58 protein-coding genes, 1 tRNA gene and 1 riboswitch (1 of these 60 cut by a window edge) are annotated in these 56290 nt (G+C 60.7%); of the genes, 19 read left to right on the top strand and 40 right to left on the bottom strand.

Annotation, left to right across the window (positions count from 1 at the left end):
• Window positions 1-3 carry the 5' end (the start) of an IclR family transcriptional regulator gene (locus AWB64_RS24495; protein WP_060858029.1) on the bottom strand. 813 nt of this gene lie to the left of the window's left edge, so the window shows 3 of its 816 coding nt (coding positions 1-3); the start codon lies at window positions 1-3; its stop codon lies beyond the left edge, outside the window.
• 98 nt (window positions 4-101) lie between these two features.
• Here AWB64_RS24495 and AWB64_RS24490 point away from each other — a divergent pair, with 98 nt between their 5' ends.
• The gene (locus AWB64_RS24490; RefSeq protein WP_060858028.1) at window positions 102-1292 is read left to right on the top strand and encodes an acyl-CoA dehydrogenase; all 1191 of its coding nucleotides are present in this window, start codon (window positions 102-104) and stop codon (window positions 1290-1292) included.
• 91 nt (window positions 1293-1383) lie between these two features.
• Here the strand turns inward: AWB64_RS24490 and AWB64_RS24485 are convergent, their stop codons facing one another.
• On the bottom strand, window positions 1384-2022 hold the full coding sequence (locus AWB64_RS24485) for a peroxiredoxin (protein WP_060858027.1): 639 nt from the start codon (window positions 2020-2022) through the stop codon (window positions 1384-1386).
• Between the two features lie 397 nt (window positions 2023-2419).
• Here AWB64_RS24485 and AWB64_RS24480 point away from each other — a divergent pair, with 397 nt between their 5' ends.
• The 3 genes from AWB64_RS24480 to AWB64_RS24470 all read left to right on the top strand — a co-directional run bounded on the left by AWB64_RS24480 (window position 2420) and on the right by AWB64_RS24470 (window position 3879).
• Window positions 2420-2722 (top strand): ElaB/YgaM/YqjD family protein, encoded by a 303-nt coding sequence (locus AWB64_RS24480; protein WP_056355014.1) that lies wholly within the window; start codon window positions 2420-2422, stop codon window positions 2720-2722.
• Between the two features lie 203 nt (window positions 2723-2925).
• Window positions 2926-3306: a phage holin family protein gene (locus tag AWB64_RS24475; protein WP_060858026.1), complete on the top strand. Its 381-nt coding sequence runs from the start codon at window positions 2926-2928 to the stop codon at window positions 3304-3306.
• 75 nt (window positions 3307-3381) lie between these two features.
• Window positions 3382-3879, top strand: coding sequence for a DUF3318 domain-containing protein (locus tag AWB64_RS24470; RefSeq protein WP_060858025.1), 498 nt, complete (start codon window positions 3382-3384; stop codon window positions 3877-3879).
• A 23-nt stretch (window positions 3880-3902) separates the two neighbouring features.
• Here the strand turns inward: AWB64_RS24470 and AWB64_RS24465 are convergent, their stop codons facing one another.
• From AWB64_RS24465 to glyA, 7 genes are all read right to left on the bottom strand, one after another.
• Window positions 3903-4349 carry a type IV pilin protein gene (locus tag AWB64_RS24465; protein WP_341845250.1) on the bottom strand — a complete coding sequence of 149 codons (447 nt, stop codon included), beginning with the start codon at window positions 4347-4349 and terminating at the stop codon, window positions 3903-3905.
• Window positions 4346-4837 carry a pilus assembly PilX family protein gene (locus AWB64_RS24460; protein WP_244164195.1) on the bottom strand — a complete coding sequence of 164 codons (492 nt, stop codon included), beginning with the start codon at window positions 4835-4837 and terminating at the stop codon, window positions 4346-4348. The genes AWB64_RS24465 and AWB64_RS24460 overlap by 4 nt, the downstream gene beginning before the upstream one ends.
• A 41-nt stretch (window positions 4838-4878) precedes the next feature.
• Window positions 4879-5673, bottom strand: coding sequence for a PilW family protein (locus AWB64_RS24455; protein WP_060858022.1), 795 nt, complete (start codon window positions 5671-5673; stop codon window positions 4879-4881).
• Window positions 5670-6077 (bottom strand): type IV pilus modification PilV family protein, encoded by a 408-nt coding sequence (locus tag AWB64_RS24450; RefSeq protein WP_060858021.1) that lies wholly within the window; start codon window positions 6075-6077, stop codon window positions 5670-5672. The genes AWB64_RS24455 and AWB64_RS24450 overlap by 4 nt, the downstream gene beginning before the upstream one ends.
• Window positions 6074-6625, bottom strand: a complete 552-nt coding sequence (locus tag AWB64_RS24445) for a GspH/FimT family pseudopilin (RefSeq protein ID WP_060858020.1) — start codon at window positions 6623-6625, stop codon at window positions 6074-6076. Before AWB64_RS24445 ends, AWB64_RS24450 begins: the two co-directional genes overlap by 4 nt.
• A 153-nt stretch (window positions 6626-6778) precedes the next feature.
• Entirely contained in the window at window positions 6779-7261 is a 483-nt protein-coding gene (nrdR, locus tag AWB64_RS24440; protein ID WP_060858019.1) for a transcriptional regulator NrdR, read from the bottom strand.
• A gap of 3 nt (window positions 7262-7264) precedes the next feature.
• On the bottom strand, window positions 7265-8512 hold the full coding sequence (glyA, locus tag AWB64_RS24435) for a serine hydroxymethyltransferase (protein WP_060858018.1): 1248 nt from the start codon (window positions 8510-8512) through the stop codon (window positions 7265-7267).
• A 158-nt stretch (window positions 8513-8670) separates the two neighbouring features.
• A riboswitch (ZMP/ZTP riboswitch) is annotated at window positions 8671-8770 on the bottom strand.
• Window positions 8771-9075: 305 nt separating this feature from the next.
• Here glyA and ydfG point away from each other — a divergent pair.
• From ydfG to AWB64_RS24390, 9 genes are all read left to right on the top strand, one after another.
• Entirely contained in the window at window positions 9076-9822 is a 747-nt protein-coding gene (gene ydfG, locus AWB64_RS24430) for a bifunctional NADP-dependent 3-hydroxy acid dehydrogenase/3-hydroxypropionate dehydrogenase YdfG (RefSeq protein ID WP_060858017.1), read from the top strand.
• Between the two features lie 117 nt (window positions 9823-9939).
• Entirely contained in the window at window positions 9940-10422 is a 483-nt protein-coding gene (ybgC, locus tag AWB64_RS24425) for a tol-pal system-associated acyl-CoA thioesterase (protein WP_060858016.1), read from the top strand.
• 215 nt (window positions 10423-10637) lie between these two features.
• Window positions 10638-11315: a protein TolQ gene (gene tolQ, locus AWB64_RS24420; protein ID WP_060858015.1), complete on the top strand. Its 678-nt coding sequence runs from the start codon at window positions 10638-10640 to the stop codon at window positions 11313-11315.
• 10 nt (window positions 11316-11325) lie between these two features.
• A complete protein-coding gene (gene tolR, locus AWB64_RS24415; protein WP_060858014.1) occupies window positions 11326-11772 on the top strand; it encodes a protein TolR in 447 nt (148 codons plus the stop codon).
• A complete protein-coding gene (gene tolA, locus AWB64_RS24410) occupies window positions 11772-12869 on the top strand; it encodes a cell envelope integrity protein TolA (RefSeq protein ID WP_060858074.1) in 1098 nt (365 codons plus the stop codon). The genes tolR and tolA overlap by 1 nt, the downstream gene beginning before the upstream one ends.
• Window positions 12870-13007: 138 nt before the next feature.
• Window positions 13008-14303 carry a Tol-Pal system beta propeller repeat protein TolB gene (tolB, locus tag AWB64_RS24405; RefSeq protein ID WP_060858013.1) on the top strand — a complete coding sequence of 432 codons (1296 nt, stop codon included), beginning with the start codon at window positions 13008-13010 and terminating at the stop codon, window positions 14301-14303.
• Window positions 14304-14347: 44 nt separating this feature from the next.
• Window positions 14348-14854, top strand: a complete 507-nt coding sequence (pal, locus tag AWB64_RS24400; RefSeq protein ID WP_047845194.1) for a peptidoglycan-associated lipoprotein Pal — start codon at window positions 14348-14350, stop codon at window positions 14852-14854.
• A 27-nt stretch (window positions 14855-14881) separates the two neighbouring features.
• Window positions 14882-15631: a tol-pal system protein YbgF gene (gene ybgF / locus AWB64_RS24395; protein WP_060858012.1), complete on the top strand. Its 750-nt coding sequence runs from the start codon at window positions 14882-14884 to the stop codon at window positions 15629-15631.
• Between the two features lie 197 nt (window positions 15632-15828).
• A tRNA-Lys gene (locus AWB64_RS24390) sits at window positions 15829-15904 on the top strand.
• A 63-nt stretch (window positions 15905-15967) separates the two neighbouring features.
• Here the strand turns inward: AWB64_RS24390 and proX are convergent.
• From proX to AWB64_RS24345, 9 genes are all read right to left on the bottom strand, one after another.
• A complete protein-coding gene (gene proX, locus AWB64_RS24385; protein WP_060858011.1) occupies window positions 15968-17005 on the bottom strand; it encodes a glycine betaine/L-proline ABC transporter substrate-binding protein ProX in 1038 nt (345 codons plus the stop codon).
• A gap of 86 nt (window positions 17006-17091) precedes the next feature.
• Complete coding sequence (locus AWB64_RS24380; protein ID WP_060858010.1) at window positions 17092-18039, bottom strand: ABC transporter permease; 948 nt, start codon at window positions 18037-18039, stop codon at window positions 17092-17094.
• Window positions 18032-19225: a quaternary amine ABC transporter ATP-binding protein gene (locus AWB64_RS24375; protein WP_060858009.1), complete on the bottom strand. Its 1194-nt coding sequence runs from the start codon at window positions 19223-19225 to the stop codon at window positions 18032-18034. The genes AWB64_RS24380 and AWB64_RS24375 overlap by 8 nt, the downstream gene beginning before the upstream one ends.
• A complete protein-coding gene (locus tag AWB64_RS24370) occupies window positions 19222-19578 on the bottom strand; it encodes an NIPSNAP family protein (RefSeq protein ID WP_060858008.1) in 357 nt (118 codons plus the stop codon). The genes AWB64_RS24375 and AWB64_RS24370 overlap by 4 nt, the downstream gene beginning before the upstream one ends.
• Window positions 19575-20399 carry an alpha/beta fold hydrolase gene (locus tag AWB64_RS24365; RefSeq protein ID WP_060858007.1) on the bottom strand — a complete coding sequence of 275 codons (825 nt, stop codon included), beginning with the start codon at window positions 20397-20399 and terminating at the stop codon, window positions 19575-19577. Before AWB64_RS24365 ends, AWB64_RS24370 begins: the two co-directional genes overlap by 4 nt.
• Before the next feature lie 3 nt (window positions 20400-20402).
• Complete coding sequence (locus tag AWB64_RS24360; protein WP_060858006.1) at window positions 20403-21497, bottom strand: LLM class flavin-dependent oxidoreductase; 1095 nt, start codon at window positions 21495-21497, stop codon at window positions 20403-20405.
• Between the two features lie 52 nt (window positions 21498-21549).
• Window positions 21550-23061, bottom strand: coding sequence for an aldehyde dehydrogenase (locus tag AWB64_RS24355; RefSeq protein ID WP_060858005.1), 1512 nt, complete (start codon window positions 23059-23061; stop codon window positions 21550-21552).
• 17 nt (window positions 23062-23078) lie between these two features.
• On the bottom strand, window positions 23079-24059 hold the full coding sequence (locus AWB64_RS24350) for a flavin reductase family protein (protein ID WP_060858004.1): 981 nt from the start codon (window positions 24057-24059) through the stop codon (window positions 23079-23081).
• Window positions 24060-24151: 92 nt separating this feature from the next.
• Entirely contained in the window at window positions 24152-25981 is a 1830-nt protein-coding gene (locus AWB64_RS24345; protein WP_060858003.1) for a helix-turn-helix domain-containing protein, read from the bottom strand.
• 144 nt (window positions 25982-26125) lie between these two features.
• Between AWB64_RS24345 and AWB64_RS24340 the strand changes: the two genes are divergently transcribed.
• The 4 genes from AWB64_RS24340 to AWB64_RS24325 all read left to right on the top strand — a co-directional run bounded on the left by AWB64_RS24340 (window position 26126) and on the right by AWB64_RS24325 (window position 28958).
• Window positions 26126-26725, top strand: coding sequence for an amino acid synthesis family protein (locus tag AWB64_RS24340; RefSeq protein ID WP_060858002.1), 600 nt, complete (start codon window positions 26126-26128; stop codon window positions 26723-26725).
• Between the two features lie 362 nt (window positions 26726-27087).
• On the top strand, window positions 27088-28032 hold the full coding sequence (locus tag AWB64_RS24335) for a 2-hydroxyacid dehydrogenase (protein WP_060858001.1): 945 nt from the start codon (window positions 27088-27090) through the stop codon (window positions 28030-28032).
• Window positions 28033-28059: 27 nt separating this feature from the next.
• On the top strand, window positions 28060-28527 hold the full coding sequence (locus tag AWB64_RS24330) for an Lrp/AsnC family transcriptional regulator (protein WP_062876909.1): 468 nt from the start codon (window positions 28060-28062) through the stop codon (window positions 28525-28527).
• A gap of 83 nt (window positions 28528-28610) precedes the next feature.
• Window positions 28611-28958 (top strand): DUF3293 domain-containing protein, encoded by a 348-nt coding sequence (locus tag AWB64_RS24325; protein WP_244164194.1) that lies wholly within the window; start codon window positions 28611-28613, stop codon window positions 28956-28958.
• A 42-nt stretch (window positions 28959-29000) separates the two neighbouring features.
• On the opposite strand, the gene AWB64_RS24320 is transcribed toward AWB64_RS24325, so the two are convergent.
• The 5 genes from AWB64_RS24320 to AWB64_RS24295 form a co-directional block, all read right to left on the bottom strand.
• Window positions 29001-29324, bottom strand: a complete 324-nt coding sequence (locus tag AWB64_RS24320) for a DUF4148 domain-containing protein (RefSeq protein ID WP_060857998.1) — start codon at window positions 29322-29324, stop codon at window positions 29001-29003.
• A gap of 202 nt (window positions 29325-29526) precedes the next feature.
• Entirely contained in the window at window positions 29527-29925 is a 399-nt protein-coding gene (locus tag AWB64_RS24315; RefSeq protein WP_060857997.1) for a hypothetical protein, read from the bottom strand.
• Window positions 29926-29951: 26 nt separating this feature from the next.
• A complete protein-coding gene (gene bamE / locus AWB64_RS24310; RefSeq protein ID WP_060858073.1) occupies window positions 29952-30506 on the bottom strand; it encodes an outer membrane protein assembly factor BamE domain-containing protein in 555 nt (184 codons plus the stop codon).
• Window positions 30507-30538: 32 nt separating this feature from the next.
• Window positions 30539-31504, bottom strand: a complete 966-nt coding sequence (locus tag AWB64_RS24305) for a peptidoglycan DD-metalloendopeptidase family protein (RefSeq protein ID WP_060857996.1) — start codon at window positions 31502-31504, stop codon at window positions 30539-30541.
• A 425-nt stretch (window positions 31505-31929) separates the two neighbouring features.
• Window positions 31930-32589 (bottom strand): VTT domain-containing protein, encoded by a 660-nt coding sequence (locus AWB64_RS24295; protein WP_060857994.1) that lies wholly within the window; start codon window positions 32587-32589, stop codon window positions 31930-31932.
• A 243-nt stretch (window positions 32590-32832) separates the two neighbouring features.
• Between AWB64_RS24295 and mutL the strand changes: the two genes are divergently transcribed.
• Complete coding sequence (mutL, locus tag AWB64_RS24290; protein ID WP_060858072.1) at window positions 32833-34827, top strand: DNA mismatch repair endonuclease MutL; 1995 nt, start codon at window positions 32833-32835, stop codon at window positions 34825-34827.
• Complete coding sequence (gene miaA, locus AWB64_RS24285; RefSeq protein ID WP_060857993.1) at window positions 34824-35768, top strand: tRNA (adenosine(37)-N6)-dimethylallyltransferase MiaA; 945 nt, start codon at window positions 34824-34826, stop codon at window positions 35766-35768. Before mutL ends, miaA begins: the two co-directional genes overlap by 4 nt.
• A gap of 221 nt (window positions 35769-35989) precedes the next feature.
• Here miaA and AWB64_RS24280 read toward each other — a convergent pair whose 3' ends face one another.
• From AWB64_RS24280 to mpl, 17 genes are all read right to left on the bottom strand, one after another.
• On the bottom strand, window positions 35990-38389 hold the full coding sequence (locus AWB64_RS24280) for an AAA family ATPase (protein ID WP_060857992.1): 2400 nt from the start codon (window positions 38387-38389) through the stop codon (window positions 35990-35992).
• A 539-nt stretch (window positions 38390-38928) separates the two neighbouring features.
• Window positions 38929-39744, bottom strand: coding sequence for an orotidine-5'-phosphate decarboxylase (gene pyrF, locus AWB64_RS24275; RefSeq protein WP_060857991.1), 816 nt, complete (start codon window positions 39742-39744; stop codon window positions 38929-38931).
• A 75-nt stretch (window positions 39745-39819) separates the two neighbouring features.
• On the bottom strand, window positions 39820-40953 hold the full coding sequence (locus AWB64_RS24270) for an aldose 1-epimerase (RefSeq protein ID WP_060857990.1): 1134 nt from the start codon (window positions 40951-40953) through the stop codon (window positions 39820-39822).
• Between the two features lie 142 nt (window positions 40954-41095).
• Window positions 41096-41962: an SMP-30/gluconolactonase/LRE family protein gene (locus AWB64_RS24265; protein ID WP_244164193.1), complete on the bottom strand. Its 867-nt coding sequence runs from the start codon at window positions 41960-41962 to the stop codon at window positions 41096-41098.
• A complete protein-coding gene (locus AWB64_RS24260; protein ID WP_060857988.1) occupies window positions 41959-42750 on the bottom strand; it encodes an SDR family NAD(P)-dependent oxidoreductase in 792 nt (263 codons plus the stop codon). The genes AWB64_RS24265 and AWB64_RS24260 overlap by 4 nt, the downstream gene beginning before the upstream one ends.
• A gap of 16 nt (window positions 42751-42766) precedes the next feature.
• A complete protein-coding gene (araH, locus tag AWB64_RS24255) occupies window positions 42767-43759 on the bottom strand; it encodes an L-arabinose ABC transporter permease AraH (RefSeq protein ID WP_060857987.1) in 993 nt (330 codons plus the stop codon).
• 26 nt (window positions 43760-43785) lie between these two features.
• Complete coding sequence (gene araG / locus AWB64_RS24250) at window positions 43786-45303, bottom strand: L-arabinose ABC transporter ATP-binding protein AraG (protein ID WP_060857986.1); 1518 nt, start codon at window positions 45301-45303, stop codon at window positions 43786-43788.
• Between the two features lie 76 nt (window positions 45304-45379).
• Window positions 45380-46390, bottom strand: a complete 1011-nt coding sequence (locus tag AWB64_RS24245; protein WP_060857985.1) for an arabinose ABC transporter substrate-binding protein — start codon at window positions 46388-46390, stop codon at window positions 45380-45382.
• A 111-nt stretch (window positions 46391-46501) separates the two neighbouring features.
• The gene (locus AWB64_RS24240; RefSeq protein WP_060857984.1) at window positions 46502-47272 is read right to left on the bottom strand and encodes an SDR family oxidoreductase; all 771 of its coding nucleotides are present in this window, start codon (window positions 47270-47272) and stop codon (window positions 46502-46504) included.
• Window positions 47269-47949 (bottom strand): 2-dehydro-3-deoxy-6-phosphogalactonate aldolase, encoded by a 681-nt coding sequence (locus AWB64_RS24235; RefSeq protein ID WP_060857983.1) that lies wholly within the window; start codon window positions 47947-47949, stop codon window positions 47269-47271. Before AWB64_RS24235 ends, AWB64_RS24240 begins: the two co-directional genes overlap by 4 nt.
• A 13-nt stretch (window positions 47950-47962) precedes the next feature.
• A complete protein-coding gene (locus tag AWB64_RS24230) occupies window positions 47963-48946 on the bottom strand; it encodes a 2-dehydro-3-deoxygalactonokinase (protein ID WP_060857982.1) in 984 nt (327 codons plus the stop codon).
• Window positions 48943-49863, bottom strand: a complete 921-nt coding sequence (locus AWB64_RS24225; protein ID WP_374728648.1) for an IclR family transcriptional regulator — start codon at window positions 49861-49863, stop codon at window positions 48943-48945. The genes AWB64_RS24230 and AWB64_RS24225 overlap by 4 nt, the downstream gene beginning before the upstream one ends.
• A gap of 356 nt (window positions 49864-50219) precedes the next feature.
• Window positions 50220-50942 carry a monofunctional biosynthetic peptidoglycan transglycosylase gene (gene mtgA, locus AWB64_RS24220; protein ID WP_060857981.1) on the bottom strand — a complete coding sequence of 241 codons (723 nt, stop codon included), beginning with the start codon at window positions 50940-50942 and terminating at the stop codon, window positions 50220-50222.
• A gap of 51 nt (window positions 50943-50993) precedes the next feature.
• Window positions 50994-51863 (bottom strand): shikimate dehydrogenase, encoded by an 870-nt coding sequence (aroE, locus tag AWB64_RS24215; protein ID WP_060857980.1) that lies wholly within the window; start codon window positions 51861-51863, stop codon window positions 50994-50996.
• Complete coding sequence (locus tag AWB64_RS24210; protein ID WP_060857979.1) at window positions 51860-53962, bottom strand: ribonuclease catalytic domain-containing protein; 2103 nt, start codon at window positions 53960-53962, stop codon at window positions 51860-51862. The genes aroE and AWB64_RS24210 overlap by 4 nt, the downstream gene beginning before the upstream one ends.
• 106 nt (window positions 53963-54068) lie before the next feature.
• Entirely contained in the window at window positions 54069-54656 is a 588-nt protein-coding gene (locus tag AWB64_RS24205) for a YqiA/YcfP family alpha/beta fold hydrolase (RefSeq protein ID WP_060857978.1), read from the bottom strand.
• Window positions 54653-56053: a UDP-N-acetylmuramate:L-alanyl-gamma-D-glutamyl-meso-diaminopimelate ligase gene (gene mpl / locus AWB64_RS24200; protein WP_060857977.1), complete on the bottom strand. Its 1401-nt coding sequence runs from the start codon at window positions 56051-56053 to the stop codon at window positions 54653-54655. The genes AWB64_RS24205 and mpl overlap by 4 nt, the downstream gene beginning before the upstream one ends.
• Window positions 56054-56290: the final 237 nt, after the last annotated feature.

The following is a 56290-nucleotide window of genomic DNA, read 5'->3' as shown; positions in this document are numbered from 1 at the left end:
CATCGAATGCTAGACTCGGTCATTGATTTGCAAAACATTGTTCCGCTTAGCGGAACTTCCGTCAAGCCTGCAATTAGGAATAGAAGGAACAGGAGAACACCATGGCCGATGCTGCCCGTTTCAGTTGGGAAGATCCGCTGCTGCTCGATCAACAGTTGAGCGATGAAGAACGCATGATCCGCGACGCCGCGCACGCCTACGCGCAGGACAAGTTGCAGCCACGCGTGCTGGAAGCGTTCCGTAACGAGCACACCGACGTTGCGATCTTTCGTGAAATGGGCGAACTCGGACTGCTCGGCCCGACCATTCCCGAGCAATACGGCGGCCCCGGCCTCAACTACGTCAGCTATGGCCTGATTGCGCGCGAGGTGGAGCGCGTGGATTCAGGCTACCGGTCAATGATGTCCGTGCAGTCGTCCCTCGTCATGGTGCCAATCAACGAATTCGGCACCGACGCGCAAAAGCAGAAATACCTGCCGAAACTGGCTACGGGCGAATGGATTGGCTGCTTCGGACTCACCGAACCGAACGCGGGTTCAGACCCGGCCAGCATGACCACGCGCGCCAAGAAGGTCGACGGCGGGTTTTCGCTTTCCGGCCAGAAGATGTGGATATCGAATTCGCCTATCGCGGATGTCTTTGTCGTCTGGGCGAAGCTCGAAGAAGACGGACGCGACCAGATTCGCGGCTTCATTCTCGAGAAAGGCTGGAAAGGACTGACCGCGCCCGCGATTCACGGCAAGGTCGGCTTGCGGGCATCGATCACCGGTGAAATCGTCATGGACGAAGTTTTCGTCCCGCAAGAAAACCTGATGCCGAGCGTGAGCGGACTCAAAGGGCCCTTCACTTGCCTGAACTCGGCGCGCTACGGGATCGCGTGGGGCGCGCTCGGCGCGGCCGAGGCCTGCTGGCACATGGCGCGGCAATACACGCTGGATCGCAAGCAATTCGGCCGGCCGCTCGCCGCGAACCAGCTCGTGCAGAAAAAACTCGCCGACATGCAGACCGAAATCACGCTCGGCCTTCAAGGCGTGCTGCGCCTCGGCCGCATGAAGGACGAAGGCACCGCAGCAGTTGAAATCACGTCGATCATGAAGCGCAATTCATGCGGCAAGGCGCTCGATATTGCCCGCCTCGCGCGCGACATGCTCGGCGGCAACGGTATTTCCGACGAGTTTGGGGTCGCTCGTCATCTGGTGAACCTGGAAGTGGTGAATACGTACGAAGGCACGCACGATATCCACGCACTGATCCTTGGGCGCGCGCAGACCGGCATTCAGGCGTTTTTCTGATTCGCTGGGATTCGCCCCGATTCGCCGATAAAAAAGCCAACGCATTTCAGGGCGTTGGCTTTTTCTCGACCTCAGCGTTCACGCAATGGCGTTATTTGTTGGGTTGCGGCGTGAGGCGCAGATACGGACGCACGGCCTTGTAGCCCTTCGGAAACTTCCGTTTGATTTCCTCTTCGTCCGTCAATGACGGCACGATCACCACGTCGTCGCCCTGCTTCCAGTTACCCGGCGTTGCGACCTGATGGCTATCGGTCAATTGAAGCGAATCGATCACGCGCAGGATTTCGTCGAAGTTGCGGCCCGTGCTCGCCGGATAGGTAATCGTCAGACGCACCTTCTTTTGCGGATCGATGACAAAAAGCGATCGCACCGTCAGCGTGGCATTGGCATTCGGATGAATCATGTCGTACAGCTCGGAAACCTTCCGGTCGCCATCGGCGAGGATCGGGAAACCGACATTGGCTGCCTGCGTTTCGTTGATGTCCTTGATCCATCCTTTGTGCGACTCCACGTTATCCACCGACAAAGCGATCGCCTTCACGTTGCGCTTCTCGAACTCGCCGGCCAGCTTGGCGGTCAGGCCGAGTTCGGTGGTGCAGACCGGTGTGAAGTCGGCGGGATGCGAGAACAGCACGCCCCAGCTATTGCCCAGCCATTCGTGAAACTTGATGCGGCCGACGCTGGAGTCCTGTTCGAAGTCGGGCGCTGTGTCGCCAAGACGCAAGCTCATGGTGTATCTCCTCAAGTGAATAGATCGCGATTTTCATTTCGCGGCAAATCTGCAATAGCCACGCCGATTTCCAAATGGACGAGGCGGCCCGATCAAAATTAAAGCATACGTGACCAAGCCTGCACAACGAACGAACATTCCGTCAGATCGTCATGCATTTTTGTAATTTTTTGGTCCACGACAGAAACATTTGCGATCGTAATTGCCATGAACGCGCGCGACGCAGACGCCGATCCTTCGATTGCGCAAGCTGAAACGGCTACAACAAGCCGATGACAGGCGGCCTTCGTGCATCGGGAACAAAAACTGCAAGCTCTGGTTTCGGGGCCGGATGGACGCTGGTCACCCGCCGCTTCTTTGGTACGATTGGCGTAGCCTCACCCGTTTGGAGCCATCAATGTCGGAAATCAATAAGGAGCGATTCATGTCGGATATCAAAACCGTTCTCGCAGACGCCGAAGACCTGTTGAAGCAGGCCGCGAGTGCCACTGGCGAGCGTGCATCCGAGCTGCGCGAGACCGCTCTGACTCGCTTGAAACAAGCGAAGGAAAAGGCCGCGGACGCACAGGTCGTGGTGATCGAAAAGGGCAAGAAGGCTGCGCGCGCCACCGATGACTTCGTGCACGAGCGTCCGTGGGCATCCATTGGAATTGCAGGCGGCATTGGCGTTGTCATTGGCTTGCTGATCAATCGCCGTTAGGCCTTTGTTGCCGTTGGTTCGCCGCGTGACTGCTTTTCCGATGCTCGCGCGAGCGGACCCGGCCCGAACCTTGCCTGTTTAGCCAGAACGAAGCAAAAAGCTGCCGCCGGCCTCCCGGCGCCTCGCTTCACAGACCGGCTGGATGCTACGAAGTCCACCCGGATATTTCGCGCCAAAAATAACGCGCTCTTCGCGCTCAAGCCATGACGACAGAAAGGCAATTTCAGCACGATTCGCAAGGGCCGTTGCGCCGCATCGTCAGCTCCGTTTTCTCCATCTTCGAAACCCGGCTGGAGTTGATCGGCATTGAACTTTCGGAAGAAAAAGAGCGGCTTATCGGCGTTCTTTTTCTCGGCCTCGCCGCAATGATGCTGACCATGATGGCGCTCATTACGCTGACGGTCCTCATCGCAATTGCGTTCTGGGGCACTTACCGATGGCAATCGCTCGCCGCGATCACGGCGGTCTATGTCCTGGTCGCCATTGTCTGCGCGCTGCGGGCGCGCGCCGGACTGAGCAACGCGCCAAACGTGTTCGAGAGCACGCTCGCCGAGTTCAAGAAAGACCGCGACACGTTCAACTGATATGCAATGCGCGCGTCGCCGCGCTGCATGTCCGGTGCTGTATTTATCGATGACTTTCCACGAGCCTGCCACGCCATGAGTCAAACCGACGACACCTTCAAAGCTCAAAAGCGAGCGAATGCGCACAAACTGAGCACGCCCCACATGCGCGCACTGCGCAAGGAGCTGCTGATCGCTCGGGCTGATGTCGAGCGCATGGAACTGGCGCAGGCAAGCGCCGATCTGCGCTACAAGGTCAAGCACTTCAGCGTGTTGAACCTGATCATGCCCGGGCGCGGCAAGCGCGGCCGTACTTCGGGAGCCGGTGGATTCATGAACCGCATGAGCGGCTTCGGCAATCTGTTCAGCGGCGGCAATCTGAGTTTGCTGTTCAAGCAATACCCCGTGGTGGGTTCGATCGCTTCGCTGGTGCTGACCAAACCTGTACGCACCCGGCTTCTTTCGAGCGCAAAGCCGATCCTCAAATGGGGAGGGCTCGGGCTGCTTGGCTGGGAGGCGTACCGCGTGTGGCAACAGATGAAATCGAATCCGGCTAATACATCCACGGATACGGTGGTCGAGCCCGACGCCTGATCCTCTCGTTTGCATAAGCGGGTTCATTTGCCGCTCCAGCACGCCGCCACTTGGGGCGGCGAGAGTTTTTCGGCGGCGCGATTCGACTTCACGCCGGTAGCATCGAGGGAAAAAGTGCCGCAGGCGTCGTTGCCGGGTGGCACTGCCTCAGCCTCAATGGTGTAGCCGCCGTTCATCTCCGACTCCGCCAGTATTCGTAATATGTACACTGGCGCCCCGGTGGCGGGCGCCTGATCGAAACCCGCCGGCAATGCAGGCTCGACTTCGTTACCCGACGTCGTCCGCGCGCTTTCCACGTATTGCGCAGCACGATAAAGCGCAGCAACCGCGTCCAGCCGCCGTCCCTTAAGCACTTGCTGCTGATAAACCGGAACTGCGAACATCGCGATGATGGCCGCGACACCGAGCGTGATCATGAGCTCGAGCAAGCTGAAGCCCTTGAACGCATTTGCAGTCGAGTTCATGTTCATGGTGAGCTTGTCTGAAAAGGTTTTGCGACCACTCGACGCCAATGCCCGACCACGCCGCTTTCAGTGATTTCGAGCTGCTGTTGCAGCCACGCTTCGCTTCCCGCGTGTCCGCCGAATCCACGAGCGGTAATAAGGAATGCGCTGCCCTCGCGCGATCTGGCCGGCCATGCCTCGATCAGACATTGCGGCGGCCTCGCTGCATGCGGCCAGGTCGCGAACGGAGTGATCGCGTTCGCCGATGGACCTTCGAACGATGCCTTCAGGCGCCACTTTTCCGGCTCGCTGCCGAGTACGCTCGTGACGTCTCTTGGCTCTGGCAAGGAGTCGAACGCAATGCGGGTGCAGCGCAGCAACGCGCTGTCGGCGCTATGGAAAGCCTTCACACGATCTTCCAGCCCGCCGGTTGCCTTTGCACCAACCAACGCCGCTTCGAGCCATGCAGCGGCGGTAACGAGCAGCATTGACGAGACAAGCAGAACGATGGGCAACGCAATTCCGCGTGTGTATGGACGAGAACGATTACACGCCGTCATAGCGACTCCCGTCCGTTGCGCAAGGCAATGCGTCGGTGAAACGCGTGCCGGACGCGGCCATCTGCGGATACAGCCGATACGCCATCACAGTCCAAGTAACTCGGACGCGAATTTGCGCTCGGCACGTCGCCGCGCACGAGCACGCATAGATCGACCGCTGTGACGAGCCGCCAGCGATCTTTGGAAATCGCCACTGCATCGACGGAAAATGGCGCGTCTTTCAACCAATAGCCGATCCTGAGCCGTTCGATTCCCTCTACCAGCGGTTGTCCGGTTCCAGGTTTGCCGCTGCCTTCGCAATAAAGCTCAGGCTCGACGGTGGACGAACTCGCCTTGGCGTAATAACGATTCGTGATTTGTTCACCCGCCGATGCCTGTCCAAGACAATCAGTAGGCAACCCTGCCGATGAGGGCCATGTCGAGATCGTATCGGCGGCGTAGCGGATCAGGATGCCGTCCGAACGGCCCGTCAACGTCTCGCAGACCGGCGCGGAGTCGCTTCCCATCGGACGGCCCGCCGAGCAGCCGAACAATGCCGCCGACGAATCCGGCCCACTCGACGCGCCCATCCCTGCCAGCGCGAAGCCCGCCATTCGAACCTGCTGCGCAATCAGGTCGAGGGCGTTGCTTGCCGCATCGCGCAACCGCGCCGTTTCGGCGGCGCGTTCATAGGCGAGCCGTTGCCCGCGATAGAGCGAAAGGGTCGCGAAGACGATAAGCAAACCGAGCGCCACCGAAATCGACAGTTCGAGCAGCGTATGACCACGCTGAGATGTGCCAGGCGTATTCATCGTGCGAACGCCACGGCCACACAGGCCAGTTTCGCACCGGCGCCCGGCTCGGCGCACGAAGCTTCGGCGTCCTTACCCGATGCCGGTGACCGCCACTTGACCACGGCAACATGCACGCCATTTCCGCGATCCAGCACGTCGATGCCACCATCCGGCAGCGCCGCCTCGGCCCGCGCGCGCCATTGCGCCACGACCGGATCGCGGTCAGAATCGCGGCGGATTCCCTCGACAACGGAATCTGCAATCGATACCGCCATCTCACGCGCCATCAGCGCGCGTTCGTTGCGAGCCAGCCACAACTGCGCGCCGATAATGCCAAGCGCCGTCACGGCACTCAGCGCCAGCGCAATCAACACTTCGATCAGCGAGTCGCCGCGGTTGGATCCGTTCGTCAAGGTCTTCATGCGGCTGCTCCACATGCTCCTTGCGTGAGACGCGCGCGCCCACCAGCAGCGATCCGGATACATCGGCGCCCGCGTGCGCCAAGCGATGCCAACGCGCCATCGCGCGCACTGAATTCGAAGCTGCGGAATCCGCCAATGATTTGCCCCGACGGGGGCGTGAACGACAACTCGCTTCCCGTTCCGCCAACAGCAACGCCTGCCAAAGCGGGCTGCATGCGGATCAGCACGCGGCCGTTATCACGCTCGGCAAAGAGCGCCCAGCCACATGCCCAGTCCGTCAGTCCCCCGTCGCACGCCTTGCCTGCCACGAGGCAGGCATGTGCGGCATTGATCCGGCACAAGGTCACGCGAGCGCCGCGCCGGATCGCCTCGGAGCGTCCCAGTGCAAGACTGGACAACATGGCGCGCGCCCGGGCGTCGACCTGATCGCGCTTGTGCCACACGACAATTGACGGTGCGGAAAACGTCGCGACGACCGCAATGACCGCAAGCACGACGGCAAGCTCGATCAGCGTGAAGCCAGGTGAATAACGAAAATTCATTTGCATCCCTCATCGATTGAACCGGACCAGCAACCAATCTAAAGAGAATTTTCGATGTCCGCCATTAGCCGATTGGCCGAGTATCGGACGCGCAAAAGCCTCGACATACTGTCGAAACGATCACGGTTTCATGCGAGGGGCAAAGAAATGCAGAAACGCTCAGCGTTTGCGGGGACTGGCTTTGCGCGGCGCGGCGCGGCGGAATTCTTCGAGCACGTCTTCGAATTCGGATACGTCTTCAAAACGCTTGTAAACCGAAGCAAACCGCACGTAGGCAATGGTGTCCAACTGGCGCAACTCGTTCATGACAAGTTCGCCCAGACGGTCGCTGCGAACTTCGCGTTCGCCACTGCCCAGCAACTGATATTCAATGCGAGCAACGGCGGCGTCGATGGCGTCGGCCGCAACCGGGCGCTTGCGCAACGCGAGTTGCATGCTTGCCACAATTTTCGCGCGATCGAACTCGGTACGGCTACCGTCCTTTTTAACAACCGACGGCAATGCGAGTTCCACGCGTTCATACGTGGTGAAGCGCTTGTCGCAGGCGGGGCAACGCCGCCGCCGGCGAATAGCCGCCCCATCTTCCGACACACGCGAGTCGGCCACTTGCGTGTCTTCGTGACCGCAGAAGGGGCAGCGCATGGCTTAGCCGTATACCGGGAATTGCCTGGTCAACGCAGCGACCTTCGCGCGCACGCGCTCGAGGTTCGCTTCGTCTTCCGGCGCGTCCAGCACGTCGGCAATCAGGTTACCGACCTGCTCCGCCTCGGCCACACCGAAGCCGCGCGTGGTCATGGCTGGCGAGCCGAGACGCACGCCGCTCGTCACGAACGGCTTTTCCGGATCGTTAGGAATGGCGTTCTTGTTGACCGTGATGTGCGCCTTGCCGAGCGCGGCTTCCGCCGCCTTGCCGGTAATGTGCTTGGCGCGCAGGTCGACCAGCATCACGTGGCTTTCGGTGCGTCCCGAGACAATCCGCAAGCCGCGCTTGACCAGCGTTTCAGCCAGCACGCGCGCGTTATCCACGACCTGTTGCTGATACGACTTGAATTCCGGCGAGAGCGCTTCCTTGAACGCGACGGCCTTGCCGGCTATCACGTGCATCAGCGGTCCACCCTGGATGCCGGGGAAAATAGCCGAGTTGATCTGCTTTTCGTACTCGGCCTTCATCAGGATCACGCCGCCGCGCGGGCCGCGCAGGCTCTTGTGCGTGGTCGTGGTGACGAAATCGGCGAACGGCACCGGGTTCGGATAAACACCCGCTGCAATCAGACCCGCGTAGTGCGCCATGTCGACCATGAAATACGCGCCAACGGTCTTCGCAATCTTCGAGAGCCGCTCGAAGTCGATCTTCAATGCGAACGCCGAAGCGCCCGCCACGATCAGCTTCGGCTTGTGTTCCTTGGCAAGCTCTTCGGTCTTGTCGTAGTCAATGTCTTCGGCTTCATTCAAGCCGTAGCTGACCACGTTGAACCATTTACCCGACATGTTCACGGGCGAACCGTGCGTCAGGTGGCCGCCTTCGGCGAGGCTCATGCCCATGATGGGGTCGCCGGGCTTCAGCATGGCGAAGAACACGCCCTGATTGGCCTGCGAACCGGAGTTCGGCTGCACGTTCGCGGCTTCGGCGCCAAACAACTGCTTCACGCGGTCGATTGCCAGTTGCTCGACCACGTCGACATACTCGCAACCGCCGTAATAACGCTTGCCCGGATAACCTTCGGCGTACTTGTTCGTGAGCTGCGAGCCCTGGGCGGCCATGACGGCCGGGCTCGTGTAATTCTCCGACGCGATCAGCTCGATGTGATCTTCCTGGCGCTCGTTTTCCTTCTCGATCGCCGCAAACAATTCCGGATCGACTTGGGCGATGGTGCTTTTGGCTCTATCAAACATACGTTTTCCGTTGAATGGGTGTCAGTTGACCGGATCGCGCGTGCGCAAAATGTCTGCACCGCGAGAGCGAAGCACGATGGGTCCAGGCGAGGCGGAAGAGAGACGCTCCGTTTACGCAAGACGGACAGCCACCGGCAACGCGCTCAATGCGTGCGGATCTCGGCTGCCCAGGCGAACGGCAAAACGGCACCCCGCGCTTCCCGGTGGGTTAATCCACCTTGGACCCGAAGATCCTTGTCGCCAGTTACGCAGGGCTGGAGAGCCTTAGTTTAATGGGGCGTCGGAGATTAGGCAACAGCGGCTAAACGCTTGAAATTGTTCGATTCTGAAGGATCTTGCTCCGCGGCAAATCGCGGCCGATCGATGTTCGGGCACCAAAATTGCCGTCGAGCCAGCGGGCCGTAGAGCCGGCTACGCCGAATGCGCTTGCCGGGACGATGAGCAAACCCGGCTGACAGCTTGCCGCGCCGCATCAATGGAAGTACGCTGTTTGGCTTTCCCGCGCGCGCCCAGGCGTGTCGCGATCCTGACCCTTTCCGCAACCTGACAACGGGAATCCGCACATGATCGTATTTGTAACTGGCGCTTCCGCCGGCTTTGGAGCTGCCATCGCCCGTACGTTTGTTAAAGGCGGCCATCGAGTGATTGCCACGGCGCGCCGCAAGGACCGGCTTCTGGAGTTGTCGAAGGAACTCGGCGAAGCACTTTTGCCCGTCGAACTGGATGTCCGCGACGACGCTGCAATCAAGTCCGTCGCCGCTGGCTTGCCGGCTGAATTCGCGGACATCGACGTGCTCGTGAACAACGCGGGACTGGCGCTCGGCCTGGAGCCGGCGCAACGCGCGAGCCTCGACGACTGGAACAACATGATCGACACGAACTGCAAAGGTCTCGTAACTGTCACGCATGCGCTGCTGCCCGGCATGGTCGAGCGCAATCGCGGCCACGTGTTCAACCTGGGTTCGGTCGCGGCGACCTACCCGTATGCGGGCGGCAATGTATATGGTGCAACGAAAGCGTTCGTGCGCCAATTCAGCCTGAATTTGCGCGCGGACCTGTCAGGCACGGCGTTGCGTGTGACCGACATAGAACCGGGCTTGTGCGGCGGCACCGAATTTTCGAACGTCCGCTTCAAGGGCGACGACGCGAAGGCGGCCAATGTCTATAAGGACGTGGAGCCATTGACGGCGGAGGACATTGCCAACGCCATCTACTGGATCGCCACGCTGCCGGCTCACGTGAATATCAACACCATCGAAATGATGCCGGTAGCGCAATCATTCGCCGGGTTGAGCGTTCATCGCGGCTGAAGCGACATTTTTTCGGCACGTCCCGATGAATCGTTCGCCAGTTGTTGCCTGGAAGCAGCACATTACAGCGCGTTTCGGCGGCCTGTTTACGGCTTCCGGTAAAATGCGTGGATGAATATGTCAACCAGCGAGCCTCAACTGGCGACCGGCCCTTTGACTTTCGACTGGCCGCTGCGTGTCTACTACGAAGACACCGACGCCGGCGGCATCGTCTTCTACGCGAACTACCTGAAGTTCTTCGAACGGGCACGCACCGAATGGCTGCGCGCGTGCGGCATCGATCAACGCAAGCTGGCGGAATCAGATGGCGTATTGTTCGTCGTCAAGCGCACGGCGGTGGAATATTCGGCGCCCGCGCGGCTCGACGATGTCATCCACGTGGTAAGCAGGATTGAAAAGATCGGCCGGGCTTCGGTGGACTTTCACCAGGAAGCGTGGCGCGATGGCGTGTTGCTGGCGGCCGGAAACATACGCGTGGCGTCGGTCAGTCTCGCGTCCATCCGGCCAGTGGGAATTCCCGCGTCGGTGCTGAGCGGCTTGCGCGGGGGTCCGCGCGCGTGCAGCGCGTCAACCGTGCCGGCAACAGTATCGTTTAAATAACTTTGTTCAGAAAAAGCTCATGTAGAAAAACACTTTTTGGCTCCATCATCGAGACCCGAACCGAATAGAGCCTGCGAGCCTTTGCACGCAAGCACAGCAGCACCGAGTGCGTTCCAGCGGCTACATTGTTGACGCTTTCGGCTTTCCAACCGGAAATCCGACATTTTGACTGGAACCAACCCGGACGCCCCTTTGGGACGTAACAGCGGACTTTTATGAACACTACACAAGACCTGTCGATCGTTTCTCTCGTCATTCATGCCAGCCTGTTGGCGCAGGCCGTCATGGCGCTGTTGCTGATACTGTCGTTGTTGTCGTGGACGTACATCATTCGTAAATGGTTCGCCATCCGGCGCGCCCGCGCCCAGACGGAGCGCTTCGAGCGCGATTTCTGGTCGGGCGGCGACCTGCAGGCGCTGTATCAGAGCGCAGCGCACAACCGCCATACCATCGGCGCGCTGGAACGGATCTTCGAGTCCGGCATGCGCGAATTCCTGAAGGGCAAGGAACGCCGCATGAACGATCCAGCCGCTATTCTCGATGGTTCGCGCCGAGCCATGCGCGCCGCCTTCCAGCGTGAAATGGACGTGCTTGAAGTCAATCTCGCGTTTCTCGCGTCGGTCGGTTCGGTCAGCCCGTATATTGGTCTGTTCGGTACGGTCTGGGGGATCATGAATTCATTCCGCGGCCTGGCAAACGTCCAGCAGGCAACGCTTGCGAACGTGGCGCCGGGTATTGCCGAAGCGCTCGTGGCCACGGCAATCGGCCTGTTCGCAGCAATTCCTGCCGTGGTCGCCTATAACCGTTACGCACACGATATCGACCGCCTCGCGATCCGCTTCGAAACGTTTATCGAAGAATTCTCCAACATCTTGCAGCGCCAGGCCCACTAAGGAGTTCAGAATGGCCGGAGGTTCAATGCGTTCCAGCATGCGCGGCAGTTCACGGCGCGCCATGTCCGACATCAACGTCGTGCCGTACATTGACGTGATGCTCGTGCTGCTCGTCATTTTCATGGTGACCGCCCCGCTCGTCTCGCCGTCCATCATCAACCTCCCGACGGTGGGCAACGCCGCGCCGCAGGAGCAAACGCCGCCGGTGGTGGTCAATATCAAGGCGGACGGCAGCATGAACGTGCGCTACAAGGAAGACGGCGGCGCGGCGCAACAGCAGAACATGTCGAAGTCGGAACTCAATGACTTCGTGCTGAACCGGCAGGAATCGCATCCGGACCAGCCGGTCGTGATCGCCGCCGACAAGACCGTGAAGTATGAAGTCGTAATGAACGTGATGTCCGACATGAAGGCGCGCGGCGTCAAACGGGTCGGATTGTTAGTCAAATCGCAATGATGAATCGGCAGCCAAGCGGGAACCCTGGCGCGCGAACCAGTGCGCGCCCCGTCCGTCCGCCGCGTGAACGCGGCACATGGAAGGCGTTCGCGCTCGCTGCGCTGATGCACGTGCTGCTCGGCATCCTGCTCTATCACGGCGTGAACTGGCAGAACAACACGCCGGCCGGAGCCGAAGCCGAATTGTGGACAGACATCCCCGACCTGTCGGCGCCCACGCCGCGCATCGCTCCGCCACCTGCGCCGCCAGTGAGGGTGCAGCCCGCGCCGCCGCCCGCGAAGGACGAAGACGCCGACATTGCGCTGCAGGAAAAAAAGCGCAAGCAGGAAGCAGCGGCACGCGCCGCGCAGCTCGCCGAACAGCAGCGCGCGCAGCAACAAGCTGAGCAGGAAGCCGAAGCCAAGCGCCAGCAGCTTGCGGCCCAACAAGCCGCGCAGCAAGCCGCAGCGGCGGCAAAAGCCGCTCAGGATAAACAGAAACAGGCCGATAAACAGAAGCAGCTCGCCCAGCAGAAGCTTGAGCAGCAGAAAGCGGCCCAGCAGCAAGCGAAGGAAAAGCAGGCCGACGCCGAGAAAGCCGAGCAGCAAAAGGAACAGGCTGACGCCAAGGCGAAGGCGCAAGCGGATGCCAAGGCCCAGGCTGAAAAGGCACAAGCCGACGCGAAGGCCAAAGCCAAGGCGCAGGCCGACGCGCAAGCGAAGGCCAAGCTCGACAAGGAACGCAGCGCACGGCTGGCGGCCTTGCAGGGCCAGGCGGGCGGCGGCACGAACTCGAGCGGCGACGGCCTCGCCAAGGGCGGTACGGGTAGCGGCGCGGGCGGGACGGCGACATCGGCGGGATATGCCGAGAAGGTGCAGCGGCGCGTGCGTCCGAATATTGTGTGGGCGGGGGAAACGGCGGGACTGGAGACCGTGGTCGCGGTGCGCTGTTCGCCGACAGGTACGTTGTTATCGGCGACGATCCGGCGTTCGAGCGGCAACGAGCAATGGGACGAAGCGGCGTTGCGCGCAGTGCAGCGCTCGGACCCGATGCCCGTCGACACCAACGGTCAGGCGCCCTCCGCTTTTACGATCACCTTGCGCCCGGCGGGTGGCTGATCGGAATTTGAACGGTCCGGCCGAACATTTTTAGGACGTTGATGCCCTTCGTGTGAAGATTGGGAACGAATTGTGCGATTGGCGGTCTGTTGTGCAGCCATCGATAGTTTAAATATTGCATTTTCTGGAATCAGATACATGAGTTTGATGACGAAGCTTGGCTTGAAGACGCTTGTTGCCTCCTGCCTGATCGCGGCCGGTACATCCGCCGCGCAGGCGCAACTGAACGTGCTCGTGACCGGCGTGGGTTCGACTCAGTTTCCTATCGCCACCGCCACGTTTGCCAACGAAGCGAACTCGCCGCAGCAGGTCAGCGCGATCATTCGCCAGGATTTGCAGCGCAGCGGCAAGTTCACGAACATCGACGCGGGCGGCACGCCAGTGTCGGAGACGGATTCCGTCGACCTTGGCAGCTGGAAGGCAAAGGGCGCCGATGCTTTCGTATCGGGCAGCGTGACGCGTTTACCGAACGGCCAGTTCGAAGTGCGCTTCCGCCTGTATGACACGGTGAAGCAGGAAAGCCTTGGCGGCCTGTCCCTCGTCAGCCCGGAAAGCGGCTTGCGCATGAGCGCGCACAAGGTGGCCGACTACATTTACGCGAAGTTGCTCGGCGGCCGCGGCGTGTTCGCGACGCGGCTTTCATACGTAATCAAGACGGGCGGCCGTTATCAGTTGCAGATTTCCGACTCGGACGGCCAGGACGCGCGCATTGCGCTTTCCAGCCCCGAGCCGATCATCTCGCCGGCCTGGTCGCCTGACGGCACCAAGGTGGCGTATGTATCGTTCGAAAAGAAAAAGCCCGTTGTCTATATTCACGATCTGCCGACAGGCAAACGCGTGATCGTATCTAATCAGAAGGGCAATAACAGTGCACCGGCATGGTCGCCGGACGGCCGCAAGCTTGCGGTCGCCCTGTCCGCCACCGGCAACACGCAGATTTTCCAGGTGAACGCAGACGGCAGCGGTTTGCGTCGCCTGACCACGGGCAGCTCGATTGACACCGAGCCGGCTTACTCTCCCGACGGCAATTCGATTTATTTCACGAGCGACCGGGGCGGCGCGCCCCAGATTTACAAGATGTCGGCAAATGGCGAAAGCGCCGGGTCGGCACAGCGCGTCACATTCACGGGCAGCTACAACACCAGCCCGCGAGTGAGCCCGGACGGCAAGCAAGTCGCGTACATTTCGCGCGTTGGCGGCGGTTTCAAGCTGTATCTGCTGGACCTTGCGTCCGGTACGGCTACAGGCCTGACCGACACCGTGCATGACGAATCGCCGAGCTTCGCGGCGAATGGTCAGTACATCCTCTACGCCACCCAGGTGAACGGGCGTGGCGTGTTGGCAGCCGTGTCGACCGATGGCCGCACGCGGCAAGTCTTGTCGCTTCAGGGGGGCAGCGTACGCGAGCCGTCCTGGGGTCCGTTCATGCAATAAACCTGATGCAATAACTCAAGCAGCAACACACAAGGAGAGTAACCATGATGTCTAAAATTCGTATCGGCTTTGCAGTGGCGATGGTCGGTGCACTGGCCGCATGTCATTCGGGCGTGAAGCTTGATGAAGGTGCAAACAAAGGCGCGATCGGCACGCAACCCGACGCGAACGCGGTTCAGCAAGTCAACGTCGATCCGCTGAACGATCCGAACAGCCCGCTCGCGAAGCGCAGCATTTACTTCGACTTCGACAGCTACGCAGTTCGTGACGACTATCAGCCGCTGTTGCAGCAACACGCGCAGTATCTGAAGAGCCATCCGGATCGTCACGTCCTGATCCAGGGCAACACCGACGAACGCGGCACGAGCGAGTACAACCTGGCGCTGGGCCAGAAGCGTGCGGAAGCTGTGCGTCGCGCAATGTCGCTGCTGGGCGTGGCCGACACGCAAATGGAAGCCGTGAGTCTGGGCAAGGAAAAGCCGCAGGCTACCGGTCATGACGAGTCGTCGTGGGCGCAAAACCGCCGCGCTGATCTCGCTTATCAACAGTAATAGAACCAGTCACGGGTGAGTTGCCGTATGTTGTATCGCTTCCCTTCGCTGCGCGCGGTCGCAGTTGCTTGTTTGCTGGGCTCGGCCGTGGTTGGCGGATCGGCACATGCGGCATTGTTCGATGACAATGAAGCGCGCAAGGCCGTGCTCGATTTGCGCACGAAAACGGACAGCCTGGCTAGCCAGTTGTCGTCGGCTCAGCGCACTATCCTCGATCAGCAGAATCGTCTCGACCAGTTGAATCAGCAGGTCGCCACGCTTCGCGGCCAGAACGAGGATCTCGCCAATCAGTTGACCACGTTGCAGAAGCAGCAAAAGGACTACTACGCCGACCTCGATGGCCGGTTGAAGAAGTTCGAGCCGCAGCAGCAGACGGTGGATGGCGTGCAGGGTACGGTGCAGCCCGGCGAGACCGACGCGTTCAATGCGGCGTCGACGCAGTTCCGTAACGGTGACTTCAAGAATGCCGCGGCGTCGTTCAAGGCGTTCGTGGCGAAGTATCCGCAGAGTCCGTATCAGCCGACCGCGCAGTACTGGCTGGGCAACGCGCAGTACGCGTTGCGTGACTACAAGGGCTCGACCGCAACGTGGCAGAATCTGGTGAAGAGTTTCCCGACGCATCCGCGGGCGCCCGACGCGCTGCTCGCAATCGCGAACAACCAGATCGAGCAGGGCCAGAAGCCGGCTGCAAAGAAGACGCTGGAACAAATCATCTCGCAGTATGGTGGAACCGAAGCCGCGCAGTCGGCTGAAAGCAAGATGTCGCAAGTGAAGTAAGCGTAAGAAGGGTCGCGTGGCATTGCTTTGCGGCCCTGAATTCGCGCCTCTCGTGAAGGAGCCCGTAGCGTTGTTGCTACGGGCTTTTTCTTTGTTTTTCCGGGCTTTTTCCTTGCTCTTTCTTTGTTTCGAGAGGCGACGGATTTTTACGCGCCGTTGACAACTACCGGCCGCCGTGACTATAATTTCGGCTCTTTGGGTCGTTAGCTCAGCTGGTAGAGCAGCGGACTTTTAATCCGTTGGTCACAGGTTCGAATCCCGTACGGCCTACCAAAGACAAAAAGGGCTCAGCTTTCGCTGAGCCCTTTTCCATTTCCCGCCAGCCTTAAAAGGCGCTCAATGCACCTTGCTGGCCGTAGCCACCCACTGATCGAATTGCGGTTTGTTCGCCGCCATCCATTCATCGGCGAGCTTGTTGATGAGCGGCGACGAACCACCGTTCTTGCTGATCGCGTACTCCCAGCCCGACCATGTCTTCACCGGAAACTTGATCTGCTCGATCAACGTCTTCACCGCCGGGTTCGCGGCAATGAACTCCTTGTTCCCCACCGATCCCCAGTTCCACGACGACATCGCCATGCGGCAGGGATTCGCCCCGCCCGCGCATCCCTCCACGCCGTTCACCAGTGCCGACGCCTTGTTCGGCACATTCGGCGGCAGCGCGTCGGCGGGCGTCGGCAGCCAGACAACGTCCTTGCCCGGAACCAGCGCGTTTGTGGTCCACGACGGGTTCCAGGCGTAGAAAAACGCCGGCTTGCCGTCCTTGATGCGCGTGACGGCATCGACCATCAGGGCTTCGTATTTGCCACGCACGGCATGCACCGTCTGCTTCAGGCCGAACTTGTCGATCTGGTAGTCCACCACGTCGCCGCAACTCCAGCCCGGATCGCAACTGATGAGTTCCGCCTTCCCATCGCTGCCAAAAAGCCCGGCGATCTTCGGGTCTTTCATCTGCTCGAGACTCGTGATGTTGTGCGCGAGCGCGGTCTTTTTATCGATGAGATACCCATTGATGCCGCCACCCACGATCAACCCGCCGCCCACGATCTCCGCCTGCTTTTCCACCGCCCGGAAACCGGGTTCGCGCTGGGGAAAATTCACGTCGGTGGCGAGGTCCACGTCGCCCTGCGCCGCGGCCTGGAAGAACAGCGTGGTGTTCATGGTGCTGAGTTTCACGTCGTAGCCGAGCGCCTTCATGGCTTTCATCACGATCTGAGCGGCGACGTAGTTGCCGCCCAGGCTATCGCTTTGCGCGTAGCGAATGGTCTTGCCGTTGCCCGGCAGCGTGTCGGCGAATGCGCCCACGCTCGCCGATGTCAAACCCACTACCGCCGCGACTGCGAGCGCCCGTCCTGCCCATGCAAATGGTCTCATCAACTTGTCCTATATCGTGATCGTTCGATCATCCGGCTCGGGCCGGACGCGCCTGGGTCTTGCCTCATTTTTCCTGATTTCCAGATTCACAACGCTTTCTTGGCTTCTCGCGGTGCGTCGGCTTCCGGGCTTCTCGGCACGCGCTCACCGCGCACAAACCGCATGAGAACCGGCAGCAGCGCGCTGCGTGTCCCGCCCTTCGACTGCGCGAGCTTCTGCGTGATGCGGTCGAGCATCATTGCGAGCAGCACGATGGCGATACCGCCAATCGCCGCCTGTCCAACATCGAGACGGCCCAATCCCTGAAGCACGACAAGACCAAGACCTTCGGCGCCGATCATCGCGATCACGACCGACATCACCATGGCGGTGAGCACGGTCTGGTTGAGACCGCCGAGGATGGTCGGAATGGCGAGCGGCAATTGCACTTCCCACAAAAGCTGCCGGCGATCCGCGCCGAACGCGAGACCCGCTTCCACGATTTCATGCTCGACCATGCGAATTCCGAGGTGCGTGAAGCGGATGAGCGGCGGCATGGCGGTGGTCACCACAGCGACTTCGCCCGGCACGGTGCCAACGCCAAACAGCATCACCACGGGCACGAGATACACGAACGTCGGCGTGGTCTGCATGATGTCGAGCACGGGCCGCACGATGCGCCAGACGCGGTCGCTGCGCGCGCACCAGATGCCGATAGGTATGCCGATCAGCGCGCAGAACACAATGGCCGTCGCGATCAGCGAAAGCGTGGTGATGGCCTGCGCCCAGACGCCCATGGAAGCAATGAGGACGAGTCCCACGACACTGAAGATCGCCACGCCCATGCTCGCGAGCCGCCATGCAAGCAGGAACATCAGCACGAGCATGAGCGGAAACGGAATGGCGTGGAGTACGGTGTCGTTGAAAGTCAGCAAGCGCTCGACCGGCCACTTGATGACGAGAAACATGGGCCGCAGGTTCAGCGCGATCCATTGGACGCCGTGCTGGATCCAGTCGCCTATTGGCAACACTGCAAGATCGTCGGCTTTAAACATGGCGTGCTCCCATGGCGCCCGCAGCGCCAATGCGGGCAAGAATCTGCCCTGCTTCCAGACGGCCGATCAACCGGCCGGTGTCATCGATAACGCCGATAGGGCCGCCGTTATTGTCCTTTTGATAACTGCCGGCGACATCGACGAGCTTGGTGGCCGCGGGCACGCACATGAAGTGCGTATCGGGCCGGGGCATGGCGCCGCCGCCGCGTGCGTGCTCGATTTCCGAGGCGGTCACGGTGCCGAGGATGCGTTCGTCGGCGTCGAGCATGAAGCCCGGGCCCGGCTGGCCGGACGCGTCGCCCATGAGAATGCCGTTCGGGCCGCGCAGGATCGCCGAGAGCGATGTCATGACCGAACCGGCATCGAACAATCTGCCGCGATCGACCTCGCGCGTGAAAGCGGCGACGTACTCGCTGCCGGGTTCGAGCACGATGGACTGCGGCGTGCCTTCGCGAACCAGCTTGCCCTCGGACATGATCGCGATGCGCGTGCCCAGTTTCAGCGCTTCCTGGAAGTCGTGCGTGATGAACAAAATGGTCTTGTTCAACGTGCGCTGAAGGCGCAGCAATTCGTCCTGCATCTCGGTGCGGATCAGCGGGTCGAGCGCGCTGAACGCTTCGTCCATGATGAGCACGTCGGCGTCGGTGGCGAGCGCTCGCGCGAGGCCCACGCGCTGACGCATCCCGCCGCTGAGTTCGTGCGGCATGTGATAACCCCAGCGCGCAAGTCCCACTACGTTCAGCACTTCCTCGGCGCGCTTGCGGCGCTCGGCGGCGGACATGCCACGCAGCTTCAACCCGAATTCGACGTTCTCGATCACGCGCCGGTTCGGCAGCAGCGCGAAGTGCTGGAACACCATCGATATGCGGTTGCGGCGCACGTCGCGAAGACCGGCTTCGTCGAGCGTGCAGATGTCCTGATCGTCGAGCAGGATCTTGCCGGCGCTCGGTTCGTTCAGCCGGTTGATACAGCGCGCGAGCGTCGACTTGCCCGAGCCGGACAGGCCCATGATCATGTACATCGCGCCGGAGGGAACGCTCAGCGAAACGTCGTCGAGCCCAACCACGTGACCCAGCGTTTCCTGCACCTCCGACTTGCTCTTGCCAGCCTTGAGCATGGCCAGCGCCTTCTCGGGCTTGTCCGTGAACACCTTGTACAAGTGCTCGATCTTCAAGCGCTCGGTCATAGCATCTTCTCCTCTGATGAGCCGGCGGAAACGGGCAGGCGCCGCAACGGTGAAAAGTCGGTCGGCACCAGAATCCTGTTTTCCGCCTGCTCGATGTTCTCTGAGAGCCTCGGCAGGAATTCCTGCCATCTGGGGTCGTCGGCAAGCTGCTGACGGCGACGCGCGCGCTCGTTCAGGTCGGCGTAGGCCCACAAGTGCGTGACCTGGCTGAGCGGGCCAATGTCCGTTGTGAAGTAGCCGATCAGGTGGCCCAGGATCGGCTGCTGGATCGCAAGACCCTCGTCGCGCACGAGTTGCAGGTATCGGCCCATCCTGCCGTTCCTGATCCGGTAGATTCGCTCTTCCACGATCATGGCCGCGCCTCCCGATCATCGCTCGCCAGAAAACGGCGCATCATTGCGGCAACCACCTCTGGCGCTTCGATCAGGATCGAGTGACGCAGGCCGGGCAGGATTTCAAGTTGCGAGCCGGTAATGCATTGATGCATGAACTGCGCCATTCGCGGATTCGATCCCTGGTCTTCTTCGCCGGTCGCAATCAAGGTCGGCACGCCGATCTGATCGATAAACCCGCCGAAATCCGTCTGCGCCAGAACCCGATAGGCGGCGGCATAACAATCGGGATCGTTCTCGGCGTTGCGCTGCCGCAAGCGCGCGACAAGCTCGGGGTTGCGCTGCTGGAAGCCTTCGGTGAGCCAGCGCGAAAGCGAGGCGTCGTAATGCGATCCGCGGTCGCCGGATTGCAGCGCCGCGAGCCGCACCGCGACGCGCTCGCGTTCTTCCGGCGTGCGCCCTGAAACGGTCGATAACAACACGAGCCTCTTCAAACGTTCGGGATGCGTCAGTGCAACGCGCTGCGCGATCAGGCCGCCGAGCGAGAAACCCGCGAGATCGAACTTATCGAAGCCGACATGATCGGCGAGCGCAAGGACGTCACCGACAAAATCATCGATCTCGTAGCGCCCTTTCACCAGCGACGAACGTCCGTGGCCGCGCAAATCGAGCGTCAGGACGCGGAACGTGTCCCGCAATCTCGCAACAATGCCTTCCCACGCTTCAAGATTCGAGCCCACGCCGTGGATGCAGACCAGCGGTCGCGAGCCCTCGCCCTCGAGCCGGTAATTCAGCGTGATGCCACGGCCATCGAACATTGTTGAACTACACGCGGCGTCCATGGTTCAGGCTCCCGCCGCGGCAACGCTGCGCTCGCGCGACAATTCGCGCTGGCGGTCGCGCGCAGCAAAATGCGGCATGACTTCATCGATGAAAAGACGCAGCGTCTTCACCTGGAGTTCGAACGGCAGGTTGAACGAGAGGCCGAGACAGAACTGATCCACGCCTTGATCCTCGTAAATCTGCAGCTTGCGAATGACTTCGTCCGGCGTTCCGAACATCAGGTTGTCGCGAATATTCGCCGGATCGTAATTCGCGCGGTTCGCCACCGTTTCGTAAGGCACGGGCTCGGGGAAACCATCGGTCACGGTGCCAATGTTCTGCATCAGGTTCTCGAACGTGCGGCCAAAATCGACGCTATGCCGCACAGCGGTTTGCCAGTCCTCGGGCCGATCGTAGACGCATGTGCGCCGCAACATCATGAAACGCGGACGCGGCCGTTCAGGATGATCGGCAACAGCCTTGCGGAACTTCTCGCCAAGCACGGCGACTTCCGCGGGCGGCGCAGACAATGGCGTGGACAAGATGTTTGCGCCTACGCTCACTGCCCAGTCGAAACTGCCGGGATCGCGCGTTGCAACCCAGATTGGCGGGTGCGGTTGCTGCAGCGGCTTGGGCACCGAGGTCGCCAGCGGAAACTTCCAGTAGTGGCCATCGTGTGCGTAGTCGCCTGCCCAAAGCTTCTGCACGGCCGGCACGATCTCTTTCAGATACGCCACGCCTTCCTGCTGCGGAATGCCGCCTGCCATGCGATCGAATTCATACTGATACGCGCCGCGCGCAATCCCGAATTCGAGGCGGCCGCCGGTGAGGTGATCGCACATGGCGGCTTCGCCGGCAAGACGGATTGGCGACCAGTACGGCGCGACCAGTGTCGCGGTGCCGAGCCGGATGCGCTGCGTGTGCTGCGAAAGCCACGTCAGGATGGAAAACGGATTCGGCGAGATCGTGCATTCGATGGTGTGATGCTCGGCGGTCCAGAGCGTTTCGAAGCCGCCTTCGTCGGCAATGCGGGCAAGCGCAAGCATGTTCGACATGGCCGTGGACATGGAGTCCTTCGGCGAAAAACGCTCCATGCTCAGTGAGATGGCAAATTTCATGATGGGTCTCTTTTGGATTTTGTCAGCAAGCACAGCGGGTTCGACTTCTCATTCAGCGCAGGCGGATAACGAACGGGTCCTGCATTGCGCCCGAATAGTCGATCACCACGTTCTTCACGCGCGAGAATTCGCGCATCACTTCAAAGCCGCCACGGCGTCCGTAACCGCTTCGTTTCGTGCCGCCATTCGCGGACATATATGCGGCCGACCGATACGTATTGATCCAGACCGTACCGGCTTCAACATCGCGGGCAAAACGCAGCGCGCGGTCGATGTTCTGCGTCCAGATGCCGGAGGCGAGGCCGTATTCCGTATCGTTGGCGAGCGCGATGAGTTCTTCTTCCGTGTTGAACGGCACGACGCCCACGACCGGCCCAAATATCTCCTCCTGCATGAAGCGCATTTCATTGCGCGCCTGCGTCATCACAGTGGGTTCGAAATACCATCCCTTCGATAAAGCCGAGTCCTTCGGCTTGCGTCCGCCGACCGCGATCTTCGCGCCTTCGTGCACGCCGGAAGCAACATAACCTTCGACCTTGTCGAGCTGGCTTGCCAACGCGAGCGGCCCAATGTCGGTATCGTCGGCCATGGGATGGCCTACCTTCACCCGCCGCGTGCGCTCGACCAGCGCCTCCACAAAGCGCTCGTAGATGGGCGCTTCCACGAAGCAGCGCGAACCCGCCACGCACGTCTGCCCCGCCGCCGCAAATACGCCCGATACAACGCCGTTCACCGCGCGCTCCACATCCACGTCCGAGAACACCACGTGCGGCGACTTTCCGCCCAGTTCCATCTGGCAGGGCACGAGGTTCTGCGCCGCGTTGCCCGCAATCTTGCGGCCGGTCATGGTGCTGCCCGTGAACACGAACTTCGCGATCCCCGGATGACGCGTAAGGGCGTCGCCGGTGGTGACGCCATCGCCGGTCACGACGTTGAACACGCCCGGCGGAATGCCCGCTTCGATTGCCAGTTCGGCAAGCGCAAGCGTCGATGCGGTTGCGTGTTCGGAAGGCTTCACGACCACCGTGTTACCGATCGCGAGACACGGCGCGAGCGTGCCAGTGAGCATCATCAGCGGCGAGTTCCACGGAATGATCATGCCGACCACGCCTATGGGCTCGCGCAGGTTGAAGTTGAGCGTGTCGAGCTTGTTGACGGGGATGGTGTCGCCCTGCAGCTTGTCGGCCATGCCGGCGAAGTACTGGTACGAATCGGGGATGGCCCGCATCTGCGCGCGCATTTCCTTGATGAGCTTGCCGTTGTCGCGGCATTCGATCATCGCGAGTTCGTCGGCGTTGGCGAGCACGAGTTCGGCGAGACGGCGCACGAGCTTGCCGCGATCCGTTTGCGTGATCCGGCGCCATGCCGGGTTCTTCAATGCGGCTTGCGCGGAACGCACGGCAACATCCACGTCGTCGCTATTGGCCTGCGCGAACTGATACCAGGGTTCGGCTGTCGTCGGGTCGTAGCTCGGCACGTACTGGCCGCTGCGCGGCGGCGTGAACTCGCCATCGATGAATAGATTCTGTCTCGACCCTTGCAAACTTTCGACTGTCGTTTTCATCTGTCCTTGGTCCTTGTTCAGAGTTGCGGTTGCTGCAGCCGTGGCTGCGCGGCGCTGACCATCGCAATGCGGCCGCCATCGTGTGAATCCATGTAGATGCCAAAGCGGCCGCCCGCGCTTTCATGCACGTAGCGCTTCAACATGCCGCGGATTTCGGGCGTCGGGATGTCGTCGTAGGGAAGCTGGTCGAGCGGGAAAAAGCCGAAGTTCTCCGGGATCTCGCACGCGGCGCGCGGCAGCGCCAGGCGCGCGCGATAGATCAGGTATCCCGAATCGCTGCCGGCGGCGTCGAAGACGGAATAGAGGAAGGTATCGTCGGGAAGCAGTTCCAGGTCTTCTCCGCCGGCAATCGGCAAGCGTCCATTCACCAGCCGATGCGGCGCGCTCGGCAAAGTCCAGCCGTTCTTGCCATCTTTGGCGAGCAGCAACGACCCTTCCGCCTCGATCAGATAACCCACGATCATGTTGTGCGACGAAAGCCAGCCCGGCGGCAACGGGTTCTTCACCTGCGCATATCGGCCACGGCAAAAACCGAGCGGTGCGGTAGGACTCGTTCCGAACGCCTGGACCCGGCCGATAAGAATGGTGTGATCGCCCGCATCCACGCGGTCATGCACCGTGCAGTCGAACCACGTCAGGCAGTCGGATAAAACCGGCGCGCCGGTGTGCACGCCGTCATGGCTCACGGCGGCGAATTTATCGGCGGATTTGGAGGCGAAGAGATTCGATACATCCGTCTGCGCCTCGTGCAGCAGATTGACGGCGAAGTGATCGGTCTCCTGAAAGACCGGTGCGCTCGACGCGCCCTTTCCCACGCACACGAGGAGCAGCGGCGGATCCAGCGAAACGGAGGTAAACGAGTTCGCCGTCATGCCGCGCGGACGGCCTTCCGAGTCGCGCGTGGTCAGGACCGTCACGCCTGTCACGAAGGTGCCGAACGCCCGGCGCAAGGCCACGGGATCGACGGCGACAGGTTTATCAGAGACATCGGCTTGCATGTACTTCACCTCGAACGTCGTTACGTTGAGATAGAAGTTAAGCCATGCAAAAAAATGATTCTTCCGCTGGATCGAAGGACGATCGCGACTAATTACCCTCGCATTCGAGGGATCGCTTCTTGACGCGCTGCGGAGGAACTAGCGTTGTCGATCAGGCTGTGCAACTGCAGCGCAAGCTCGATCGAAAAGCGCTGTTCGGGCGTCTCCACTTCAATGCCGAACAGGTCCGAGATGCGCGACATGCGGTATCTGAGCGTGGTGACGTGAAGGCCCATGGCGTCGGCGCAATGCTGGCTGCGGCAGCCCGAGCGCACATAGGCCGCTAGCGTTTCGAGGTATGCCGTGTTGTGCTTTTTATCGTGCTCGACCACGCGGCCAATCGCACCGTCGATAAAGCTCCGTACATCTGATGAATCCGCCGCGCCCATCAGCATTGGCAGCGGCCCGAAGTCGGGCACGGTCATCGCGCCGCGCCGGCCGAAGGTGCGGGCCACGCGAATCATGCGCCAGCAACGCTCCCATTCTTTCGCGAGCGCTTCGAGTCCTTCGCATGTATCGCCGAGCACGACAATGGGCTCGCTGCCAACCGATCGCGCCAGCGTCTCCGAAATGCGGTGCGCGAGGCGCGTTACGCGATCAAGCTCGATGCCCTCTTCCTGTGGCACGAGACACACGAGCGCGCCGCCAACCGTGACGATGTGCGCCGCAACATGCTGCTGGGCAGCGAGCAGCGCGACGGCGCGATGTCCATCGACTGATAGATCGGCCGATGTGTTCGTGCGGTCCGGAAAGTCGATCACGAGCATGCGCATGGGCGCAGCCAGCGATAGCCCGAGTCTGCGCGCGCGGCGCAGCATGTCCTGCTCGTCGCGCCACCGCCGTTCGACGATCTCGAAGAACAGTTCGGTAAGCGTACGAGTTTCGAAACGAAAGCGGATGACGCTGCGCATCAATTGCACGCTCAGCGCAAACTTCGCGCTTTCGATCAGCAATTTCTGCAGGTCGTTCGAACTGGATTGATCGAAGGTCAAGAGCGCGCCGACGGCTTCGTCGTCCACCATCAGCGGTTCAATGCGCGCATCGAGCGAGAGCTTTTCGCTCAGGCGCAGCGTGATGGTTTCGGCGCGGCGCGTGGTCACGGCGTCGCGCACGTCGGTGAGGATCTGCCGGCCCGCCGCGCCTTCGAGCATGGTGCGCCAGCCAGTGTCGTCATGAACATTCGGCACCGGCGATGCGGACGCAAGCAGGCTGCTCGCGAAGAAATCGAGCACGAGCACGGGCGCGTTCAAAAGGTCGCCGAGCATGGCGGTCAGCGTTTCGATAGAACCGCCCGCCAGCACTTCCTGCAGCAGCGACCCTTGCGCGCCGAGCACGCGCCGCAGTTGCTCCGCCGCCGCCAACTGCGCGCGATGCCTGTGCGCGCGCTCGATCGCGATAGCCCCGAGATGCACGATGATCGACATGAACGCGAGATCATCGGGCGACACGTCCACCACTTTCCTCGATGAAACCGCAAGCACCATCGGCCGGCCTTCCGCGTCGACGCTCGCCATTGGATGGATCAGCACGGTGCAATAGCCGCGCTCCAGCGCCTCGCGCCGATAGCCCGGAAATTCGGTGGATTCGCGCGCATCGCGGATGTACACCGGCTCGAAGCGCTGCAATGCAACAAGCGCGGGACTGGTCGCGAGTTCCCATCGATCACCCGATGGACTGCGCAGCATGACGTTCGCCTCGAAGCGCGCGGTGACGAGCGCGTAACCGTGCGCCAGGTCCAGCGTCATGATGGAGCCCAGGTCCCATGAACCATGCCGGCATGCTGCCTGGATGAGGTCGCGCAGCAGTGTATCGAGGTCGCCGTCTGAGTTGATTTGGCTCGCGACATCACGCAGCGACATGATCCGCGACAATTGATCTGGCATTTACTTGCGTCCATTTGTCTCATCTCAATATACGACATAACGAAGTGAAAAATAAAAGATTCATCCCACGAAGCAATGGAAGATTCGGCCCGCGCGGATGGTTAGGATTCTTTCATGACGAACCGCCAACCAATGGAGTGAGCTATGGACGTGACCGGAACCGGACTTCGCAAGATCGCGACTTTTATCGAGGAAACGCATATTGAAGGCGGACGCGCCGCCGAGCGGCCGATCACTACCGTGGTGGTTGCGGCGATTGTTCGTAATCCTTGGGCAGGGAAAGGATTTGTTGAAGATTTGCGGCCGGAGATATTGCGATTGGCTCCCGTGCTCGGGAGGGAGATGACGCAGCGGCTTGTCGCCATCATGCCTGCTGAGCGCGTGGAGGCTTATGGGAAAGCCGCTACCGTGGGCGTGAATGGCGAGATCGAGCATGGGTCGGCGCTTATTCATACGCTGCGGTTTGGGAATATGTATCGCGAAGCAGTTAATGGGACCGCGTTTCTTAGCTTTACCAATACTCGGTCCGGGCCAGGGGCCCTTATGTCTGTGCCTATGATTCATAAGTCGGAGACCGGGAAGCGGTCGCACTTTATTACGGCAACGTTTCAGATTGCCGATGCGCCCGCGCCGGATGAGATTTTGATCGCCATTGGAGCCGCCGATGGCGGGCGGGCACATCCCAGGATCGCCGATCGGTTTCAGGATATGGCCGAGATGGAGGCCGAGAAATCGGCGGGGTGATTTTTTGGGGGAGCGGTTTTGGGGCGGGCGGTGGGTCCTGCTTTTTAGGCTTTCACGCGTTTCGTTCTGGCTGATTTTTTTAGCACTGTTAGCCACTGTCCGTGGCGGGACTTCATTTCTTTTTCCAACGGCGAAAAAGAAACGAAGCAAAGAAAACGCCTTCCAACCGCTAGTTCTTAAGGAGCCCGAGCGTGCACTGACATCTGCTTGGGACTTCAAAAGAACACTCAGCGTAAAACCCCGGACAGTTGAAACCCTCCCCCTTCGTTCATGTCTACCCACACGCTTCGCCACCAGCGCTCTCGGGCAAGGTCTTACCTTCGCGGTAACTTTGCAACTCCTCTTATTTCCGTCTTTTACTTATGGCCGATCCCATTGCGCTGATTACCAACATTCGCGCCGACTACGAAGCCCGGTATCTGGACGCGCTCGCGTCCGCCATGCCCAATGAAAGCATTCTTCTGTTTCGTAATCTGGACAGCGAACAGCGTAGCCGCGTTCGCATCGCTATCGTTGCAAATCCAAATCCCGCAGATGTCGCCGCGCTTCCCAAGCTCGTCTGGATCCAAAGTCTTTGGGCCGGCGTCGAACAACTCGTTTCCTCTCTTCCCGCCAAGGGTCCCCCCATCGTTCGCATGATCGATCCCGAAATGTCTCGGACCATGGCCGAAGCCGTCCTCGCCTGGACCTATTATCTGCAACGCGATATGCCCACGTATGTCCGCCAGCAAAGAGATCAGGTATGGAATCAGCTTGCCTATAAGAAGCCGTCTTCACTTACCGTCGGGATCCTTGGGCTCGGTGCGCTCGGCGCCGCCGCAGCAGCGCGGCTAGTCAACGCCGGATTTAACGTCGTGGGATGGAGCCGGTCCGAAAAATCGGTTTCGAATGTGCGAACGTTTTCAGGCAACAATGGCCTTACGGGAATGCTGCGCATCAGCGATATCGTCGTTTGCCTCGTCCCTCTGACCTCGCAAACACGCGGTTTGCTGAACGCGGAGCGTTTTGCCGCCATGAAACCCGGCGCGGCACTCGTTAACTTCGCGCGCGGTCCCGTCGTGGTATCGGACGATCTCCTCACCGCTCTCGATAACGGCCACCTGACGCATGCAGTCCTCGATGTCTTCGACACCGAACCATTGCCACCGGATTCACGCTTCTGGCACCATCCGAGTGTGAGCGTGCTCCCGCATATTTCGGCACCGACTGACTTCGATACCGCGGCAACCGTCATCGCAGGGAACATCGCCCAGTTCCGGCTATCCGGAATGGTCCCCGGCAGCGTGGATACCGCACGGGGTTACTGACCACTGACAATACAGACGGGCCCGGTGATCAAACTAGACCGCTATGACATCGCCATCCTGCGCATTCTCGCCCGCGATGGCCGAATTACAAAATCGCGGCTCGCAGAGGAAGTGAACCTCTCAATCTCGCCCGCATGGGAACGCGTGCGCAAACTCGAGGAAAACGGCGTCATCAAAGGGTATCGCGCAGAACTGGACTGGGTCGGCACCATCAAGGCGAGCCGGATCGTAGTGGAAGTGACACTCGCAAAACATACCGCGCAAGACATGCGGCGCTTTGAGGAACGCGTGCTGGCCGCGCCCGAAGTCACTCTTTGTTATGCAACGGGCGGCGGCGTGGACTACATGCTGCACGTGGTGTCGCGCGATATCGATCACTATCAGCGGTTTATCGACTCGTTACTGACGGACGATATCGGCATCGAAAAATACTTTACCTATATTGTCACGAAGGTTGTGAAGAGCATGCCCGACAGCGTGCCCGACTGGGAGTGAACGTGGACGCTCATTCATCAATCAGCACCAGTACAATCCGCGCCTACGAAGAAACGGAGTATCGGGTCTTCGGGAATATGCCCATGACGTTGCGCATCGGCATACGTCATGCATTGCTCGCCTGCCTGCACCTCGAACACAACGTGGAGTGCAGCGCGTTTGTCACGGCAGCAAACCCATTGGGTATCCTTAACAGTGACGCTGAAAATGCCCGGTATCAAACAGCGCTCTCCGAAGAACTCACGCACAAGGGCTTGAGGTCTATCAGTGGCGTGGGACAACATCCATCAGGACAATGGCCAGGAGAACCAAGCTTCCTGATCCTGGGTTTGTCGCTTGAGGCGGCAAGTCAACTCGGCGTGCAATACAAGCAGAACGCAATCGTCTGGTGCGGCAACGACGCCACGCCTCAACTCATCCTTCTCAGATGAAAAGACGGCTCACACGTGAACAGCGAGCCGTCCATCCATCGATCACGAACCCGCATACAGGTTGCAAAAGCTGACCGGGCCAACACACGCTTCATGGCTCGCGCCGCCAACATTGGCAATCCGCGAAGAGCTCGCGCTCGTTCCCGCAGCCACGCCACCATATGCGTTCGCGCCATCTTTCTGCGCAACTTCGTTCGAATAGATCCGGGCGACATCGGGATACGACGCATTGCTGACAAGACGCGATCCATCTTGCTCGGCTACCACGAGTTGTTGCTGCACTTCGGCACGCGTCAGGCCTTGGGCAAAAGCGCCAGACGACACAAGAACAGCAGCGGACATCACGAACAGGGCAATCTTTTTCATTTTCGACTCCAGAGTGTTTAACGGGTTGGTATTAGGGCGAACCCATTTTTTCCCGGTCTATTCCAGAGATTTCGAAAATTGTTTGAAGCGGCGATCAATCCGCGCGAGCAGCCATGCATGAGCATCTCGCGGGGTTCGCTTGCATTGGGCGTTTAGCAAATGCGCAATATCAGAAGCAATACCGAGCCAGGGCGGCTCGGATTCAGCAGCACATCGCCCGGCCGTAGACGCCTATGCGTGCGCACTCATTGCACCAGCATCGCGCCACGTCATCCGGCTGCGCTTCCCACATATGGCCGAACGCGCATTCCCACGCGAGCGGCGTGCTTGCATCCACGTATCCCGCCGATACCAGCTTCCCCCCGCGCTCCGCCGCCAGCGCTCTCAGCCGCTCTGTGCGCTGCTCGCGGCGTTGCGACGCGCAATTCATGCAGCGCACGTTTTGCGCCGCGCTCAACGCGTCATCCCACGCGTGGCCGCGCCCGCATTCCCAGTTGGCTTCGGTTGAACTGGCCGCTGTTGCCCTTTCCGTCCGATAACGCGTCGCCAGCGCCATCAAGATCTCGCGCTCTGGCGCGTCGTTGGATTTATCTGTATGCATCGGTTTGACTGGAATTCCTGTAACGCTCAATGTGCACCGCCGCCAAGCGCCTCGGATCGCGAAGTCGTGGTCACAATGCCATCCGGACCAAAGTGGGCGTTAAACATGGCGTCGCGCGTCACGCCGCCCTCCTCCCAATGCCAACTCCATACGCGTTCTTTCTTGAGCGGATATTCGGCAATGGTGGTCGGCTTACCCAGAATCCGGCGCACTTCGTCCTGCGTCAGTCCCGGCCGGATCTTCGCAATGTTTGCCGCCGTCAGCACCTGCGTCACGGAGACGAACTTGCCGCGTGCATCGATATCGACAAAATAGGTGGTCGTGCCCGCCGGCCCGCGCGGATATTCGAACCGTCTGGAACCGTCGGTGAAGTTGCGCGTGGTCTCGGGTTCGCCCATCTGGTCGCGGATCTGCGCTTCAGTGGTGACGCCCGGCGTCAGATCCTTCAGCAACAGCGTATCCGGCTTGACGGCATTGAAGATGGACTTCAACTTGTTCATGGCGTCCTCGCTCTGGCTCTCGTTGCAGCCAGTGAGCAGCACGGCCGCCGCGCAGGTGGCGGCAAGCATCAGTCTTTTCATGTGCGCCGACCTCTCGTTGCGCGCCGCGTTGATCATCCCGCCTTTTTCATCGACGGAACCGGGTCGACCGCCTGGCCCGACTTGCGCAACTCGAAATGCAGCAGCGGCTTGTTGCTCGGCCCCGTACCCATTTCCGCGATCGGCGTGCCCTGGCGCACCGTGTCGCCCTCTTTCACCAGCAGCTTGCTGTTGTGCGCGTACGCCGTGAGGTAGTCGCTGCTGTGCTTGACGATGATCATGTTGCCGTACGCCCGCAAGCCATTGCCCGCATACACCACGCGCCCGGCTGCGGCGGCTTTGACCGGCTCGCCAACCTTCCCCCCAATATCGATGCCCTTGCTGCCGCTTTCGCCGAACTTCGTGACCACGTCGCCCTGCGCCGGCCACGCAAGCCACGCGCCTTTCGCGCTGACCGCAGGCGTGCTGGTGTCGGGCGCTTCGGCCGCCTTGGCCGGCGCGGCGTTGCTGGCCGCTACGGCCGGCGCGGATGCCGTTGCCGCTGCGCCTCCAATGATCGGCGGCCCCGACTTCGACACATTCGCCGTTGCCGCCGCTTTGCTCCAGTCGTCGTTGCTGGTGGCGGCCGGTGTGCTGCCCGGCGGCGCGACGCGCAACAACTGATCGATATTCACCTGCTTGCTTTCCGGCAGGTTATTCCACTTGATCAGGTCGGCCGGACGCTGCTTTTGCGCGCGCGCAATGCCGTAGAGCGTATCGCCCGGTTTCACGCGATAAAACCCCGGCCCAGCTTCAGGCGGCGCAGACGGCGCGACGACCGCTGGCCCGGCGACGGGCGGCGTAGTGGGAATGGATGCGGGCGCGCTCGCGCCGCCCGTGGAGCGGTCGACAATGGGCGCAGGCGTGATTGCCGACGAACACCCGGCGACCGACACCACGACCACGCCGATGGAAACGAGCGCCCCGAGCACGCCCCCGCGACCGTTGGCGGCCCAGCCTCCCGAAGCCCGCCCTGAATTACCTGAACGCAATACCGCCATGCTTGCCGTTTCCCTGACTTCCTGTTATCGATTTTTTCCGTGTCCAACGTCAGCGCTAGAACCGCATGCCGGCCCCGCATCCGCCGAAAGCCCCGCCGTTCGTCGCGCTGCCGCCGCAGCCAAAAATCCCGCAGCCGGCAAGCAGCGCCGTTACACCCAGCACCGCCACCGCCAGCCTGAGACGACGCCAATTCTCATTACGCGCCGATCCTGTTGTATGACTTACTCGTTCCAACATCTGCAACCTGCCTCGCCAACCTTCGCCAGCATAAAACATTTAACGTTCGTTCATGAAACACCGGAATCATTCATCTCGATATTCGATGCATCGATCTGACAATTCGGCATTCTAACCTTTTACGTTTTCGAGGCGAAAGAGCGCACGGCGGGCAGTGCTGGCGCATAAAAACGCGTGCCGGCTTTACTTACTGACGCGCCTTGCGCCGCATGACTTTCCATAGTGCGCCGAGCGCTATCGGGACAATTGCGGCGCACACGCCAACGAGCGCGATCACATTCAGATATTGCCGGATGAACGGAATATTGCCGAAGAAATAACCCAGCAGCACGAGCAGCAACACCCAGATCAGCGCGCCGAGCACGTTGAAAAACTGGAAGCGCGACGCGTTCATGGCCGACGCACCCGCCACGAACGGCGCAAACGTCCGGACGATAGGCACGAAGCGCGCAAGCACGATGGTCTTGCCGCCGTGGCGGTCGTAGAAACCGTGCGTCTTGCGCAGCGCTTCGCGATCGAGAAAACGTTCCAGGATGGGTATATGGGTATCGAAGACCTTGGGACCGATCGCACGGCCGATCAGGTAATTCACCGTATTCCCGAGCACGGCCGCGACCAGCAACAAGACGATCAGCGCGGAGAGACTCATCGATCCGCTCGCGGCGAACGCGCCGCCAATGAACAGCAGCGAGTCGCCAGGCAGGAAGGGAAACACCACCAGCCCTGTTTCACAGAACACGATCAGGAACAGGATTGCGTACACCCAGGCGCCGTAATGCTGGATGAACACGCCGAGCGACTTGTCGATGTGGAGGATAAGACTCAGGAATGACAGCAGCGTATCCAAATGGGGCCTCGATCAAGATGAATTAGCGGTGGCAACGTGCACGCGCGGTGGGATCGTTGCAGGAAAAACAGTCGCGCCATGATACCGAACTCGTTGCCGGAAAATTCACGAACGGCGCCTTCCATCACGGGTTTTGGCGCGAATGTGCGCGCTTTTTGCGTGCGGGCCGCGAGCGGCGCGGGGCTTTATGGAGACCGGCTGGCCCCGAAATCGTTCATCGGCGTGAGGCTTTATAATTTCGCCATGACCGATCTCATCGATTCATCCGGCGCGATTTCTCCTTCCGCAGCCTCGGCGGCGCCAGCGGCTTCTCTCGCGCCCGCCGCGCGGCTGCTGCGCGCCATTCAGCCTTTGCCCGACCAGTTGATCAGCCAGATTGCGGCCGGCGAAGTGGTCGAGCGCCCCGCGTCCGTGGTGAAGGAGTTGCTCGAAAACGCGCTGGACGCCGGCGCGACGAGCTTGCGGATCACGCTGGACGAAGGCGGCGTGAAGCGGATCGTGATTGTCGATGACGGCTGCGGCATTCCGCCAGACGAACTCCCGCTCGCGCTCCTGCGCCACGCCACGAGCAAGATCCGCTCGCTGGCGGAACTGGAGGCCGTGGCGTCGCTCGGGTTTCGCGGCGAAGCGATTGCGTCCATAGCATCGGTTGCCGAGCTTTTCATCACCAGCCGCACGGCCACGTGTGCGCATGCCACGCGCATCGATGCCCAGACCGGCGCAATCTCGCCGGCGGCGGGGACTATCGGTACGACGATGGAAGTGCGCGAGTTGTACTTCAACACGCCCGCGCGGCGCAAATTCCTGAAGAGCGAGCAGACCGAACTCGGGCATTGCCTCGAAGTCATCCGGCGCGTGGCGCTCGCGCGGCCAGACGTGGCGATATCCGTGCTTCATAACGGCAAGGCCGTGGAGCACTGGAACGCGTCCGATCCCGCCACGCGCGTGGCCAAGATTCTCGGCGAGGTGTTCGCGACCGCGCACCTTCCGCTCGATGAGCGCGCCGGGCCGCTCGCCGTGTACGGCTGCGCAGGGTTGCCGACCGCGAGCCGGGGCCGCGCCGACCAGCAATACTTTTTCGTCAACGGGCGCTTCGTGCGCGACAAGCTGCTGACTCACGCCGTGCGCGCCGCGTATGAGGACGTGCTGCACGGCAACCGGTATCCGGCGTATGTGCTGTTTCTGGATTTACCGCCGGAATCCGTCGATGTGAACGTGCATCCGTCCAAGATCGAAGTGCGTTTCCGCGATTCGCGTTCCATTCACCAATATGTGTTCCATGCGGTGCAGCGGGCGTTGGCGAGGAACGCGGGGGCGTCGCCGGAGACTACGGCGGGCGGTCATGCGGCGCAGTTGCAGCCCACGGGCGTTGCGTCGTTCAGCGCGCGGCCTTATGCGGGATCGGGTGAATTGCAGCCGACGCCAAAAGCCGAGAACGGTACGAACTGGCTGCGGCAATCGCGGATGACGCAGGGAAATCTGCCCGTCGCGCAGCCGCTGGCGCTTTACGACGCGTTGTTCGGACGCAGGGATACCGGCGCGGGAACGCCTGAAGGAACGACATCGCTGGCATCGTCCGAGCGATATTCGCCGACTCAGCCGAGCGCGCCCGTTTACGCCGAGATGCCCGGCGCGACGGCTACGGGCGAACACGCTCAGCCGCTTGGCTTCGCCCTCGGCCAGATCCACGGTATTTATGTGCTCGCGCAGAACGCGCAGGGATTGATCATCGTGGATATGCATGCGGCCCACGAACGCATTCTTTATGAGCAGTTCAAGAACTCGCTGGCAGATCGCGCAATCGCCGTCCAACCTTTGCTGATTCCGGTGACGATGACCGTCGATGCCGTGGAGATGGGCGTCGTGGAAGAAGAGCGCGAAGTGCTGGATGCGCTCGGCTTCGATCTCGCGATTCTGTCGCCGGGGTCGATTGCGATTCGCGCTGTTCCCGCCTTGTTGAAAGATGCCGATTTGCAATCGCTGGCACGCGCGGTTATCGCTGATTTGCAGGCTTATGGCGGCTCACGCGTTCTCACCGAACGCCAGCATGAATTGCTTGGCACGCTGGCTTGCCATCACGCGGTGCGTGCGAATCGCCGGCTGACGCTCGATGAAATGAATGGCCTGCTACGGCAAATGGAAGCCACCGAGCGCGGCGATCAATGCAATCACGGCCGCCCGACGTGGTTTCAATTGACGCTTGGCGATCTCGACCGCCTTTTCATGCGCGGACAATGAGCGCGCGCAAGGTTGCGTGTTTATTGGGGCCGACGGCATCGGGGAAAACCGCTGCCGCGCTTGCGTTCGCGCAGCGTTTTCCCGTGGAGATTATCAGCGTGGATTCGGCGCTGGTTTATCGCGGGATGGATATTGGTACTGCAAAGCCGACTGAAGAAGAACGCGCGGTGGCGCCGCATCATTTGATCGATATCGTCGATCCGACCGAGGCTTATTCTGCAGCGCAGTTTCGTAGCGATGCCTTGAAGCTGGTTGCCGGGATTGAAGCGCGTGGAAGGATTCCGTTATTGGTCGGCGGCACGATGCTGTATTACATGGCATTGACGCGCGGTTTGAATGAGTTGCCGGAAGCGAATCCGGAAGTTCGTGCGGCGCTTGATGAAGAAGCGGCGCGCGATGGATGGCCCGCTTTGCACGCGCGATTGGGTGCGGTTGATGCAGAGACTGCGGCGCGATTGGCGCCTAATGACTCGCAGCGGATTCAGCGCGCGCTGGAAGTGTTCATGCTGAGTGGCAGGGCTTTATCGGCGATATTGAAGGAGCCGAAGAGGACGCGGGAAGGTGAGCCGGAGTTTGTGCCGATTGCGCTGGAACCATCGGATAGAAGCGTGCTGCATAAGCGCATTGAAAAGCGCTTTGATTCGATGCTTGAAGGTGGGTTTTTGGAAGAGGTGGAACGGCTTCGGGCGCGAGGGGATTTATCGCCGACGATGCCTTCCATGCGATGCGTGGGGTATCGGCAGGCTTGGGAATATCTGGATGGGGTGGTTGACTATAAGACCATGCGGGATAAGGGGGTGTTTGCTACGAGGCAGTTGTGTAAGAGGCAGTTGACTTGGTTGAGGGGGGTTGAGGGGCGAAGGGTGGTGGATTGCACACGTGAAGACGTTGCGGAAATGGCGCTAAGCGAGATTGAGCGGACGATCCGCAACCAGCGATAATCTGCTGGCGACGAACTCAAGTAATTAATCGGTCATTGGCGGCTGTCGGCCACGACCTGTCGTTCAGCGAGCGGGAAACCTGCTACTTGAACGGCTGCAGTACTCCCAGAACTTGACGGACGCGCTACGCGCGCAATTCGGACTTTGCGGACATTCGGAGGTACTCGTTCCTGAGGCGATACCCAATACTGGAGAAGAGAAGGGGCCGATGGCCCCTTATTTCATTGCACCCTTGCGGGCTCACCAATGCTTTTCAGCAAAGCATTGTATTGGTCAGGATCAGTTGCGTAAATCCTATCTAGGACGAAGTTAGCCACCTTCGCAATCTCTGGAATTTCTACTGGCTTGAATCCTCGATCTGGGATCGACTCAAGGTGTGAAAACTCGTTGTTGAGTCGGTTCACCAGTGCGATTGCAGTCGCATCCTCTTCGCCAAAGAATTTCTTGATGCGTTCAAAAGCATCATTCTTGTCGTCGTGATGCGGGAACTTGAAGAACAAAAATGCTTCCAGGAACTTGCGAAGGTTGTTCCCGAAGCCGTAGAACGGTTCATGTCCACCTTGCGCTGCATCCTGATTCCTGCATTTGTAAATCTGGTGGAACAGGTAGTTAAATTCAGTGATGTAGTCCCGCAGATACGAGGGCATCAAAGAAATTTTGCTCGAACCACCATTTCTCTCAATGATGAAATGCTGGTTTCCACCGTGGTTCTTTTCGGCGGGCAGTGAAATTTTCTTCAGATACTTTAAGAAGTCCAGATTGTGGGTAGAGATGAAGAGTTGCTTATAGCGGTAGCCGTTCGATCCGTCTTGGTTCTTGATTGGCTTCGCAATCAAGCTTTCGATCAAACTGAACATGAAAAAAATGTGGTTGCCGTCCAGGCTGGAAATCGGATCGTCTATATATATGATCAGATCTCTGCCCATGCTGTTGGGCTCTTCCAGCTTGGCAATGAAGTAGCAGAACGCAATGAGACTACATTCGCCTTCACTGAGGTTGTAAGCCGACTTGCCGTCGCGGGTGACTTCAAAACGAACGGCAGTCTTCTCGGCATTGTCTTTGGCTTCTAGCTTGATTCCGTCATGACCGAAGAAGTGATTCAAGAGTGAATTGACCCTCTCAGCACCTTTGCGCTCATCCTTCTGCTGGCCCTGTAGGGTAACGACCTCGGCTTCTAACTTGACGATCTCGGTGTTGGCGTCGGCGTGAGCGGTGTTGGCGTTGCCTGCCGCAGTTTCAAGTTCAGCGATACGGATTTTTTCCGCATCGTAGGTAATGTCGGTAATGAACGAAGCTATATCGGTAAGTCGAAGTGCTTCGCGTGCAGAAATCTTGTCCTTTTCAAGAGAACTCGTTCTGCTATTGCTCTTGGTTATCAGGGAATTGATGTCATCCACACAGCCTCGAACAGCGGCAGAGTCGTAGTCTGACAATGGCATAGCAACCCGCTCGAAGAGGCTGTTTTTTCGTGTGTGTAGTGCAGCTTTGAGTGCTTCTAGATCTCGTTTGTAGACCTTCAGGCACTCGGCAAGCGACTTCTGTCTTGCTTCAAACAGGACTTTTTCTTCTGCATAGAATTTATCGCCGGTCAACGTCATGAAGCCCGGAATGCGGTTGATTTCAGAGTCAACGGAGGTAATACATGAATCCAGTGCCGATTCCAGGTCTGCAGACTCTTGGCTGAAGTGGGAGTCCAGGACTTGCCAAATGTTGTGCGGCAAGCTTTGACGGCAGAAAGCACAGGTGTCACGCTTGTCTTTGTGTAGCGGGATACCCTGTTTCACCCAGAGTTGAAGAACAGTATCGCTAAGTAGCTCCCCAATCGCCTGCGTCGGCTTAATCTGTCTGCCCAGCAACTCTTGCGCAACTCTTGCGATTGTCTCGATTTTCAGGGTGATAGACGCCGTGTCTGTAATGTCGGGCAGGGCTTCTTGCTTGAGCAGGTTGACCTTGGCAGCTTGTTCGTCAGTCGTGAGCGGGACAAAACCCGCCTTTTTGACTGCAGCGATGTCCTTCTTGATGCTCTCTATGTTGTAGACAGCAGGGCCATACGTGCGGTTCTGCTTGATCTTGTCGTTGGCATGAGTTCGCAGCTTTCCTTCCAGAGAATCAAAGGCGGTCTTGTGGTTGCCTTTTGTCCTGTCCCGCTCCTTGCGCTTTTCTTCGAGGTCATGCCGAAGACCGGTCTTGTTCTCGACACTGCCGAGCTTAACGCCGATGGCAGCAATAGCGTCTTCAATCTCCTTGTTCTTCTCACCGACGATAGCGAAGGTTTTGATCTCGCCGTCATTGGTTTGATTGACAAGGAAGCTGAGATTGTCGCTTACGAAATCACGGTTATAGACTCGAACGTCGTAGGCATGAGTGCCGATAGTGAGCTGAGTAACGTCACCCTTGTCGCCGTGAACGGTGAATGACGAGCCTGTATAGTTTTGCGGAAGGCGTCCGGTTTCCAAAGCCCGAAAGATTCGCGAGAGGGTAGTCTTCCCAGAGTAGTTGCGACCATACAGGATATTCAAGCGTTTGAAATTCTGTGGGTTGTCTCCAGCATCCCGAACACGCCTTTTCCAATCCAAGCCCGCAAAGCTACCGAAGCTGGTTATGTCGAGTCCAGTGATCATCTTCTATGCCCCTCGCATATTGTTCGTTTTCTTGATGAGCAGTTTACTCTTGGGCACGATGTTCTTCTAGACTTTGAAGTGCAGCCTGCATTTTATGCGTTGCTGGCGGTCTTCCAAGACCCGGCCCACTTCGATAGGCTCCCTCTCAAAATCGCTGTCAACGCCGATTAAATTCTCTCCCCCGGTGGGTGAGTTTCACATCGGCGCTAACACATGAGGATTGCCTCCCGGCAGCAGTCGTTCAAATCGCTCCACGCCGACAGACCGCAGCGGATCGGGAGTGTGAATTCGTCGATGCACGAAGCCATCGTTCGGCTGGTCGATGCCTCCCCCGTCAGCAATCTGCTCTGTTGCCGACGTACAACTGAGCCCGCTCCAATGTCGACAAAAGACCGGCAACGTGCCGCCCGAGACGCCGCGCGAATGGCCGCTCCAGTCTGCGACCCGCCATAGCCTTCGCACAGGGTCGAAAGGCAGCTCAGGGTCGGAAGCTGCCAGTCGCAAACAATCCAATCCGGCTTCGTTAAGCGCTCCGAAACTCACCCCACCCCATTAATCGCATCCCTCGTCCGCCTCGCCACTTCCGCCGCAGCATCGGCGAAATCCTCGCCTTTCCCCGCATAGATAATCGCGCGCGAAGAATTAATAAGCATCCCGCCGCGCCCAGAAGCAACCCGTCCCGCACGAACCGTAGCCTCAACATCCCCGCCCTGCGCCCCAATCCCTGGAATCAGCAGCGGCATGTCCCCAACAATCGACCTAACCACCTCAATCTCTCGCGGAAACGTAGCGCCAACGACCAACCCCAACTGCCCGCTCCCATTCCACTTATCAGCCGCGAGCCGTGCCACAACCTGATACAACGGCGTCCCATCGACTTCAAGAAACTGCAGATCCGACCCACCGGCATTTGAAGTCCGGCAAAGCACAATCACGCCTTTCCCTTCGTGTTCAAGATAAGGCTGAACCGAATCAAATCCCATATATGGATTAACCGTAACGGCATCGGCTTTATATCGTTCAAACGCCTCAACGGCATATTGCTCAGCGGTACTCCCAATATCTCCACGCTTGGCGTCCAGAATCACCGGCAACCCCGGATGCTCCGAATGAATATGCGCAATCAATTGCTCAAGCTGATCCTCCGCCCGATGCGCTGAGAAATAAGCAATCTGCGGCTTGAACGAACAGGCAAATGGCGCGGTGGCATCCACGATTTCGCGGCAAAAATCGAAGATCGAATCCGCGCGGCCGTTGAACGCGCCCGGGAAACGGGACGGCTCAGGATCGAGTCCCACGCAAAGCATTGACTGGGTGCGCGACCACGCGGCGTTGAGCGATTCGATAAAAGACATGGGTATCCGTGAGCGAATTAGGCGTATCCCGCATTTTACCGCGCGAGCCGTCGCTCCCCGCGCCCACCCGCGACGCTACCGAACCGCCGCCGCGTTCTTGCGCGCCTTCTGTCCCGCGGGCTGTTTCGGCCGCCCGCGCCGTTCGGCCTCGCCCGATCGCTCGACCGTAAAACTGAACTCGCGCGTCAGACTTTCGCCCGGCGCCAAAACGGTCATCCCGTTTGCCGCGCCGCCGCCCGGCAAATTCACCGCATTGATCGGATGATCGACTGGCTCAAAACAAAAGAAGTCCTTCCCGGCAGGCACGTAAAGCACGTAGTAGTCGGTATCGGCGGAAATGGTCAGCGACAAGCGCCGCTTCGGCCACATCACGCTCGTGCGTCCGCTCCATCCGGTGAACGCGTTGTTGATCATGGCCGTGGGCATCGGGTACGCCACGCCGAATTGCCACGCCGGCGGCGCCGGGACGTGACGCACGGGCAGGAAGTCATCGCCGCAAAGCCAGACGCCGTCGGCGGCGGCGGACAATTCGGTATCGGCTTCACGCGTCAGGAACGGATGCAAACCGAGCCCGAATGGCAACGCCTCGCGCCCCGCGTTCTCAACCGATAACGTCACCACCAGCGTCGCGCCTTCGAGCATGAACGACTGGCTCGCCTTGTACGAATACGGCTTGCCATTGCGCCTGTCGAGCGTGAGGCGCACGTGCGTGGAACTCTCGGACGCCACGTCCCACGCGCCAAGCCAGCCGTCGCCATGAAGCGGCAGCGGTTCGCCGGGACGGTTGCACGGGACATCGATACCACGCCCAAGAAACTGAAAACGCCCTCCGCCAATGCGATTCGAATACGGCAGCAGCGGATAACACGCGAGTTCGTTGGGGTCGGTGGCGTCGCCGGGTTCAAGGCACGGCCGGAAGATCGGCACGAGCGTGCCGTCGCTGCGCCAGTCGAAGCGCGTGATGCCGCCGCCGAGCGCCGGCGCAATGTCCAGACGCAATTGCGCGTTGGCAAGCGTGATACAGCCATCGCGGCCAGCGCCGCCCATTGCTACAACGGATGTGGATGGACCCGGCCGGATCGGCGGTTCAGTCGCGGCTGCAAGTTTGGAGCGGCGGGTGACGACCGCCGGACGTGGCGCGGCCTGCGGGGTCTTGGCGCTGGACGAAGAGCCAGGTGCAGAACCAGATGAGGAACGGGCAACGGTCATGTGCGAGTCTCCGAGAGGCGGACGTTTCCCGTGGTCCTGGCATAAAGCCCGGCATGCCCGGGAATCTGCGGGCGGCGCGTCGTGCGCGCCACCTCGGTTTTTAGGCATTGCGGTGCTGCAAAACCATCTCGATCAATGGCGCTCAGTTTCCACGAAACACGGGTTCCGCGATACCCCTCGCCGCCGGCGTCGCGATAAACACGCCGCCCGCGCGCAAGTCGTTCTGCAACGCGGCGTGGTCCAGCCCAATGCGCGCGCTCGTGATATACAGCGTGCCGAGTTGCGAACCGCCAAACGCGACGCAACTCGGTTGCGTCGTCGGCACATCCACGCGCGCCGTTTCGCGGCCATCGGCGTCGTAGCGCACCACGCGCGCGCCGCCCCATTGCGCGTTCCACAAACCGCCATCGCGATCGATGGTCGATCCATCCGGCTCGCCGCTTGCGTCGGTGAGTTCGGCGAACACGCGCTGATTTGCGAACGAATCGTAGTCGCAGGCGCGAATCTGGCGCGTCGGAGAATCGCAGTAATACAGGGTCGATCCATCCGGGCTGAACGCAATGCTGTTTGGAATCGCAGCGTCGCCCAGCGGCAGGCGTTCCAGCGACAAATCCAGATTCAGCCGATAAAACCCGCCCACCTTCTCCGCGTTCGCCACATCGTGTTTCGTGCCGAAAACAAAACGTCCTTGCCGATCGCAGCGGCCATCGTTCAAACGCGTGGGCAAGCCATCTTCGACCGGCATGATGGTTTCAATCTCACCGGTTTGCAGATCGAGGAACGCGAGGCGCGAAGCCAGTCCGAGCAACAGCAAATCGGGTTCTGCGCACAGCGCAAAGCACGCCAGACGCTCGGGCATGTCAAAGCATTCGCGGCTGGCGTCGCGCGGATCGTAGCGCCACAAACGCTTGCCTTCTATGTCCGTCCAATAGAAACGCCCGCTCGCCGCGCACCACGTCGCACCTTCGCCAAGCGCACATTTGCTGTCGATCAACAATTGCGCCTTCACGCCCAGCCTCCGTCGATCACGACTTCCTGCGCGGTCATCATGCGGCTATCGTCGGCGGCAAGGAACAACGCGGCGCGCGCAAGATGCTCGGGCAGCAATTCAGCATCGATGCATTGCCCTTCCTTGATCGCGCGTTTTCCCGCGTCGTCCAGCCACAGACGCTTCTGCTTGTCCGTCATCACCCAGCCGGGCACGAGCGTATTCACGCGGATATTGAACGGTCCCAGATCGCGCGCGAGGCCATTCGTCATGCCTTGCACGGCGGCTTTCGCCGTGACGTAGACCGGATATCCGCCGTTCTTCAGCATCCAGCTAATCGATCCCAGATTGATGATCGAACCGCCGCCAAGCTGTTTCATGTCGTCCATGACCGCTTGCGCCGCGAAGAACTGATGCCGCACATTCACGGCAATGCCCGCGTCGTACAACTCGGGCGTCACGTCTTCAATCCTGTGACGCTTGTCGTTCGCCGCGTTGTTCACCAGCACGCCGATGGCCCCAAGCGTGCTGCGAACGTCGGCAATACCTTGGCGCAGCGCGCCAATATCCGTCAGGTCGACGCGCAGGAACATTGGCCGGAATTGTCCTTCCGCCAGTTCCGCGCCAAGCTGGTCGGCGAGCGCCTCGCCGGCGTTCGTATCGATGTCGAAAAACGCCACCTTCGCGCCCTGATCGAAGAAATGCTCGACGAACGCCGCGCCAATTCCCGTCGCGCCGCCGGTGATCAGCACCACTTTGCCGGCAAGGCTCGGGTAGCGCGCGAGGGTTTTATCGACTGAACTGGCCATCTTTCACACACCCCTTTTAATCTCGCGAGCCGCGGTTCTTCAACTGGTCGAGCAGCACGGCAGCAAGCAGGATCGCGCCGCGAACGAGATATTGATAGAACGCGTCGATGTTCATCAGGTTCATCACGTTCTCGACCGTGCCCATGATCAGCACGCCGATCACCACGCCCGAAATGGTGGCGCGGCCGCCGAGCAGCGAGACGCCGCCAAGCACGCAGGCCGAAATCACGTTGAGTTCGAAACCGTCAGCCGCGTTCGGTTGTCCCGACGTGATCCGCGAAGCCAGGATCACACCCGCCAGCGCCGCAACCGCGCCCTGGATCAGGAAAATCCAGACGCGCGTGCGTTCCACATTAATACCCGCCAAACGTGACGCTTCCGCGTTGCCGCCAATCGCGAGCGTATTGCGTCCATATACGGTCTGGTTCAGCAACACGCCGAACACGATGAAACACGCGAGCGTGACCCAGATTGGCAACGAGACGCCAAACATGGTCAACCCGCCGAGCGCGATGAACGTATCGGACGAGACGCCCACGGCCTGACCATGCGACACGATAAACCCAAGCCCGCGCACCACTTCCATGGTCGCCAGCGTGGTAATCAGCGCGTTGATCCGCAGGTACGCGATCACCGCGCCGTTCACGAAGCCAATCGCGGAACCCGCCGCGACCGCCGCGATAATCGCAATGAAGGTATTGCCCGTCGCGTTCAGCACCATCGCGCAGAGCACGCCGGCGAACGCGACCGTGGACCCGACCGACAAGTCGAAATCGCGCGATGCCAGGCAGAACATCATCGTGCACGCGACCATGCCGATCTGCGAGATCGACAGCGCGAGGCCGAGCATGTTTTCGATCGAGAAGAAGTGATCGACCGAGAGCGACATCGTGATGAACATCACGACGAAGATCACGATCAAGCTGTATTCGGTGATCTGCTGCCACCATTTCTGCTTGTCGTTTTTCGCTGGCACCAGCGTGTTGCTAATGTTTTCCCTGACTTCCATGATGTCCTCCGTCTCCACTTTTTGCTTCAGGCTGCCTGCGCAGTCGGTTCGGTTTGCACAGGCAGCGCAAGATTCAGCACTGATTGTTCGTTGGCCTGTCCGCGCGGCAATTCGCCCGCAATCCGGCCCTGCCGCATCACCACAATCCGGTCCGATACACCCAGCACCTCGGGCAACTCGGACGAAATCATCACGATCGCGCAGCCGCGTTCGGCCAGTTGATAGATCACGTTGTAGATCTCGTGCTTCGCGCCCACGTCGATACCGCGCGTGGGTTCATCGAGGATCACGACTTTGAGTTCCGGCTCGGCGAGCCAGCGCGACAGAATCGCCTTCTGCTGATTGCCGCCGGAAAGAAAGCGGATCTTCTGCTTGCGGCTCGGCGTCTTGATCTTCAGCAACTGGATAAAACGGTCGGCGGTCGCGGCTTCTTTCTTCCGGTCGAGGAACAATCCCGCGCGCAAATAATGACGGCGGCACGAGATGTTGATGTTCTCGGAAACCGTCGCCATGGCGACAATGCCCTCTTCCTTGCGATCTTCCGGGCACAGCACAATGCCGTGCCGGATTGCTTCGCCGGCGCTGCGGATCTTGATCGGCTGGCCGTCGAGTGCAATCGTGCCCGCCTTCTTGCTGTCCGCGCCGTACACGAGGTGCATGAGTTCGCTGCGGCCGGCGCCAACCAGCCCGAAGAATCCGACAATCTCACCGCGCCGCACTTCGAAACTCGTCGGTTCGCGCAGCGCGTGACCTTCTATGTTCTTCACCGAAAAGCGCACGTCGCCAAGCGGGCGCGCCTTGTAATCGTAGATATCCGAAATCTCGCGGCCGACCATTTCCTGCACGAGCGTATCGCGCGGCACTTCGGCCAGATTCGCGTGCGAGGCGATCTTGCGGCCATCGCGGAAAATCGTGCATGTGTTGCACAACTCGTAGATCTCGTCCATGCGGTGTGAGATGTAGATCAGCGCGCGGTTATCCGCCTTCAGGTCGCGCACGAGCTTGAACAGCACTTCCGTCTCGCGATGCGAGAGCGAGGACGTGGGTTCGTCGAGCGCAATCACGCGTGCGTTACGCAACAGCGCCTTGCAGATTTCCACCATCTGCCGTTGCGCGATGGAAAGCTTTTTCAGCTTCGCGTTCGGATCGAGATCCACGCCCATTTGCCGCAAGCGTTCGCTCACATGCTTCTTCGCTTCGCGCTTGTGCACCCAGCCGAACGTGCTCGGCAACGCGCCGAGCAGTAGGTTTTCGGCCACGGTGAGATCCGGCACATATTGCAATTCCTGATGAATCACCGCGATCCCCGCCGCAATCGATGCCGCCGCGCTGGCGAACTTCACCTCGTTGCCATCGATCAGGACACGCCCGGAATCCGGTTGATATTCACCGCCCAGCACTTTCAGCAAGGTCGATTTACCCGCGCCGTTCTCGCCCATCAGGCCGTGCACTTCGCCGGCATTGACGTCGAACGACACGCCGTCGAGCGCGCGCACGCCTGGAAAAACCTTGCCGATATTGTCAAAACGCAGCGTCGCTGACACATCGCCTCCTTGGAATTCGGGCGGACCGCGCGATTCGGTTCATGAAGCGCGCGGTCCGTATTGCTCTACAGAAAACTTACTTCGCCGACGCAAGGCCCATCTTCTCGCGCACGTCGGCCACGTTGTCACGCGTTGCCAGCATGCCGGTCGTGAGCGTCACGAGCGGCGGTTCCTTGCCGTCCTTGATCCACGTGTAGACCAGTTCCGACGTTTCCTCGCCATGACGCTTCGGGCTGATGATCACCGTGCCGTAGAAGCCGGTCGGGTTCGGTTTCTTGAACTCGTTCAAAGCCGAATCCGATCCGCCAATGCCCACGCCAATCATGTTGTCCGCCTTGAATCCACGGCCTTCCGCTGCACGCACGGCGCCGAGCACGGCTTCGTCGTTCAGGCCAAACGCCACCCAGTGCTTGAACTTCGTGTTCTTCGTCAGCGCAATGTTCGCGGCGTTGAAAGCGTTTTCCGTGTCAGTCTTGGCTTGCGGCGCCATCACGATATTGGCCTTCGGGAAGCCCGCGGCAACCAGCGCTTCCACTGCGCCAGCGGTGCGGTCATGCGCCGTCGGAAGCTGCTCGTAGGTCACGTCGATCGCGCCCACGTCGCCCATGTTCCAGCCACGCTTTTTGATCTCCGCGGCAATTCCGTCGCCCACCTGCTTGCCGATGTTGAACGCCGAAATGCCCATGTACGGCACCGATTCGATCGGCTTGCCCGAGCCGTCGACCAGACGGTCATCCACCGTCATCATCTTGAGCCCCGCAGCTTTCGCTTTGGCAACAATGCCCGGTCCGAGCTTGACGTCCGGCGTGCAGATCACGAAACCCTGGGCTTTCTGCGCGGCGAGGTTATCGATGGCGCTCATGACCTTTTCACCCGACGGCGCGCCGATCTTCACCAGCGTGAAGCCCTTGTCCTTGGCGGCCATTTCCGCGAATTTCCATTCGTCCTGGAACCACGGTTCTTCCGGCTGCTTCACGAGAAAACCGATCTTGACGGGGTCCGCCGCCTGTGCAATGGGCGCGGCGAACAGGGTTGCGCTTGCAGCCGTAGCCGTCGCAATCAGCGTGATGAACATTCTGCGTTTCATGGTCTGTCTCCTGACTTGAATGTCTAGTTGGAACAAAGGTGTTGGCCGCGTCTTGTTGTCATGACGTCGCACCACGGCCAGTGCGTCATCCGATACTGCTGAACCTGGTAACTAGTCGTGGTACAGCGCCGAGCGCCCGCCATCGACGGTAATGCAACTTGCATTGATGAACGGCGCTTCGTCGGACGCCAGGAACACGGCCGTCATCGCCACTTCTTCCGGGCGGCCGATGCGTTTCATCGGCTGAAGATCGAGCGTCGCCTGTTTCGCTTTTGCCGGATCAGCCTGCTCGTTCCACCAGTCGTGCGTAAGCTGCGTTTCTATGTAACCCGGCGCGATTGCGTTCACCCGCACCTGCCGCCCCGCGTATTCAATGCCCAGCGCCCGCGTCAAGCCGATCACGCCGTGCTTGGCGACCGGGTAAGGAAAACAGCCCGGGATGATCTTGAAGGAATGCGTGGAAGCAATATTCACGATACTGCCGCGCCCGCGTTCGACCATGCCCGGCAACACGGCGCGGCAGCCGTTCCAGACGCCGTCGAGATCGACGGCGAAGCAGCGTCGCCAGTCGTCGTCGGTCATGGTCAGCGGATCGCAGAACACGTTGATGCCCGCGTTGTTCACCAGCACGTCGATGGGGCCGAACTTCGCTTCGGCTTCCCGCACGGCGTTTTGCACCGATGCGCTCTGCGTCACGTCCGTCTGCACCGCGAGCACGTTGTCCGTCGAGCCGATCTTTTGCGCGGTTTCCTGCGCCAACGCAATGTCAAGTTCAGCCAGAACCACAGCCGCGCCTTCGCGCACGAACGCGGCGGCAATCGCCGCGCCAATGCCGCGCCCGGCGCCCGTGACCATCGCGACTTTTCCCGCGAGCCGGTTCATTTCTTCGCGCCTCGCGCCACAGCCAATCCATTGATGTACGCCTTCGCGTGCGCCAGCGTCGTCGCCGCGCTTTGACCCGGCTTGTACAACGCGGAACCGAGGCCAAAGCCATTCGCGCCCGCGGTCAGGAACGGCCCCATGTTGTCCGGCGCAATGCCGCCAACCGGCACGAGCGGCACCCGAACCGAAATCACCGCGCGCCACGCCTTGACCACGTGCGCGCCGAGCTGCTCGGCGGGGAACATCTTCAGCACATCGGCGCCATTCTTCAGCGCAATAAACGCTTCATTCGGCGTCGCCACGCCCGGCGCGCACGCCAAGCCTTGCGCCTTCGCCGCGCGCACGACGTCGCCGTCGCTGTGCGGCATCACGATCAGTTCGCCGCCAGCCTTTTTGACTTCATCCACGTAATGGGGATGCAGAACCGTTCCCGCGCCCACGATGGCGTCGGCCGGAAGCGCCTGACGAATTGCCGCGATGCTGTCGAACGGTTGCGGCGAATTCAGCGGCACTTCCACGATCCGAAAGCCCGCTTCGTACAGCGCGCGGCCATGATCGGCGGCGTCGGCCGGACTCACGCCGCGCAGGATCGCGATCAGCGGACACGCGCCGAACGCGGCGGCAAGCCCGGCGTGCGGCGTGTACGGGCCGGGAAGGTTGATATCGATATCGCTCATGTTCTGCTCCTGATTAGTTCGCGCTGGCCGTCGAGCGGATCAGCCCGGCCTGCAGCGCGATTTCGTGCAATCCGCGCTCGGTGGCGTGAGCGACGGTGGGCGCCTGATGGCAGCCAAAGCGCGCAAGCGCCTGCCGATACCGCTCGCACAGCGCGTCGTTGCCGATCAGCCTGAGCGTCTTGCCCGCGAGGTCCGATTGCTCGCGCGCGAGCACTTCGTTCAGGCCGCGCAATTCGTGGCCAATCAGCAAACCGGAAAGATAATCGGCTTGCTGCTCGGGCTTGAGTTTTCCGGTCAGGCCCAGCGTGCGCGTGCTGAAAATGGTCGCGAGCAGGCCGGCGTGGCCGGCGTCCTTGGCGGTATCGACGCCGCGTATGAACGACGCAATATCGTGCTGGCCGGTCGCGCGCATCGTGCGGCCAAGAATGGTGTGATCGCGCAGCGCGCCGAAGGTCTCGCCGGTCATGAATGTGTAAAACCGCTCGATCCGTCCCGCCGATACAAACGCCCATTTCGCATGCGTCCCCGGCAAGCCGATGAGTTCGCTGTGCGTGGTGTCGCCGCAAAGCGCGCCGAAAATTTGCGTCTCTTCACCGCGCATGACGTTCGGCAACGCGCCGTCTTCCAGCACGCCCGGCACGATATGAACCGTGACGCCCTTTTGCGTGACAACGCGCACGATGCCCGCCACGAGCGCCGCCGAATCGGCGGGCGCGGTGACATATGGCGCTTCCATCCAGCCTTGCGCGCTGCCGACCATGCCGGCGGCAATCACCGGGAGTTGCGGGTTGGCGGCAAGCCACGCGCCGCAGGTTTCGTCGAAGACAATATCGAATCCGCCTTCCGCCGCGGGGCGCGGCAGCTTCATGATTCCCGCTGCCGATGCACGCGAATCCAGCACCGCGCCCTGTGCGTCGAGCAGATACGCGCGCAGCGCCGTCGTGCCCCAGTCGAGCGCGATCAGTGCCGCCGTGGATTGATCGTGGGCGGCGCTCATCGTTTGATCCTGCGTGTTGCGGGCTGCGGCACGCGCCAGCCGAGTTCTTGCGAGATCGCGCGCGCTTCGCGCTGCACGACGGGAATCAGTTCTTCCATGCGTTCCAGCGGCATGTAGGGAATCGTGCTCGCCACCGAAAGCGCCGCGACGATCGCGCCGGACGCATCGCGAACGGGCGCCGCGACGCATCGGATGGACGCTTCGTTTTCTTCCAGGTCGAAGGTGAAGCCGCCTTGGGAATAGCGCGTCATGCGCTGCACGAAGGTCTCGAAGTCGGGCTGGTGATCCGGCTTGAAACTCACCTTCGCGAGCACGCGGTGCGACGCTTCCAGCAGCGTGGACCACGTTTCGGGCGGCAGGTCGAGCATCATCGCCTTGCCGATTCCCGTCGATGCCAGCGGCATTCTGTGACCCACGCGCGACCGCATTTCAAGACCGCGCGTGCCGGGAATCTTGTCGATGTAAAGTACGTCGTCGCCATCGCGCACGCCGAGGTGAATGGTGTCGTGCGTATGGTCGGCGAGCACTTGCAGATGCGGGCGCGCGACGGCAGTCAGCGGCATTTGCTCGAGCGCGATGGTGCCGAGTTCGATCAGCTTCGGGCCGAGCAGATAACCGCCGCCAACCTGGCGCAAATAGCGCGCTTGCACGAGCGAACTCACCAGACGATGCGTCGTGCTGCGCGTCGTGCCGAGCGCCGCGCCAATGCTGCGCAGATCGCGCGCGCCGGTCGCCGCCGCTTCGAGAATCGCGAGGCCGCGCAGCAACGTTTGCGTGCCGGCTTGCTGCGGCGTGAGGTCGAGCAGCGCGGCGGCCGATGCTTGCGCTTCGTTGACTTCTTCAGGCTCGGCCGATGCGCTTGAAGCGCCCGAATCGCTGGCATCGCGCATTTCCGGCTCGGCGCTGGCGCGAGCCATCGGCGATTCTGCGTCGAGGGTGGAGTTCAGGGTCTTGGTCATGGCACTCATCGGCGCGCAATCGAGAAAGCGCGGGTTTTCATCGATAAGGAGTGCTGGACGCGCGGATGCTCAAAGAGAGGCGATTGCGCAGGCGTTGTCATGACTTGTCTCCGATTGCTTTTTTCGTCGCACAAGGCCTTCGGGATTACCCGGAGCCTTATGTAACTGCCGTTTTGGCTGTGATCGGATTTTAGAGCCGTGCGTAACGATTATTCAATATGTGATTGATGTGTTCACATATTGGGAGATAAGACGTTTGGCGCCGGAAATGAAAAACCCCGGCAAGCCGGGGTTTCGTACTGCGTTTTAGCGAATCAATGCGGCAATTCCGCCGCTCCCATGCGCCTGGCGATCACGCCCGCCCGCTGCGACAAATAGGCGGACCCGCGATGTTCATCGAAATATTTCGGCCTCGGCAGCATGACCGCCAGCCGCGCCGATTGCCACGCGGTCAGTTTCGAAGCCGATGTCTTGTAGTAATAATGCGCCGCCGCTTCGGCGCCGTACACGCCGTTGCCCCATTCAACCGAGTTCAGATAGATCTCGAAAATGCGTTCCTTGTCCATCCAGAGCTCGAGCATGGAAGTAATGACGAGTTCCTGCGCCTTTCTCACATAACTCTTTTCCCGCGATAAAAACAGGTTCCGCGCCAGTTGCTGGGAAATGGTCGAGCCGCCCGCCACGATCTTCCCGCGTGCCTTGTTCTTCTCCCAGGCTTGCAGGATGGCGTCGGTTTCATAGCCATTGTTGTTGACGAAGTTCGCGTCCTCGGACGCAATGATCGCACGCTTCAGATTGCGCGATATCTGGTCATAAGGCACCCACGTGCGCTGAATGGAAAGATCGGGACGATCCTGGGCGAGCCGCCACGCGTCGGCGCGCATGAACGCTGTCGATGGAGGATTGACCACCGTGTAAATCCCGACCATCGCGAAGAAATAGAGCTGCGTGGCAATGGCGGCAATCGCCATGACGGAAATGCCATACAGGATCCATCGGGCCGGCCCGAGACGCGCGGGCGATTTTGTTCTTGTCATCGTGCTCGTTCTGTTGGAAACGCCCGCCGCTTCAAATTGACTTCCGCAGGATTACTTCGATAGCTCCAGCCGCAACGCCCGCAGCACCGCCGCGCTGTCCGGACGCACCCCGCGCCACAGGAAAAACGATTCCGCCGCCTGTTCCACGAGCATGCCGAGACCATCGGCCGGGCGCGCGCCCAGGCGTTCGGCGTGACGCATGAAGACGGTTGGCTGGGCGCTGTACATCATGTCGTAGGCAAGCGTGCCGGGTCCGAACGACGCGTCGTTGCACGTGGGCAGCGCGTTGTCCAGACTGCCGGCTGTCGCGTTGACGATCACGTCGTACGGGCCCGCTTCCAGGCTCTCCGCGCCGCCGCCCGAGAAACGCACGTTCGCGGCGCGGGCGGCATCGGAGAAATGATCGACCAGGATTTGCGCCTTCGACGCCGTCCGGTTCACGATAGCCAACGCCGCCACGCCGCAATCGAGCATGGGCAGCACAACGCCTCGCGCCGCACCGCCCGCGCCGAGCAGCAACACGCGCGCGCCCTTCAGTTCGACGCCCAGATTCCCTTCGATATCACGCACGAGGCCAACGCCATCGGTATTGTCGCCGAGCACGCCGTCAGCGTTGAACGCCAGCGTGTTCACCGCACCCGCCGCCGCTGCGCGCGGCGTGAGCTTGTCGGCCAGCGCGTGCGCGTCGAGCTTGAACGGCACCGTCACGTTCATGCCGCGCCCGCCCGCGTTGACGAAGGCGCGGACATCGTCGGCGAATGCGCCGATGGTGCCCAGCACGCGTCCATATTCGATAGCCTCGCCAGTCTGCTCGGCAAAGCGCGCGTGAATCCACGGCGACTTGCTGTGCGCGACCGGATTGCCGATCACGGCGTACTGGTCGACCGGGCGCGCGTCCCGGCTCGCGGCGCCCGATGTCATTGCGTGGGCTCCGTTGTATCGGGCGTGCTTTCGCTCGCGGGTTCTTCCGTAGGCGCGGGTTCTTCCACCGTCGCTTCCGCCGCCGCTTCAGTCGTCGCTTCCGCTTGCGCCTCAGCCTCGCTTTCGGCGCTCAGATCCTCGGTTTCGATCAGATCTTCTTCCGCTTCTTCGGCCTCTTCCGGCTGCGCCGCCGCGCCTGAAGGCGCATCGATCACATGCAGCAAACGGCACGACGCCTCGACGGTGAGTTCATCGAGATTCATCACTTCCAGCATCACCTTCGTCCCGCGCGCGTGCACGCCGAGCCCCGGCACATGCAGCATCAGCGGGATTTCATCGAGGCGCACGAGGTCGTCCTTCACCACGGCCGCCGCAACCTGCTTCCTGTTTTCCTGCTTCAGCCAGCGCAGACACCAGAAGAATTCCATGCGCCGCTGATAATCGGCATAGGCGGAATACTGGTCATCGAAGCCCTGGACCACGGCGAACAAATCCGCGTCTTTTGGCTTGAACGGCGCGACGAGCGCGGCCGTCACGCCATGCCGCACGCACGCGAGCAACTGCCATTGATTGACCAGATCGACGTATCGGCGCAGCGGCGACGTGCTCCACGCATATTGCGCAACGCCCAGACCTTCGTGCGGCGCGGGCGTGGTCTGCATGCGCGTGCGTTTCGGGCCCGGCGCGCCAAAACCGCGCTGCGACCGGTAGATGCCCGGCACGCTGTGATCGTTGAGAAACGCGCCCCACGACGAATTCGCGAGAATCGCCAGTTCGGCGACGATCAAATCGAGCGGCGACCCGCGCCGGCGCGGCGTGATGGTGATGTGCTCGCCTTCCACATAGAAGTTGAAGTCGTTGTTGCGCTGCACCTCGCGCCGCAGACCGTAACCCGCGCGCGCTTCCTGGCGCTTTTCGAACAACGCCTGCGCGAGCGGCCACAGCACCGCAATGTCATCCTTGTGCGGATATTCACCCGTACCGGCCGCGAGCGTTTCCTCGGTGACGTGTTCGTCCAGATAGTTGTGCCGCAGATTGCTCTTCACGAACACACGTTCCGCGCGCGTTTCGCTGGCCACGATCTCCTGCGTTTCCCGATTCACGATAATGTAAAGCGACAACGCCGGCCGCAACCCGCCTTCGGCGAGCGTGAACGCTTCAACCACGCTATCCGGCAGCATGGTGATCTTGTCGCCGGGCATGTAGACGGTTGAAAGCCGCGTGCGCGCGATCGCGTCGATCATGTCGCCACGCGTGATTCCAAGCGCCGGCGCGGCAATATGCACGCCAATCCGGACACGGCCATCGGCGAGATGTTCGACGGAAAACGCATCGTCGATTTCAGTGGTGGTGACGTCGTCGATGGAAAACGCCTGCACGTTTGCTTCAGGCAGATCGTCGGGCAATGGCGGCACCGCGACCGGCGCAAAACCGGTCCCGTGCGGGAAGAATTCGGAGAGGAAACGCGCTTCGTGCAACGCACGCGCGGATGGAATGCCGCCTACTTCCAGCATGAGCCGCGCTTGCGAAATGCCGCGAGCCGCAGCAGCGCCCTCGAGCGCCTTGTATTCGATGGAATTCTTGTCCGGCTTCGTCAACAAGCCAATCGCCTTGCCCGCAAGCGCTTCCGGCAATCTGCCGGCGACCAGTTCCTCTTCGTAACCGGCTTGCACGAGCGCAAGCTGGCGTTTCTTTTCGAGTCCGGCGAGCGCCATCTGCAACTGTTCCTGCGGCGCGCGCTGATATTGCCCACGGCCTTTGCGGCGGAAATACACCGGCGAACCATGCATGCGCAATACGAGCGCGGCGCGTTCGGTCGCGCCGAATTTATCGCCGAAATAATCCGCGCCCAGTTCCGCAAACGGGAATTCTTCTTCCGGCGCGCATTCCCACAGGAAATCGAGATCGATGTCCTTTGCAATGGCGTCGGCCTGCTGCATCAATTCGGCGGCGTTCGGTTTATCGAACTCGATCAACACGTCTTTCGCGCGCACTTTCGCGCGCCGTCCGCCCGGCAATTCGACCTGAAATGCATCGTTCGCCTTCGACAACACAGCGCCGGCTTTGAAACTACCCGATTCCTCGAAAAAAACGTTCACTCAATACTCTCGAAAGACGGTTGGTCGACATGACGCGCGTTTCGGGCAAGTTCCCCGACGCCTTAGCGCCACGCCAACGAAAAATGGATGCTGCGCTCGACGTTTTTCAGGCCGCTGCCGCCGGAGGCCGCGCTGCGCAGAACGCGAGCACTTCGTCCATATAGCTGGAAAAGTCGCTGATGGCGTGATTGCTGCCCTGGATCAGCGTGGTCTGCACGCCCGGGTAATGCTCGAGCATGGTGCGGTAATCGAGGACTTCGTCGCCGGTGGCGGCTATCAGATAGTAGCGCTCCGGCTGCGTGATGGACGGTACGGAAAGCGCACGCAATTCATCGATATGACGCGGTTCCACCACGATGCTTCCGCCGCCATGCCACAACGGCTGCTCGCCAATGTACGCGCTCAGGTCTTCCTGCGGCACGACCGCCGGATTCAGCAGCACGGCGCGCCAGCCGTGCTGTTCGGCCAGCCACGTGGCGTAGAACCCGCCGAGCGAACTGCCGACCAGCGTGATGTCGTCGTGAGAAGCTTGCGCGGCGAGCGATTCAGCCAGCGCGATTGCGTCTCGTGGCGAAACCGGCAGCACCGGACAGCACCATTCGCTGACGAGTCCGAGCTCTTCCAGCCGCGCGCGCATCAATCGAGCCTTGAACGATTGCGGCGACGACCGGAAGCCATGCAAATAGAGAATCACTCACGCTCCTTCGTGGCAGGACGCGCGGACAATGCATCCAGCAATTTCTGATGCACGCCGCCAAACCCGCCGTTGCTCATGACCAGCACATGGTCGCCCGGTTTTGCCGCTGCAACGACCGACTTCACCAGGAGCGCCAGGTCGTCGAACGCGCGGGCTTTATCGCCGAGCGGGTTCAGTGCGGCTTGCAGATCCCAGCCGAGCTTGTCGCGGCCTTCGCGCGCGCCGTAGCCGAAGATCAGGTCGGCGCCGGCGAGACTGGCGGGAAGTTGCGCCTTCATGGTGCCAAGTTTCATGGTGTTCGAGCGCGGTTCCAGCACGGCCAGAATGCGGTTCTGCGCACCAATCCGTGTGCGCAAGCCCGCCACGGTTGTTTCGATAGCCGTCGGATGGTGCGCGAAGTCATCGTACACGGTCACGCCGTCCACGCTACCCTTCACTTCCATGCGGCGCTTCACGTTTCGAAACGTGGAAAGCGATTGAGCCGCCTGCGGGGGCGGAACGCCCACCGAGCGCGCCGCCGCGATGGCCGCCAGCGCATTCAGGCGATTGTGCTCGCCTTGCACTTGCCAGTCGACCACGCCCATGCGCTCGCCTTCCCAGTAGACGGCGAATTGTTCGTCGGCGGGAACGCCTTCTGTTGCGGGCTGCGCTTCCCAGCCGCCCTGCACGCCGAAGCGTTCGACGCCCGACCAGCAGCCGCGCGTGAGTACGCGTTCGAGCGCCTCTTCGCGCCCGTTTGTCACAATCCGGCCGACGCCCGGAACGGTGCGCACGAGGTGATGAAACTGCGTTTCGATAGCCGCGAGATCCGGAAAGATATCGGCGTGATCGAATTCGAGGTTGTTCAGGAGCGCCGTGCGCGGGCGGTAATGGACGAACTTGGAGCGTTTATCGAAGAAGGCGGTGTCGTATTCGTCGGCTTCGATCACGAAGAAGCTTGAATCCGTGAGTCGTGCCGAGATGCCGAAATTCAGCGGCACCCCGCCGATGAGAAACCCTGGGTTGAGTCCCGCGTCTTCCAGCAGCCATGCGAGCATGGAACTTGTGGTGGTCTTGCCGTGCGTGCCGGCGACCGCGAGCACCCATTTGCCGTTGAGTACGTGCTCGCCGAGCCATTGCGGGCCGGAGGTGTACGGCAGGCCGCGGTCTAGGATGGCTTCCATCAGGGGATTGCCGCGGGTTACCACGTTGCCAATTACATAGAGATCCGGTTCGAGTGCGATCTGTTCAACGCCGTAGCCTTCGATCAATTCGATGCCTTGCGCTTCGAGCTGCGTGCTCATTGGCGGATAGACGCCGGCGTCGCAGCCGGTGACGCGGTGTCCGGCTTCTCGCGCGAGGACCGCGAGACCGCCCATGAATGTGCCGCAAATGCCGAGGATGTGAATGTGCATAGACGTTTGTTAGCACCGGGGGTTGGGGAGGTTCCGGTGCCCGGGGGGATATTGTAGCTTAGGGGGTTTTGGGGGCGCTGGCGCTGGGGGGGGGGCAGGGTTGGGTGGGGGTCCTGCTCTTTGCGCCTGCGCGCGGTCCCTGTTCGGTGTTCCTCTTTAACACTGTTAGCCACTGTCCGTGGCGGGACTTCATTTCTTTTTCCAACGGCGAAAAAGAAACGAAGCAAAGAAAACGCC

Source organism: Caballeronia sordidicola (genome assembly GCF_001544455.2).
Classification (GTDB): domain Bacteria; phylum Pseudomonadota; class Gammaproteobacteria; order Burkholderiales; family Burkholderiaceae; genus Caballeronia; species Caballeronia sordidicola.
The sequence above is the reverse complement of the archived record's forward strand: the minus strand, read 5'-3'. Positions and strand labels throughout refer to the sequence as shown.

Coding starts and splice junctions, on each gene's coding strand:
- tolA (WP_060858074.1), top strand. CDS start 11,772: ATGAATCGGCAGCCAAGCGGGAACCCTGGCGCGCGAACCAGTGCGCGC.
- AWB64_RS24260 (WP_060857988.1), bottom strand. CDS start 42,750: ATGGCCAGTTCAGTCGATAAAACCCTCGCGCGCTACCCGAGCCTTGCC.
- bamE (WP_060858073.1), bottom strand. CDS start 30,506: ATGAAAAGACTGATGCTTGCCGCCACCTGCGCGGCGGCCGTGCTGCTC.
- mpl (WP_060857977.1), bottom strand. CDS start 56,053: ATGCACATTCACATCCTCGGCATTTGCGGCACATTCATGGGCGGTCTC.
- ybgC (WP_060858016.1), top strand. CDS start 9,940: ATGTCAACCAGCGAGCCTCAACTGGCGACCGGCCCTTTGACTTTCGAC.
- miaA (WP_060857993.1), top strand. CDS start 34,824: ATGAGCGCGCGCAAGGTTGCGTGTTTATTGGGGCCGACGGCATCGGGG.
- pal (WP_047845194.1), top strand. CDS start 14,348: ATGATGTCTAAAATTCGTATCGGCTTTGCAGTGGCGATGGTCGGTGCA.
- AWB64_RS24230 (WP_060857982.1), bottom strand. CDS start 48,946: ATGAGCGCCGCCCACGATCAATCCACGGCGGCACTGATCGCGCTCGAC.
- nrdR (WP_060858019.1), bottom strand. CDS start 7,261: ATGCGCTGCCCCTTCTGCGGTCACGAAGACACGCAAGTGGCCGACTCG.
- mutL (WP_060858072.1), top strand. CDS start 32,833: ATGACCGATCTCATCGATTCATCCGGCGCGATTTCTCCTTCCGCAGCC.
- AWB64_RS24240 (WP_060857984.1), bottom strand. CDS start 47,272: ATGAACCGGCTCGCGGGAAAAGTCGCGATGGTCACGGGCGCCGGGCGC.
- AWB64_RS24315 (WP_060857997.1), bottom strand. CDS start 29,925: ATGCATACAGATAAATCCAACGACGCGCCAGAGCGCGAGATCTTGATG.
- AWB64_RS24225 (WP_374728648.1), bottom strand. CDS start 49,863: ATGGCTCGCGCCAGCGCCGAGCCGGAAATGCGCGATGCCAGCGATTCG.
- AWB64_RS24355 (WP_060858005.1), bottom strand. CDS start 23,061: ATGAAAACGACAGTCGAAAGTTTGCAAGGGTCGAGACAGAATCTATTC.
- AWB64_RS24445 (WP_060858020.1), bottom strand. CDS start 6,625: ATGCAAATGAATTTTCGTTATTCACCTGGCTTCACGCTGATCGAGCTT.
- pyrF (WP_060857991.1), bottom strand. CDS start 39,744: ATGTCTTTTATCGAATCGCTCAACGCCGCGTGGTCGCGCACCCAGTCA.
- AWB64_RS24455 (WP_060858022.1), bottom strand. CDS start 5,673: ATGAATACGCCTGGCACATCTCAGCGTGGTCATACGCTGCTCGAACTG.
- ybgF (WP_060858012.1), top strand. CDS start 14,882: ATGTTGTATCGCTTCCCTTCGCTGCGCGCGGTCGCAGTTGCTTGTTTG.
- AWB64_RS24280 (WP_060857992.1), bottom strand. CDS start 38,389: ATGATCACTGGACTCGACATAACCAGCTTCGGTAGCTTTGCGGGCTTG.
- AWB64_RS24235 (WP_060857983.1), bottom strand. CDS start 47,949: ATGAGCGATATCGATATCAACCTTCCCGGCCCGTACACGCCGCACGCC.
- tolQ (WP_060858015.1), top strand. CDS start 10,638: ATGAACACTACACAAGACCTGTCGATCGTTTCTCTCGTCATTCATGCC.
- AWB64_RS24345 (WP_060858003.1), bottom strand. CDS start 25,981: ATGCCAGATCAATTGTCGCGGATCATGTCGCTGCGTGATGTCGCGAGC.
- AWB64_RS24325 (WP_244164194.1), top strand. CDS start 28,611: ATGACGTTGCGCATCGGCATACGTCATGCATTGCTCGCCTGCCTGCAC.
- AWB64_RS24335 (WP_060858001.1), top strand. CDS start 27,088: ATGGCCGATCCCATTGCGCTGATTACCAACATTCGCGCCGACTACGAA.
- AWB64_RS24365 (WP_060858007.1), bottom strand. CDS start 20,399: ATGGACGCCGCGTGTAGTTCAACAATGTTCGATGGCCGTGGCATCACG.
- glyA (WP_060858018.1), bottom strand. CDS start 8,512: ATGTTTGATAGAGCCAAAAGCACCATCGCCCAAGTCGATCCGGAATTG.
- AWB64_RS24340 (WP_060858002.1), top strand. CDS start 26,126: ATGGACGTGACCGGAACCGGACTTCGCAAGATCGCGACTTTTATCGAG.
- AWB64_RS24450 (WP_060858021.1), bottom strand. CDS start 6,077: ATGAAGACCTTGACGAACGGATCCAACCGCGGCGACTCGCTGATCGAA.
- AWB64_RS24490 (WP_060858028.1), top strand. CDS start 102: ATGGCCGATGCTGCCCGTTTCAGTTGGGAAGATCCGCTGCTGCTCGAT.
- AWB64_RS24470 (WP_060858025.1), top strand. CDS start 3,382: ATGAGTCAAACCGACGACACCTTCAAAGCTCAAAAGCGAGCGAATGCG.
- AWB64_RS24350 (WP_060858004.1), bottom strand. CDS start 24,059: ATGCAAGCCGATGTCTCTGATAAACCTGTCGCCGTCGATCCCGTGGCC.
- AWB64_RS24465 (WP_341845250.1), bottom strand. CDS start 4,349: ATGAACATGAACTCGACTGCAAATGCGTTCAAGGGCTTCAGCTTGCTC.
- mtgA (WP_060857981.1), bottom strand. CDS start 50,942: ATGACAAGAACAAAATCGCCCGCGCGTCTCGGGCCGGCCCGATGGATC.
- tolB (WP_060858013.1), top strand. CDS start 13,008: ATGAGTTTGATGACGAAGCTTGGCTTGAAGACGCTTGTTGCCTCCTGC.
- AWB64_RS24320 (WP_060857998.1), bottom strand. CDS start 29,324: ATGAAAAAGATTGCCCTGTTCGTGATGTCCGCTGCTGTTCTTGTGTCG.
- AWB64_RS24380 (WP_060858010.1), bottom strand. CDS start 18,039: ATGTTTAAAGCCGACGATCTTGCAGTGTTGCCAATAGGCGACTGGATC.
- AWB64_RS24245 (WP_060857985.1), bottom strand. CDS start 46,390: ATGAAACGCAGAATGTTCATCACGCTGATTGCGACGGCTACGGCTGCA.
- aroE (WP_060857980.1), bottom strand. CDS start 51,863: ATGACATCGGGCGCCGCGAGCCGGGACGCGCGCCCGGTCGACCAGTAC.
- proX (WP_060858011.1), bottom strand. CDS start 17,005: ATGAGACCATTTGCATGGGCAGGACGGGCGCTCGCAGTCGCGGCGGTA.
- AWB64_RS24270 (WP_060857990.1), bottom strand. CDS start 40,953: ATGACCGTTGCCCGTTCCTCATCTGGTTCTGCACCTGGCTCTTCGTCC.
- tolR (WP_060858014.1), top strand. CDS start 11,326: ATGGCCGGAGGTTCAATGCGTTCCAGCATGCGCGGCAGTTCACGGCGC.
- ydfG (WP_060858017.1), top strand. CDS start 9,076: ATGATCGTATTTGTAACTGGCGCTTCCGCCGGCTTTGGAGCTGCCATC.
- AWB64_RS24305 (WP_060857996.1), bottom strand. CDS start 31,504: ATGGCGGTATTGCGTTCAGGTAATTCAGGGCGGGCTTCGGGAGGCTGG.
- AWB64_RS24480 (WP_056355014.1), top strand. CDS start 2,420: ATGTCGGAAATCAATAAGGAGCGATTCATGTCGGATATCAAAACCGTT.
- AWB64_RS24370 (WP_060858008.1), bottom strand. CDS start 19,578: ATGATCGTGGAAGAGCGAATCTACCGGATCAGGAACGGCAGGATGGGC.
- AWB64_RS24360 (WP_060858006.1), bottom strand. CDS start 21,497: ATGAAATTTGCCATCTCACTGAGCATGGAGCGTTTTTCGCCGAAGGAC.
- AWB64_RS24485 (WP_060858027.1), bottom strand. CDS start 2,022: ATGAGCTTGCGTCTTGGCGACACAGCGCCCGACTTCGAACAGGACTCC.
- AWB64_RS24475 (WP_060858026.1), top strand. CDS start 2,926: ATGACGACAGAAAGGCAATTTCAGCACGATTCGCAAGGGCCGTTGCGC.
- araH (WP_060857987.1), bottom strand. CDS start 43,759: ATGGAAGTCAGGGAAAACATTAGCAACACGCTGGTGCCAGCGAAAAAC.
- AWB64_RS24375 (WP_060858009.1), bottom strand. CDS start 19,225: ATGACCGAGCGCTTGAAGATCGAGCACTTGTACAAGGTGTTCACGGAC.